Here is a 57,671-nt window from a genome sequence, read left to right on the forward strand (position 1 = left end):
ACGGACTCTTGATGATGAATCGAAGCGAACTTTGCATGAGGCTATGATGGTAGTACACGAAGTAACAAAAGATTTAAAAAAAAGAGTAGGAGAACTAGAAGGAGAGGAACTTCAGTACAAAGGTTTCTAGAAAAACTATATTTACAGGAGGTGTAAGCAGTGCCTGAATGGTTAGATATAGCTGTACGCTCAGCATTATTTGTTGCTCTTTTATTTTTCGTTACAAAATGGTTAGGGAAAAAGCAAATTTCCGAACTAACTTTCTTTGAATATGTCACCGGTATTTCTATTGGGAATATTGGTGCAGAAGTAACTATAGGACTTGAACGGAACATTTTTCACGGAATTATTGGAATTGTCATTTTTGCGGCTATTCCCTTTTTCGCTGGTTTAATTTCATTAAAAAGTAAACGTTTTCGCAATTTTATAGAAGGAAAAGCAACTGTATTTATCAAAGATGGGAAGATTATGGAAGATAATTTAAAAAAGGAAAGATATACGACAGATGAACTGTTAGATCTCCTTCGCAAGAAGGATGTCTTTCAAGTCTCTGATGTAGAATTTGCTGTTTTAGAGGCAACAGGTGATTTATCTGTGATGCTAAAGAAAGAAAATCAACCTTTAACAGCAAAGGATATAAACTTGAAGGTTGCTTCAATCAAGGAGCCTCAGACCATTATTATGGATGGTACAATAATGGATGAACCACTAGCCACGATTGGACGAAGTCGGGCTTGGCTACAAACTGAATTAGAAAAACTAGGGGTAACGATTGAAAATGTATTTCTGGGACAGGTTAATTCTTACGGAGAGTTAACGATTGATCTGTTTGACGATAAATTACAAGTCGCACCCCCACAAGAAAGACCCTTAATTCTTTCAACCTTGAAAAAATGTCAAGCAGACTTAGAACTATTTGCTCTTGGAACGGAATCAAAAGACGCCAAACAAATGTATAGGTTAAACAGTGAAAAATTACAAGAAGCCATTGATAAAGTGACCCCTATTTTAAAAGGATAAGGATTTAGCTTAGATTCATACATGACGAAAAAAAGATACCATTTTTAATTGAAATAAGTTTAAAAACCTTAGTCCAATTTCGGACTAAGGTGAATTTTTTTTACGAGGTGTTAGAAGTGTCTATTTTTTTAGTTAAAGTTATTTTTATCTATATTGTGTTTATTGTAGCAGTAAATATTTTAGGGAAATCAGCTCTAGCCCAACTTACCCCTCATGATTTTGGAGCGATTCTTTTTTTATCTTAATCGAAAGTTAAAGGAAAGTAGATATCCTTTACCTGAGCTGTTGTCTAATTTAAGAACAACAGGATATCCGGATATTCACGATAATGAATATGCGATTTTGGAAGCAACAGGTGAAATTAGCATTTTTCCAAGAAAAGAATTAGTTCCTATTACTCCAAAAGATTTACATATGAAAGTGGAATACCGCGGATTACCCATAGCCGTTGTCATTGAAGGGAAAGTGCAAAAGCGTAAATTAAAATTTATCAACAAAAATGAAAAGTGGTTAAAGGAAGAACTAAAGGCAAAGGGATATCTTCAAATCAAAGATTTTTTTTATGCTGCTGTTAGAGATACCGATCATTCATTAACCATTAACAAAAAAGATGTTAACGACTAATTTTAAGACGATTTCCTCCCAATATAAATTAATGTTTTCTCTTATTTACTTCTTATTGCATTTACCACTTTCATTTTCCAAATTTATAAAAAATTATACCTATATTTAGGAATTTACCAGATGGTAATTTTCAAAATCACTAAGTCTCTAGTTAGGACAGTGCCCAGATCATTACGCCTTTCTTGATGTCAGAACTTTCCCAACCTTAATTCTCTTTTTTTCGTTCTTAATATCTTATACAAGTTCTTATAAAGGTAGTCCATAATATATAACAGACAATCCCTTCATATTCCATACGTATACTGGTTACATAGTTTGTACATGTTAAGAGTAACAGAAGGAGGGATTCCAGTTGGAGTGGATTTTTTATCTATACCTGTTAAATACGTTCTTTATCTTATTCATAGCAATTTGGGAAGTTCGTCGGCCTGCCAAGGCTTTGAATTGGATAATAATCGTCCTTTTTTTACCTGTCATTGGTTTCTGGCTATATCTTAGCATATCAAATCCTAAGTTTATTCATCGAAAAAGATTGACCTGTTCTAAAAATGAATCTAACAAATTACCTGAGACATTCGGTGCTTCAGCATCGGTAATTGCCAATGCTTTACGGCATTTCACTGTGAATGGGCTTCGAATGGGCCAAGTCCAAGTGTTTAACAATGGGATAGCAAAATATGATCAACTCCTTGTATCCCTGCAAAAAGCCCAAGAAACCATTGATCTGGAATATTTCATCTATCGGAACGACCAAATTGGTAATCGAATCACAGAACTGCTAATCGAAAAAGCATTAAATGGAGTGCAGGTTCGTTTTATGAGAGATAGCTTGGGGAGTTATAAATTCCCGCGTGAAAAAATCCGGCAGATGGTTGAAGCAGGGATAGAATGCAGGACAATATTTCCTCTGCGATTTCCCTGGATTTTGTCCAATTGGAATTATCGGGATCATTGTAAGATTGTGACGATTGACAGAAAGGAATCCTTTACTGGCGGTATGAACGTTGGGTATGAATATACAGGATTAAAGCCAGACGTAGGATTTTGGAGGGACACTCATTTGCAAATTATAGGGGAAGCAACAGGCGACTTGCAGACTGTTTTTGATGTTCATTGGGAAATCGCTGTGCCGGAAAGGATAAAATCAAAAACAAATTTGAAAACAAAATCAGAGGTAACGAAAATCAATTCAATCGGCAGAGCAGATCATTCCAAATGGTCAGCCGAATTGGGATCAGAGTTGAGCACCCTTGATGATAAAGAAATGGACATATCCGGAAAAACTAGGACATTGCATAAAGCGTATATCCATACGTTGGAAGGAAACCCTGGAATTCCTACCCCAGTCATTCGGCAAGCTTACTTTATATGTATAACACAGGCGACCAAGACTATTGATTTAACAACACCCTATTTTGTACCAGAAACGGATATTATCATGGCATTAAAGACAGCAGTAACTCGTGGTGTCCGTGTAAGATTGCTGGTTCCTCGCCACAATAATCAAAAAATCGTGGGTCTTGCAAGCCGTACTTATTACGGAGAACTTATAGAAGCTGGAGTTCAAATCTACCAGTACGACAAAGGAATGATACATGCGAAGGTGTTGACCATCGATGAGGAGATTGCTGCCGTAGGCTCAGCAAACTATGATATGAGAAGTTTTCGCCTGAATTATGAGGTGTGTCAAGTCGTGTACAGTGCTGATGTGGCAAGGGAACTCACAGAGCAGTTCGAGAGGGATCTTACTGATTCTGTACCATTAAGAATTGAAGACTTGGTGCAACGATCCCTGACCGAGCGCATTGTTGAACAAGGTGCTCGCGTGCTTTCTCCATTATTATAAGTTGAAAAAACCGGTATTATTTATCTTTCTGATTTTAATTAGCTTACATGTTGTAATATAAATATTTTAAAACATGAGGATTTTTGAAATCGAGTGAAATATAAAATGGAGGAATAAATTTTGGGTGAAGTTTTTTTGGGTTTACTGACAATCAAAGTCATAGTAGGTTTTGCAACTTTATTTTTTATCATTATCATAACAGGCAGAACATCCATCTATCAGTTAAACCCCGTTTCACTTAGTTTTTGTGTTAGTACTTGGAGATTTTTTAGGAAATAACATTTATGAAGATAAGGTAGGGATTTTTCATTTTTTATATGCCATCGGATTGTGGACGTTTCTTATGTGGGAATAGAGTTTATGACTCTAAAAAATAAATCGACACGTTCTCTCTTATTAGGCAATCCTAACATCATCATTCGAGATGGTGTTATGGACAGAAAGTTACTTGCAAAGAACAAATTGGATGTAAATCAAGTATTGAGTATACTCCGTCAAAATAATGTCTTTTCAGTTCGCGAAGTCAAATACGGTATATTGGAAGCTAATGGGCAAATAAGTTTATTATTAAAATCCAAGTATCAAAAACCAGATCTCAATCTTCCAGAAAGTCCAGTAGACCTCCCAACATCGTTAATTATAGATGGGGAAATTTTATGGGATAATTTACATGAACTCAGATTTGATCAACAGTGGTTAGATAACCAATTAACTACCAATGGATATGATAATGTAAAGCGTATACTTTACGCAGATTGGCGAGAGAGTGAAGGCATACATGTAAGTCCTAAATAAAATTTGTTAGGATAAGAGCACATCAATTTTCTTGGTGAATATAAACTTTAGTCTTCAACAATCAGGCGCTTTAATGAAGTAACTAAAGCCTAATTTTTCACTTATAACACCGAGAAATTAGACTTTTTATATTTTGGTTTCCTTAACGTTGTAAATCCGCATTTTCCTGACGCTACCCCAAATAGCGGAAAGGTTTCAATCCGTACAATTTTCACACTGGGTGCTACCTTTCCTCAGCGGGCTGGAGTCGATTGCCAGCCATTTTAGGGTCTTCTTTTTCTTTTGTTTCTTCATTGTTTTGCTTCACATGGATGAGCATCATCACAAGAATCCCGACAACGAGAGTCAATCCCGCGATACTTAAAAACATGCCGGGTCTGGACCATTGCATCAGGCGGCCGAAAATCGGAGGACCGATCGCTACCCCTAAGAAACGTACAGAGCCGTACAGCGAGGTCACAAATCCCCGTCTTTCTTTGCCGACAGCCCCGGTAATAAAACTGTTCACACAAGGAAGGACAAGACCTGAGCCTATACTGCTCAGTACAAGAACACTGATAAAAAGGACAAGATTTTCAATGAATGACAGTGCCGCGTAGGATACGGTCATGAACGCCAATCCAAGTACGATCAGCTTTTTCATTAACGATTGCTTTTGCCCGATTTTGCTTCCTGTTGTATAGGACGTCACACACATAACCAAAAGCGGAATCGCTAAAATCAAGCCTTTTTTCACGCCGTCGGTGTCGTATGTTTTTTCAAGAACATCTGAGAGATAAAACAGGATGCCGAATAAAGTAAACAAACAGGTCGCACCGGCTAAATAAGCGGTAAACAGCCATCTGCCTTCATGTTTAAAGACACTTAACAGCCCTTTTGCATATTTTCCGATTGGTGGCGGTTCTTTTTCCTTTTTCTTTTCTTTAATAAAAATCCAAGTCAGTACGATCGAAATGATACAAAACACAGGAAAGGCAAAAAACGCGCCATACCAGACAAGCAGGGCGATCAGCGAGCCAATGATCGGCGATAGCACTTTCCCCATGCCGTTTGAAGCTTCAACAAGGCCGAGCACCTTGCTCTCCTGGGCGCCTTTAAACAGATCTCCCGTCAGTGCCATGGCAATTGGGCCGGTTCCGGCTGCCCCGATTCCCTGTAACGCTCGTCCTGCCATGACCCAAGGGTATGCATTGTCAAAAAAACCTGCCGCAAACCCGGCTAACAAACCGCCGGCACCATACAAAATTAAGCAGGGAATAATGATGACTTTCCTTGAGAATCGGTCTGCGAGATAACCGACAATCGGAATCGCAAATGCTGCAATCAAGGAAAATACTGTGATCACGAGACTGACTTGAAATTGTGATAAATGAAGTTCAGATTTCATTTTTGGCAAAATCGGAATAAGCATCGAGTTTCCTAGGGTTAATATTAAAGGGATTGAACCGATTGCTACAATCGTCATTCCGTTATTTTGTTTTGATGATTCCATCTCAGAGCACACTCCTTTTCTTCTGCTTAGAATGTCCCTGATGGCTTCGTTTATTCAGCGATCAGACAGCAAAAAACCGAACAGAAGATACCTGTTCGGGAAAAAAGAGGGTTAACCGAGAGCCTGTGAAATCAAAGCATATAAGTGTCCATTTTGAATAGGCGCTTTTTTCTGATAGAACAAAAGCGGAGGTTCATCATCTTTAAGAAATCCCATTTCTATCAGGCTGTCATGCAGAGACGTGTGTTCACTCGGTATATCAATTCGCATCGGCCCTTGTTTGCCGGCCGCCAGCCTGTTAATTATCTGTGCTGCAACATCTGAGGATGGAGCGATGATGGGGCCGAATTTCAAATTGGCCGGTGTCTGTACAGAAAGTCCGTAGCCAATTAGCTGTCCGTCCTGATTTCGGGCGATGATACATTCGCATGAAGCAGAAATAAGCTGCTGCAAAAGGTTTGATCGATCTCCGCCAAAGGCAGCCAGATCCGCCGCGGTTAAGTCGTGAAAGTCTTGTTCTCTAAAGGATGTCAGTTCAGCATCAAGCTTTTTTGTATAAGGTTGAAAACTGTGACAGCTGTACTTTCGCACTGAACCAGCCGTATGAAAACCTGCTTTTTCATAAAGCGGCAAACCTTCTTTTGTGGCGCAAAGCCTGATGGCGGTGTTTTCATCCGTTTGGGTGATACAGGCGTTTACCATACGCCGGCCGAGACCGAGCCGTTGATATTCCTTGTCAACGATAACGAGGCCGATAGAAGCAAGACGGCCAAACAAAAACAAGCCGATGCAGGAAATAATATCACCGCTGACATTTTGATAGCCGAAAAAGCATCCTTGCTGGACAAGCAGTGCCAGCTCTTGTTCGCCGTAATCCGGCCACCCGGCTTGCCTGCAAAGCCGCAATAAGCCGGAAACATGTTCTTCATGAAGCTCAATCAGCTCATCCACTACATCCATAAGATCAACTGCTTGTTCCTAGTGTTTTGTACATGACAATATGTGTGCCTATGCCGGGAATCTCAAACGGTTCGCCGAGTTCTTCCCACCCAAGTTTTGAATAGTAGCCTTTCACATGGCTTCTGGCATTGCACCAGACCGCCTGAACGCCGTTCTCCGCCAGTTTCTCTTCCGCGTGTTTGATCAGCGTGCTCCCGCCTTTTTGATCGCGATATCCTACAAGCGTTGCCATGCCTCTCAGCCGATATGCTGGGGATTCTGTTATTAATGGCTGAATTTGCGGGGAAAAAGAGGCGATGCTGATCAGCTTTCCTTCAAAAAACGCGCCGAGATGAAAGGAGCCTTTTGCATGATCCTCTTCATATTTGCATTGTTCAATGGATTGATGGGGACGCAGAATGCGGTGCCGGATTTCATACGTATCTTCCGCGGAAATGGTTTTGACTTCGAGCATAATGTTCCTCCTCATGACTGTTTTTCTATATCGTAACACGAATCCCGTTGAAAAAGACCGCCCGATTGGATCAGACAGTCTTTTAAGGGATTAATGCAAAAAGATATTTTGGCGCTGCTCATCTTTTTGCTGAATATATGAAGTAAGCTCAGCGGTTAAGTCAGATCTGAGGAAAGGCGTTATCAAGTAGATGCCGTTAAACAGCTCGCATGCCGTATCCAGCAGGGAGCGTGCAATCGCAAGGCCTTCCGCCTTTTGTTTTTCTTTATCTTCACCGGCACGGGCCATTTTTTCGCGAATCGTATCAGACAGCTTAATGCCGGGAATTTCATTATGGATGAATTCGGCATTCCGGCTGCTTGTCAGCGGCATGATGCCGATATAGACCGGCGTCTTCAGATGTTTTGTTTCGTTATGGATATCGACAAGCTGCTGCTCGGAATAGACAGGCTGAGAAACAAAATAATCTGCGCCGCAATCTATTTTTTTCTCAAGCCGTTTTACCGCTTTATCCAGATGGCGGACGTTAGGATTAAATGCGGCGGCAACTGAGAAATTCGTTTTCTTTCCGAGCGATTTTCCAGATAGAGACAGACCTTCATTGAATTGTTTGATCAGCCTGATTAAATCAAAAGATGTTAAATCATATACAGACGTCGCACCAGGAAAATCCCCGATTTTAGAAGGGTCACCTGTAATCGCAAGCACGTCATTCAGCCCTAACGTATCAAGGCCCATTAAATGTGACTGTAAGCCGATAATGTTACGGTCACGGCACGTAATATGGACAAGTGAACGCATATCGAGCTGCTGCTTGACAAGGGCGCCGCAGGCAACATTGCTGATCCGCGGGGTCGCCAGAGAATTGTCGGCGAGTGTCAGGGCATCGATTCCCGCTTCTTTTAATTCAGCAGCCGCCGATAGAAATTTGTCAAAGCTTAGTTTTTTCGGCGGGTCCAGTTCTACGATAATAGAGCGTTTTTTGGCCGCGATCTCATCCAGACCGGGCTCGGTTCGCTCGTGATGAACAGAAATGAATTCTTTTGCCCGGGTTTTGACTTCTTTTTCTGTAATCGGAGCCAGCCCGCCAACCGCTTCCGCCATCGCCCTGATGTGATTCGGCGTTGTGCCGCAGCAGCCGCCGATAATCCGCGCACCTTGCTTACGGAATTCTGACGCGCTGTTTTGAAAATACGTGTCGTCTGTTTCATAGACGAGCCGTCCCTCTTCAAGCGAAGGAAGGCTGCTGTTCGGATAAACGGATAAGAATACGTCATCAAAAATCGGCACTTCCCTGAGCGCTTCAATCATGTGATAAGGGCCGAGGCGGCAGTTAATGCCGACAATATCAGCTCCGAGATCCGCAATCGATCGCAATGCGTCAGAAAGCGGCGTTCCGTCCTGCAATACGCCTTGCTCGTGCATGGAGACATTGAGCATAATCGGAAGATCAGTCTCTTTGCGCGCGATTTTCAGCACTTCACGGGCTTCTTCCAAATCATAATATGTTTCTAACAGCAAGCCATCCGGCTCTTCATGCAGCAGCAGGTACAGCTGCTCGCGGAAGCTGCGCTTAATTTCGTCTAGACTGTACGCATTTTTATTAAATGTGCGTATGCCGCCCATCGTTCCAAGCACGTATGCATCGCCTGCTGAAGCCCGCGCGATCTTTACGGCCTCCTGATTCATTTTTTTGATGTCATCCTCAAGCCCGTGTCTGGATAATTTAATATAGTTGGCCCCGTACGTATTCGTTTGAATAATGTTGGCTCCCGCTTCAACGTACGCTTTATGTATGCGCTGAATTTCCTCCGGCTTTGAAATATTGAGTTCCTCAAAACACCTGTCAATGCCATAGGAGTAGAGGAGCGTCCCCATGGCGCCGTCACCGATTAACACCTGTCTTTGCAAATCTTCTAAAAGTCCCATTGTCTGCCTCCTTTATTCACATCAGCAAGGAAAAAAGAGAAATAAAAAAAGTCCTCTTAAGAAGAAGACTTTGTCAGTGATTTTGTCTCTTCTTATCTTCCAAGCTGTTCGAGCTTGCTGGATTTAGCACCTTGGTCATGGCTGATCGCCATTACACCGGTTGCTGAAGCTTCGTCGGGCCAGTCCCTCTGCTTCTCTTGATAAGAACGGATATGAAATTTTCGTGTCAGGAAGTGCCAAAAGATACCTGGCGTTTTTCCCTTTCTCCAAATTTACCGAAAATAAAGACAATAATCAATAGGAATCAGAAAATTTATCTGAAATTTATAAATTGAACGTCAATTGGCAGATCTGCTCCCCGCACAGCTGAGATAATCTGCTGCAGGTCATCTTTGTTTTTTCCGGTGACACGCACTTGATCATCCTGCACCTGAGACTTTACTTTCAGTCCGGAGTTTTTGATGATCGTATTGATTTTTTTTGCGTTGTCCTTGTCAATGCCTTGAACAAGCTTTGCGCGCTGGCGCACCGTTCCGCCTGACGCGTTTTCAACCTTGCCGTACTCAATGTTTTTTGTCGGTACGTTTCGTTTAATCAATTTGCTGACCAGCACATCTTTCAGCTGGCTTAATTTGAATTCGTCATCGGAAACGAGGACCAGCTCCTCTTTATCTAAAGAAATGTCGCTTTTGCTGCCTTTAAAGTCATATCGGGTACTGATTTCCTTCAGTGCGATTTGGATTGCGTTTTGCACTTCAGGCAATTCCACCTTGGATACAATATCAAATGAGCTTTCTTTTGCCATATGAAAACCTCCATAACATTTAACTTATGTGTTGATTATAGTAGAATAAAGAGAAACTTCCAACAGAACAAAGAATCAATTTGTGATGATTGGAAAAAATGTTAACAAAATCCGCAGAGGAATAGGCGGAACAGGAAGGACGATAGCATGAGACCAGGGCAGCAATTAACCTTGAGTATAGATCACCAAACCGACTTCGGTTACTTTTTAACCGATGGGGAAGATACGATTCTCTTACATAACAGTGAAATGACTGAGGATATCGGGGACAGAGACGAAGTAGAAGTCTTTATATACGTCGACCAGCAGGAAAGGCTTGCGGCCACGATGAAAATTCCGGTCATCAGCGCGGATGAATATGGCTGGGTTGAAGTGGTGGATAAAGTGGAAGATATGGGCGTTTTCGTTGATGTCGGTTTATCGAAGGACGCACTAGTCGCAACTGAGCATTTGCCGCCGTATGAAGATGTCTGGCCGCAAAAAGGGGACAAACTTTACTGTATGCTGAAGGTGACGAACCGGGGGCGCATGTTTGCGAAACCAGCGCCGGAAGATATCATCAGCGAACTGTTTACCGACGCTTCAGAAGATCTGATGAATAAAGAGCTGACAGGTACGGTGTACAGGCTGATCGCATCGGGTTCATTCGTGATCACGGATGACGGTATCCGCTGTTTTATTCACCCGTCAGAAAGAAAAGAGGAGCCAAGACTGGGTTCAAAAGTCACAGGCCGGGTGATTCAAGTGAAAGAAGACGGTTCAGTCAACTTGTCGCTGCTTCCGAGAAAACAGGATGCAATGTCTGTTGATGCTGAGTGCATTCTAACGTATATGAGAATGAGAAACGGTGCCATGCCGTACAGTGACAAAAGCCAGCCTGACGATATCAGAGAACGTTTTAATATGAGCAAAGCCGCCTTTAAACGCGCGCTGGGCCATTTGATGAAAAACGGAAAAGTGTATCAGGAAAATGGATGGACATACGAGAAAAAATAGCATGAAAACGGCTCGCCTGCAGCAGACTGCGGAGCGAGCCGTTTTTTTATGTCTAGTTTAATTCATCAACCAGCGTTCTGATTGCCATTTCGCGATCCACATTGTCTGAAATCGCAATCGGCGTAATATCAATGGCGAGAATGATCAGAATCAGGGCACCTGCTGCAGCAACATAAGAAACATAATAGAAATAGTTAGCGGTATCAACAGTGTTGACAAGCTCGGCCTGAACTCTGGATGTATCATCCTTGGAAGCGGCGATTTCCTTTGCAGCTTCTACTTTTTCTTCAACGATTTGACCTGCTTTTTTCAGCAGTTCATCCACTTTCAATGCATCTTTGCTGTAAACAGCTTTCTTCAGGTTATCAAAAAAGTCAGCATCCTCTTTTTTAATATCAGCGACAACCTGATTGGCAAAAGCCTTTGCCTGTTTTGTGTTGAGTTTGTCTGTCATCGCTTTATTAAAGACCTCTGGAAGCTGTTTGCCAACTTCCCCTTGGGCAAACACAAAGCCTTTGAAAATTTCCTCACCTGAATACTCAAGCTGCTTTGCCTGTGCCACACTTTCTTGCTGCTTTACCAAAAACACAGTCGTCACCAATACAACCGACAAAAAAACTAGAAACGCCTTCTTCAAACTGAAACCTCTCCCTTCTTGTGTTTTTTATTCCACAACAGTCTGCGAATATATGTAAATTGAATCGTGGAATCGATAGGAGTGAGATACAATATCAAAATGCCGGCCATGATAATGGAAAAACTGATAAGGCCCAGCATGACTGCAAAAATCTCATGCATAAAAACAGCGATAATCAAAATCAATCTCCAATGCTTCTTCGGCGCAAACAGCGCCGCGAAGATGACAATTTGAACCAGCAGCGTTCCCCATGTCGGAATCACCACGAACGGACTTGTTACAATTGGCTTCGTTAACGCCTGAAAAAAGCCGTTGAAGCCTATGGTTTTTTCCTGGGCGAAATAATAGACGGCCGTTCCGTCCACCCATTCCTGCTGAGACAGCTTAGCGACGGTAGAGTGAAAATAAAGCACCGCCACTTGGATTCTGATCACAAAATAAGAAATAAAAGCTGTTATTTTTCCAAGTGTTCTTTTGCCCTCTATAGGTCTCGTACTCCAATGCCATTTTCTCGGATCGGTCAGCGTGATGGGAAGCAATAAAAAGGTCATGACGGCTGCTGCCTGCTCGCCTCCGTCGATGACGATCAGAGATGACTGCAGGCTGTAACTGACATGCAGAACCCCGGTGATTCTGGGGCGCCAGCCAATGACAACAAGCACCAGAATGACAATGCAGACCCACCTGAAAAGATTTAACATCATATAGTTATTTTCGCCGAGGCAAAAGAGACTGAGATTCATTTTACAAGCTGGATAGCTGCTGATCCCGCTGGCTGGCTTCATAATGAGGCTCGGGTGATTGATGAGCAGCGTCAGCAGGCTGGATAGCGCAATGATGCTTCGCGCGAGACCGTATACATTTGTCCACGGGTTTCTTTCGTCCCATCTGGTGATGGTCTGTTTTATGTTTTCGAGCATGAGATCACAACCTTGACTATGCTTTTTACCTGATAAGACGAAGGGGTGTATTTAGAATAGCTCCAAGGAACAATATCCTCTTTCGTCAAATAGTAGCTGCCACAAAGCAGCGGGCGGGGAGCGGGTGTTTTTAATTGCACGGTTTTGGCTTTGCTTTTGCATGCGCCGAGGTCCTTTTCTTTACATGCTGTCCACTGTTCCTTGCCGACTTGGCTGTAGATCACGCCCATTTCAACGCCTTGTGACCGCCCATACCGATACAGGCCGAATAGGTTGTCAGCCCTCATATTGGGCCATCTGACCTTGGCGCTGGCATTTTCAGCCTCATATAAGCCGATTGCAGTATCACGCGGGTTTTTGCTAAAAAAGCCCCAGCCCTGAGGGAGGATGCTGGACATGAGAAATTTGGAGTCCTTTGTCAGCGGAATCGGGGTTGTCCCTAAGCTGCCAATAATAGAAAACAGAAATAGCGAACCCCAAAGGATTGAGAAAATGACAAAAAATGATATCGATTTCTGCATTCGACTGCTCCTTTTAACCTGAAGAATCGTTTTTACACTTTTCATAATATAAAAACATTTATGTAATAAAAAGGTTAAAAAGTATGAGAAATTCCATTTTTGTTAAAAGGAAAAACAGGACATTTCACACTGCTATATGTGATTGATATATAGTGATTTTTTCGATATATTTAAACCATGAAAACGAATCAAGTTAATGACCGCTGGATTGTTCAATTTCGAAAAGGGATTTTCGAGCTGGCCATCCTATCCCTACTGCGTTCTAAACCGATGTACGGTTATGAGCTGACGTCATCCTTAAAAACCACCTCGGCTCTGGCTATTTCAGAGGGAGCGATTTATCCGATTCTGAAACGTATGACCGAGAAGGGATGGATCGAATTTTTTTGGGAAGATTCACTGGACGGCCCGAAAAGAAAGTATTACAAAATGACACAAAAAGGAGAAGAAATGTTAAAAGAACGGCTGGAGAAATACCTGGAAACCCATCAAGCCTTACTGTCTTTATCGGGGGATTTGCTATGAATGGACAGCTTATCATTGACCGATACATGGAGGAACTAAATGCAGAGCTGGCGAATATGCCTGATGTAGAGAGAGAAAACGCTATCGACGAATTAAAGGGGCATATCACCGCTTTCGTTCAAGACAGAATCAAAGCCGGCCTTAGTGAAGAGGAACTGCAGGAAGCTGTTGAATCTGAATTTTCTCATCCGAAGGAGCTTGCCGAATTGATGATGGGTGATGGGGGAGAGACGAAAAGGAGGAGGTCTTTATTGGGCAAAAGCTGGCTTTCGGTCCTTCTCATTGTCACGATTATCGCCCTGCCGCTGCTGCCGTCCGACTTCAGACATCTGCCGCTGGCTGTTTATTTAATGGTGCTCGCCGGATATGTATGGAAGCGGAAAAAATTGATGATGTTTGCAGGTGTCAGAAAAAACAAAATGCGCTCTCAAAAGGAGATTGTCAAGATTTCGCGAGTCGGTGCGGTTTATCTGCTGTTTTTAGCAGTGGTGCTCCTTTTGAGCCCGTTCCTCAATGCGCTTGTCGTCCTGCTGCTGATTGCAGTAAGCTACGCCGCTTTTTTTCTTAACATCAAGTAATCTTGTAGGAGGCTGTAAGATGGAAATCAGCATCAATTATCTATTAATTGTCATCGCGCTTTTATTCTTTGTGGTTGCCTATTTTGTCGGAATCAAAAAACAAACCTGGATGCTGGCTGGGTTTAACGAGGCGCGTATACGGGATAAAGACCGGCTGGCCAGAATAGCAGGCTACTTTTTCTTGAATTCCGGTTTGTTCATTTTGCTGAATAGTTTTATCTCATTTCAAGGTCAGGAGCAGCTCATACCTCCGCTTATACTGGCATATGGAGCAGGGGTTATTATTTATGTCAATAAAAAATTAGTAGAGTAGAAAAAGAAGGGCAGAGCGAAATATCTCTGCCCTTTTTTTGGGGAAAATAAGAACGAAGCACCACATACAAGTTTTTGTATTTTTGATAGGATGAAGAAAAATGATAGATTCCAAAATAGGAAGGATGTGGTGTTTTGCGCAACTTGACCAAGACATCTCTATTACTGGCCGGCTTATGCACGGCGGCCCAAATGGTTTTTGTAACACATGCCTCAGCTGAAGAAAGCATCGAATACGACCATACGTATCAAACCCCTTCATACATCATCGAAAAGTCATCGCAGAAGCCGGTACAAAACATAACCCAGAAAAAATCGCTATTTTCCTATCTTGACAAGCATCAAACGCAGTTTAAGCTCAAAGGGAATGCGAACAGCCATTTTCGCGTTTCGAAAACCATAAAGGATCCAAAGACAAAACAAACGTTTTTTAAATTAACGGAGGTTTACAAAGGAATTCCGATTTACGGCTTTGAACAAGCGGTCGCGATGAAGGAAAACAAACAAGTGAAAAGTTTCTTTGGAAAGGTGCATCCGCAAATCAAGGACGTCTCCGTCACACCGTCTATTTCTGAGAAAAAAGCAATACATACAGCAAGGCGTGAGCTCGAGGCTTCCATTGGAAAAATCGAATATCTTGATGGGGAACCAAAAGGCGAATTATATATCTATCCACACGACGGTGAATATGATCTCGCCTACCTTGTGAGACTCTCGACATCTGAACCTGAGCCTGGCTATTGGCATTATTTCATCGATGCCAAAAACGGAAAGGTCATTGAGTCCTTTAATGCCATTCATGAAGCGGCAGGTACAGGAATCGGCGTATCAGGTGATGAAAAAAGCTTTGACGTCACAGAACAAAATGGGCGCTTTTATTTGGCTGACGAAACAAGGGGAAAAGGGATCAATACATTTGACGCGAAGAACCTGAACGAAACCTTGTTTACGCTTTTGTCTCAACTGATCGGGTATACGGGCAAAGAAATAGTCAGCGGCACGTCCGTATTTAATGAACCTGCGGCTGTAGACGCACACGCAAATGCGCAAGCCGTTTACGATTATTACAGCAAGACATTTGGCCGTGATTCTTTTGATCAAAACGGAGCAAGGATTACGTCTACCGTGCATGTCGGCAAACAATGGAACAATGCTGCGTGGAACGGTGTCCAGATGGTATACGGGGATGGAGACGGTTCGAAATTTAAGCCGCTGTCTGGATCGCTCGACATTGTCGCGCATGAAATCACACACGCGGTCACACAGTATTCCGCCGGTCTTTTATATCAAGAAGAACCCGGTGCATTAAATGAGTCCATTTCTGACATTATGGGCGCGATGGCTGACCGTGATGATTGGGAGATCGGCGAAGATGTCTATACTCCTGGTATTGCAGGAGATTCATTGCGGTCATTGGAGGACCCATCTAAGCAGGGAAATCCAGATCATTACTCGAACCGCTACACAGGAACAGAGGATTATGGCGGAGTCCATATCAATTCGTCCATTCACAATAAAGCAGCTTATCTTCTTGCAGAAGGAGGCGTGCACCACGGTGTACAGGTTGAAGGGATTGGGCGTGAAGCAAGTGAACAAATTTACTATCGGGCTTTAACATATTATGTAACGGCATCTACAGATTTCAGCATGATGAAGCAAGCGGCGATTGAAGCTGCCAATGATTTATACGGTGAAGGCTCGAAGCAATCAGCTTCAGTCGAAAAGGCGTATGAGGCTGTCGGCATTCTATGAGCAAACAAAAACAGTCAGGACACAGAGTCTGACTGTTTTTGTTTGCTCATTTTCTTAAAAAGAATATCGCCAATGTACCTGGACCGGCATGCGAGCCGATTGCTGAACTGATTGGATGCATAATGATTTCTTTCGGCTTGAACGCTTCCTCAATCAGGTGTTTCATGTCCGTGGCTTTTTCTTTGTTCGCGGCGTAGCTGATCCCGACGGTTTGATCGCTCCAATCATCCCCGCGCTCTTTCATAAGCTCGATGATCCGTTTGAAAAGTTTCTTCTGTCCGCGGATTTTTTCCAGAGGCACAAGCTTGCCGTCCTCCATCTGAAGCAGCGGTTTAATATTCAACAGGCCGCCGACAAAAGCGGACGTTTTGGATATCCGGCCGCCCCTCGCGAGATATGTTAAATCATCAACGGTAAAAATGTGTTCAAGCTGGCTGCAAAAGTTCTTTACAGACGTTTCAATTTCTTGTATTGTATTCCCGTTGATACAGAGATCGGCAGCATGCCGGACAGCCAGACCGTATCCTAATGAAGCGCATTTGGAATCAATGACCCGCAAATCGAAATCGGGGAATTCCTCCTTCACTTCATTGGCGATCATTACAGCTGTCTGATACGTGCCGGAGAGACCTGAGGAAAAGGCAATGTAAAGAGCGGGATCACCTGTTTCGGCATATTGCAAAAACACATTTTTAATCGTTTGCGGTGAGGCTTGGGACGTCTTAGGCGTTTCTCCATTTTGCATCGCTTCAAATATTTGATCCGCTTGAATTGTGACTGCATCTTCGAATTCTTTATCGCCGAGAGAAACCCTGAGCGGAATAAAGCCAATGCCTTTTTCTTCAAAATAAGAACGAGGCAAATCAGTGGCGCTGTCAGCGATGAGATGAACTGTCATATTGCTTCCCTTCTTTCCGTTATCGCTCGTTATCATGAGAGTTAAGCCAACTATATCATATTAATTTGCCAAAATCGTGTTCAAATATTTGTTTTAAGGGAAAACATAATAAAGAAGAAAGAGCGGAGGAACATGCCATGGTACTAGATCAAACAAAAAAATTACTCATCGTCATCATCGGCGCTTTACTCAATGCTGCCGGGCTGAACTTATTTTTGATACCTGCAGATGTATATGCCAGCGGATTTACAGGTGTTGCCCAGCTTTTATCAAGCGTCGTTGATCAATATGCCCCCTTTTACATATCGACGGGAACGCTCTTGTTCCTCTTAAACATTCCGGTCGGTATTTTAGGATGGCTGAAGGTCGGCAAATCGTTTACAGTGTACAGCATTTTAAGTGTCGCACTCACTACTCTGTTTATGGGGATCCTGCCGGAAACAAGCCTGTCACATGACATTTTGCTGAACGCGGTGTTCGGCGGCGTCATTTCAGCAGTCGGTATCGGCTTAACATTAAAATACGGAGCTTCGACAGGCGGGCTTGATATCGTCGCCATGGTGCTTGCAAAGTGGAAGGATAAACCCGTCGGCACGTATTTCTTCATTCTGAACGGGATTATCATCTTGACGGCAGGATTATTGCAAGGTTGGGAGAAAGCATTATATACCCTGGTTACGCTGTATGTGACAACAAGGGTGATCGACGCCATTCACACCCGCCACATGAAGCTCACGGCAATGATCGTGACGAAAAAGGCGGACGAAATCAAGGAAGCCATTTACGGAAAAATGGTGCGCGGCATCACAACTGTTCCGGCAAAAGGAGCTTTTACGAACGAACAGAAAGAAATGATGATTATCGTCATCACGAGGTATGAACTGTACGATTTAGAAAAGATCGTCAAAGAAGTTGATCCGAAAGCATTTACGAACATTGTTCAAACGACAGGGATTTTTGGTTTCTTTAGAAAAGACTGACGAAAGCAGGTGGAAGTCGTGAAACGGCTGCTTGTGATGCTCCTCCCCGTGCTGCTTTTGATAGGCTGCGGGAAAGATGAGCAGACAGAACCCGATAAGGAGGTATCAGGCGGAATGGAGAATCAAGAGGTTGTTTTATCTATTGACGCAATTCAGGAGCCTGAACAAATCAAGTTTAACATGTCGCTGAAGAACCAAAGCGAACGTGCTATTGAGTTTCAATTCAGCACAGGGCAAAAATTTGAACTTGTCGTGTATGATTCTGAGCACAAAGAAAGATACCGTTATTCGAAAGACAAAATGTTTACGCAGGCTTTTCAAAACCTGACGCTTGAATCTGGAGAAACATATGATTTCTCTGATGTGTGGAAGGAAGTCCCGGAGCCCGGAACCTATGAGGTAAAGGTGACATTTAAGGGCAGGGCGGAAAATCTCAAGCAGGTTCAGGCTGTTCAGCAGTTTGAAGTCAAATAAGAGGCTATGGCGAGTCGCCATAGCCTTTTTTTATTGGAGTTTGTCCAGCTGATTTTGAAATTGATGCAGCTGTTGACGTTCCGCATCTGTCGAATTGGCATACGCAGAAGATACAGCATTTTTGGCTCTCAGAATCGCTTGCTCCTGATCGCCTTCCTCAAAGCCGTTTGTCACCATGACCGCCTGTTGAACAAATGATTTTGCCTGCTGAAACAGTTCATTTCTCATTTAATATTCAACCTGGCTTTCGGCCGAGTCTCGTGCCGCGGCATGCTGATGAGCTTCTTCTAAAGTAGACCGATATGGAAATCTTGCGGCGTGTAGCCCGATGGAGTCTTTACCCTGCTGAATAAACCTTCTGGATTTGCTTCGTTTACCCATTTTGAGACTGCCCCCTTCCATACTTTGACGAGATGAGTCGTCTTCAATAGTATGGTGGGGCAAAGTAAGGTTTATGAGTGGGAAAAATTAATACGGACCTTCTTTAAAGTGAGAAATATTCTTTCAAAAACCTTGCAACGCCGTCCTCTTCATTTGTAGCCGTTGTTCGGTTGGCAATCTGCTTGACCGCGTCAATTCCATTTCCCATTGCAACGCCGCAGCCTGCAAATTCAAGCATTTCCAAATCGTTATCCTCATCCCCGAAAGCAATGATCCGCTCCCTCGGCACGCCGTAATAATCGCTGATTTTCTGCAGGCCGACCGCTTTATTCATGCCGCTTTTGATAATTTCAATGACATGCCACGGTGCGGCCCATCTTCTATGGTCGATTACCTCGGCATGCACATCCGATAAATATGAGCGTATTGCCGGCACATCCTCTTCTTTTGCATGTATGAGTACAGAAGTCACATCTTCACCAAGATTTTCCCGCAAGTCTCCGACCGTTACATTTGTTGTGTTCATGTTAAAGGCATCTATCAGGTGCTCATCATGGTAATGAAAGTATACGTCGTCAATCACTTCAGCAAGCACGTTATGTACGTTGTAGCTTTCGCTGATATCCACGAGCTGTTTGACAACATCAAGCGGCAGTGACGTATGATACCGTCCCCAGCTGTCGTCTTGCGGGTGATGGACAAATGCTCCGTTAAAATTGACAATTGGCGTTGTCAGCTCCATTTGCTGGTAGTACATGGAACTTGAACGATACGGACGGCCTGTTGAGATGCAGACATAATGCCCGTCATCTTTTAGGCGCTGTATCGTCTGAAGGGTGTTTTCAGATATGGTTTTATCATCCTTTAATAATGTTCCATCTAAATCTAATGCGATTAAATAGGGGTTTGTCTCCATGAAAAGCTCCTTTAACCTTAGATTTTGCTTGTTTTGCCTTACTTACAGTGTAGCTTTTTACCATCTTTATTGTCTACATGTTACACTTATGATTATGGTTATCCTAAGGAGGGGCACATTGTGATACAAATTGAGAATCAAACCGTTTCCGGTATTCCGTTTTTACATATTGTAAAGGAAGAGAACAGGCACCGCGCTGTTCCTCTCGTATTCTTTATCCATGGTTTTACAAGCGCGAAGGAACACAACCTTCATATTGCTTACCTGCTTGCGGAGAAGGGTTTTAGAGCCGTTCTGCCGGAGGCTCTGCACCATGGGGAACGGGGAGAAGAAATGGCTGTCGAAGAGCTGGCGGGGCATTTTTGGGATATCGTCCTAAACGAGATTGAAGAGATCGGCGTGCTTAAAAACCATTTTGAAAAAGAGGGCCTGATAGACGGCGGCCGCATCGGTCTCGCAGGCACGTCAATGGGCGGCATCACAACGCTTGGCGCTTTGACTGCATATGATTGGATAAAAGCCGGCGTCAGCCTGATGGGAAGCCCCAATTACGTGGAGCTGTTTCAGCAGCAGATTGACCATATTCAATCTCAGGGCATTGAAATCGATGTGCCGGAAGAGAAGGTACAGGAGCTGATGAAACGTCTCGAATTGCGGGATCTCAGCCTTCAGCCGGAGAAACTGCAACAGCGCCCGCTTTTATTTTGGCACGGCGCAAAAGATAAGGTCGTGCCTTACGCGCCGACCCGGAAATTTTATGACACGATCAAATCCCATTACAGCGAGCAGCCGGAACGCCTGCAATTTATCGGAGATGAAAACGCTGACCATAAAGTCCCGCGGGCAGCTGTGTTAAAAACGATTGAATGGTTTGAAACGTACTTATAAAGCACTAAGTTATTAACAAGAGCTGAATTTACGTTATACTGTAGAAAAAAGGAGTGAGGGAACGTGGAAGAAGCATTAAAAGAAAACATCATGGGCGCCCTGGAACAGGTTGTCGATCCTGAGCTTGGCGTTGATATCGTGAACCTTGGTTTGGTATACGATGTTGACATGGATGAAGACGGCTTAACGCACGTGACGATGACACTGACATCAATGGGATGCCCTTTAGCGCCGATTATCGTGGATGAGGTGAAAAAAGCATTAGCGGACCTTCCTGAAGTGAAAGACACAGAGGTTCACATTGTATGGAATCCGCCTTGGACTAGGGATAAAATGTCCAGATACGCAAAAATTGCGCTTGGCATTCAATAAAACAAAAGAGGACAGCCTGACATGTGAGGCTGTCCTTTTTTACAGCTGAAAGGAGTGAAAGGAAATGATGTACCTGCTGGCAGTTTTATGCCCGCCGCTTGCTGTTTTGTTTTCGGGAAAACCGTTTCAGGCCTTGCTGAATCTCATATTGACCTGTATCTTTTGGCTGCCGGGCGCGATTCACGCCTGCTTTATCGTCGCCGACCGCCGTGCCGAAAAACGGGCAAGAAGATAATTTGGAAAAATGAGGACGCAGTCATGGTATAATGGTCATAAAAACAGCAGGGAGAGCACTATGAAAAAGAAATTGCTTGCATTCGCGCTTTGTACTGGCGCGTATGCGGCCCTGTTTGCGTACTCTGTGAACTCAGAGCAAAAAACAGACACAAGCGAGATGACGGATGTCAGCCGCCTGATGCCTGTAAAAATAAAGCAGACAGTGAAAGGGCAGGAAGAGGAAACGCTCATTGACACAGTCAAAGAGGCAAATCGAAAAAACATAAAAATTTCAATCGCCGGGGCCCAGCACTCCATGGGCGGCCATACATATTATGAGGACGGCATCGTTCTCGACATGACGGGCTACAACAAAATCCTGTCACTCGATCAAGAGAAGAAAACCATCAGGGTGCAAAGCGGTGCAACGTGGAATGATATCCAGAAATACGTGAATCCATACGGACTCGCGGTAAAAGTCATGCAGTCACAAAACATTTTTACAATCGGCGGATCTCTCAGCGCAAATGCACACGGACGTGATATTCGCTACGGCTCGCTGATTGATACAGTCAAATCATTCCGGCTTTTAAAAGCTGACGGGACGATTATCACTGTCACTCCAAAAGATGATTTGTTTACGGCGGTCATCGGAGGGTACGGCCTTTTTGGCGTGATTCTTGATGTAACGCTTGAGCTGACAGATGATGAGCTGTATGTCATGAAGACAGAAAAAATGAATTACAGCACATACTCAGACTATTTTTCAAAGCATGTAAAAGGAAATCCAGATGTCCGAATGCATCTGGCGCGAATTTCAACAGCGAAAAAAGGGTTTCTGAAAGACATGTATGTCACAAATTACGTATTGGCTGATCATCAGGATCAGCTGCCATCATACAGCGATCTCAAAGAAGATGAGTATACGGGAGCCACAAAGTTTGCACTCGGTTTGTCAAGACGGTATGAATGGGGCAGGAATTGGCTGTGGGACACACAGCAATCCTATTTCCTGAGCCAAAACGGCACAGAGATTTCACGCAATAACGTCATGCGGTCCGAATCAAAGTTTCTTGAGTATGAAAACAATGACAACACAGATGTTTTGCAAGAATACTTTGTGCCCGTGAAGGAGTATGGGTCCTATATTGATGACCTGAGACAAACGCTGTCGGACGAAGATCTGAACCTGCTGAACATTACGATCCGCTACGTGCAGAAAAATGAAAAGGCCGACCTTTCCTATGCGAAGGACGATATGTTTTCGCTCGTGCTATTAATAAACGAGGGCTTTTCAAAAGAAGACCAGGCAGATACTGCCCGAATCATCAGGCGCATGACAGACGTTGCCATCAAGCACGGCGGCAGCTATTATCTGCCTTATATGACCTACCAGACAAAAGAGCAAATGAGACAGGCATATCCGAAAAGTGAAGCGTTTTTTCAGAAAAAACGAACCTATGACCCGGATGAGCGCTTTATGAATTACTTTTATCAGAGGTATAAATAATGGGGAAAAACAAATTAAAATGGCTGACATTATCACAAAGCAGCGTGTTTTTCGCAAGCAGCTTAATCTTTCCGTTTTATATTCTGTTTGTGAAAAATATCGGCTCAAGCTACACACAGTTCGGTTTTTCCTACGGATTGTTCGGGTTGAGCGGAGCGCTCATTTACCCGCTCCTCGGACGGCTGTCTGAAAGGTTTGACAGCCGTTATTTTCTGCTTCTGAACTCGTGGGGGATGGCTGTTCTGCTTTTATATGTCCCGCATATCGGAAGCGTCGTTCAAGTGTATATCGTCCAAGTGCTGTTAGGGCTCTTTGGAGCGATGCAAAAGCATGGAGAAAAAGTGCTGATCGCTAATTTTACAGACAGCGGAGAGCGTGGAAAGAAGATTGGGAATTACCATTTTTGGACAGCTGTCTTTTCAGCAGCAGCCATTATGCTCGGGGGCTTTCTCGCTGACTTTTTCACAGTGCAAATGATTTTTTATGCAAGCTCTATTCTATATTTTTTGAGTGGATTGATGATGATGAAAACAGGCTGACGCGGTCAGCCTGTTTTTTTATGCGGCTGAAAAGCGGCGCCGCATCAACGTTTTTGTGCTGGAGTTGTGCTGATTTTTTTGAGCGGAATTTCCATTGAACAGAAAATTTATAAATGAATAAAAATATTAAATATACGATTGAATTAATTTTTATTCATGTTATAATGTTAAATAATTTCACAAAGACCAAGAGGGTGAACTTGTTTTGAAAATAGGAATTGTAGGTGCTACAGGATATGGAGGCACCGAACTTGTCAGGATTCTCTCGCATCATCCTCATGCAGAGGAATGCATACTTTATTCATCCAGCGGAGAAGGGAATGTCTATAGCGAGGGTTATCCTCATCTTACCGGCTTAGCGGATCAGAAGCTGAAGCCGATTGATATGAATACGATCAAACACGAAATAGATATCATGTTTCTCGCTGCGCCGCCCGGAGTATCAAGTGAATTGACTCCAAAGCTGGCAGACGCGGGAATTCCGGTTATTGATCTGTCAGGTGATCTGAGGATACAAGAATCGGCTGAATATGAAAAATGGTATAAACGGACAGCGGCACCGAAGGCGGTGATTCAAGAGGCGGTATACGGTCTGGCAGAACTGAATCAACTGCAAATTCAACAGGCGAAACTCATTGCCAATCCAGGCTGTTTTCCAACAGCTGTTTTGCTTGGCCTCGCGCCATTGGCTCAAAAGAAACTGCTCGATGAATCTTTCGTTATCGTTGACGCGAAGACGGGTGTTTCCGGAGCGGGAAGAAAAGCATCCATGGGAACCCATTTTTCTGAGCTGAACGGCAATTTTAAAATTTACAAAGTCAATGAACATCAGCACACGCCGGAAATTGAGCAGGCGCTGAATGAATGGCAGCCAGGCCTCGGGCCCATTACATTTTCGGCTCACTTGGTTCCGATGACAAGGGGCATCATGGCGACGATGTATACCAGATTAACCTGTGATCTATCCGCAGATGACCTGCATGATTTATATTCGGAATTTTACCAAGATTCATATTTTGTGAGAGTGAGGCCAAAAGGTCAGTACCCGCAAACGAAAGAAGTGTACGGCAGCAATTTCTGTGATATCGCCGTGACCCTCGATGAGAGAACGAACAGAGTCACGATCGTCTCGGTAATCGATAATTTAATGAAGGGTGCCGCCGGTCAGGCAGTGCAAAACTTTAATTTGATGAATGGCTGGAATGAAGAAACTGGACTCACCATCACGCCAATTTATCCATAGAACGGGAGAGAATCGAACCATGATTCAGTTAAGTGAAGATCAAATTGTAAAAGTAACAGGTGATGTATCCTCACCAAAAGGATTTCAGGCAAAGGGTGTGCATTGCGGGCTGCGTTACTCAAAAAAAGACCTCGGCGTCATTATCAGCGAGACACCGGCCGTGAGCGCAGCGGTTTATACCCAAAGCCACTTTCAGGCTGCTCCGATCAAAGTGACACAAGACAGCTTAAAGCACGGACCGACACTGATAGCCGTCATCGTCAACAGCGCCATTGCCAACGCCTGCACGGGAGAACAGGGCTTAAAGGACGCATACACAATGCGGGAGAGCTTTGCTTCACAGCTTGGCATTGAGCCGGAGCTTGTCGCTGTTTCATCAACGGGTGTCATCGGCGAGCATTTAGACATGGAAAAAATCCACGCGGGGATCGAGCTGCTGAAAGAAACACCTGCGGGATCAGGCGATTTTGAGGAAGCGATTTTAACAACTGATACGGTAATCAAGCAGACGTGCTATGAGCTGGCAATCGGCGGCAAAACAGTCACGATCGGCGGAGCGGCCAAAGGCTCTGGGATGATACACCCGAACATGGCCACGATGCTGGGATTTATGACAACTGACGCGGCAATCGAAGAAAAAGCGCTGCAAAAGGCGCTTCGGGAAATCACTGACGTTTCCTTTAACCAAATCACAGTTGACGGAGAAACATCCACGAACGATATGGTATTAGTTATGGCGAATGGCTGCGCCGAAAACGAGTGCCTGACAGAAGACCATCCAGACTGGCCGGTCTTTAAAAAAGCGCTCTTGCTCACTTGTGAGGATCTGGCTAAAGAGATTGCCAGAGACGGAGAAGGCGCGACAAAACTAATTGAAGCCCAAGTACAGGGAGCGAAAAACAATCTTGATGCAAACGTCATTGCCAAAAAGATTGTCGGCTCAAATCTTGTAAAAACGGCAGTATACGGAACAGATGCCAACTGGGGGCGGATCATCGGAGCCATCGGACACTCCGCAGCACAGGTGACGGCAGAAGAAGTAGAGGTTTATCTTGGCGGCCAATGCCTGTTTAAGAATAACGAACCTCAGCCATTCTCTGAATCTCTCGCTAAGGAATACCTTGAAGGAGATGAAATCACCATTGTCATCAAGATGGATGAAGGGGACGGAAACGGGAGAGCGTGGGGCTGTGACCTGACCTATGACTATATCAAAATTAACGCGAGCTATCGCACGTAATAAGGGGAGCGAAATGAAGAAGACAATCGTTTTTAAATGCGGGGGAAGTGTAATCCGTGAGCTGTCGGAAGAATTTTTTCAAAATCTGAAAGAGCTGATGGCGTCAGGCTGGAAGCTGGCGATCGTACATGGCGGGGGACCGGAAATCACAAATATGCTGAAACGGTTAAATATCAAGACAGAGTTTTCGGGCGGACAGAGGAAAACAACGAAGCCGGTGCTGGAAGTAGCGGAAATGGTTTTATCCGGTTCTGTCAATAAATTTTTCGTTGCTGAGCTTGCCAAACACGGACTGCGAGCCGCGGGCATTTCTGGTAAGGATGGCGGTCTTTTGGAGGCTGATTATCTAGATCCGGAAACATACGGAGAAGTGGGAGAAATCAAAAAAGTCGATGCGTCCATGGTGAACGCGCTGATGGAAAATGGCATCATCCCCGTTATTGCGCCGCTGTCTATGACAAGCGACTGTAAAACGCTGAATGTAAATGCTGATCTGGCTGCTTCAGCAGTCGCCGGAGCGCTTGAAGCCGATAAGCTTATGTTCGTCACGGATGTCGATGGAATCATGAAGGAAAAGCAGCGTCTGAACGTCCTGACCCCTAAGGAGATTCAGATGCTGATCAAGCAGGAAGTGATCACAGGAGGGATGATCCCGAAGGTCAATTCAGCCTTGTCAGCTTTATCAGATCAGGTGTCTGAAGTCATGATCGTAAACGGAAAAGGATCATTCTTCGCAGAACAAACCTTTCAAGGGACAAAAATCGTCAAAGCAAAGGAGGCTGTTTCATGAGCAGCTTGTTTCAAACCTACGGCCGTTGGGATATTGACCTCAAAAAAGCAAAAGGAACGTACGTTGAGGATAAAAACGGCAAAACGTACCTTGATTTCATTCAGGGGATTGCGGTATCAAATCTAGGACACTGCCATGAAGCGGTGACAGAGGCAGTCAAAAAACAGCTTGACAGCGTATGGCACGTATCAAACCTGTTTCAAAACAGTCTCCAAGAGCAAGCAGCGCAGAAGCTGGCGGCGCATAGTGCAGGAGATCTTGTCTTTTTCTGCAACAGCGGCGCAGAGGCGAATGAAGGTGCGATAAAGCTTGCCCGAAAAGCAACTGGAAAAACAAAAATCATCACTTTTCTTCAGTCGTTCCATGGCCGCACGTATGCAGGGATGGCTGCGACCGGACAGGATAAAATCAAAACAGGCTTCGGCCCGATGCTTGAAGGCTTTCACTACCTGCCATACAATGATCCTTCTGCTTTTAAAGCTCTTGGGGAGGAAGGCGATATTGCCGCGGTGATGCTTGAAACAGTGCAGGGAGAAGGAGGAGTCAATCCGGCGAGTGCTGAATTTTTATCAGCCGTACAGTCGTTTTGCAAGGAAAAGCAAGCCCTTCTCATCATTGATGAAATCCAGACCGGCATCGGACGGACGGGAAAAGGCTTCGCATATGAGCACTTCGGACTCTCACCGGATATCATCACAGTCGCCAAAGGATTGGGAAACGGCTTTCCGGTCGGCGCTGTCATCGGAAAAAAACAGCTTGGAGAAGCGTTTACCCCTGGTTCTCACGGAACGACTTTCGGAGGAAACATGCTGGCGATGGCTGCTGTGAATGCCACATTGCAAATTGTATTCCAGCCTGACTTTTTGCAAGAGGCTGCTGACAAAGGAGCGTTTTTAAAAGGACAGCTTGAGGCAGAGCTAAAGAGCCCTTTTGTTAAACAAATCCGAGGTAAAGGATTAATGCTTGGAATTGAGTGTGATGGCCCGGTTGCTGACATTATTGCTGAATTGCAGACATTAGGCTTGCTTGTATTGCCGGCCGGCCCGAACGTGATTCGGCTGCTGCCGCCGCTCACCGTGACTAAGGATGAAATAGCAGAAGCCGTCAGCAAGCTGAAACAGGCAATCGCTCATCATTCCGCTGTAAACCAGTGATTTTTTTTCGATATAAAGGCATAAAAATTCATTTTTATAATTAATTATTCATCAAGAGGTGGGCTGTTAGATGGAAGGTTATTTAGTGTTAGAAGATGGGACATCGTTCAGCGGCGAGCTGGACGGTCATGAAAACTGCACGGGAGAAGCTGTTTTTTTCACAGGAATGACAGGCTACCAGGAAGTGCTGACAGATCCATCATATAAGGGACAGATTATTGTATTTACCTACCCGCTGATTGGCAACTACGGCATAAATGAAAAGGATTTTGAAAGCAAGAAACCGCAAGTAAAAGCCGCGGTTGTCTATGAGGCGTGTGATCACTTTTCTCATTATGAAGCGGTATACAGCCTCAAGGAGTATTTACAGAAATGGAACATTCCGCTGTTAACCCATGTTGATACGAGGGCTGTCGTGAAGAAAATCCGGGCAAACGGGACGATGGGTGCGACAGTCACAGCCTCTAAAGAAGGAGCTGAGATTGCCCTTCAACCAGAGAATGTGGCAGAGCAGGCTTCCGCCCAGGAAATTAGCACATTCGGCGACGGGAATAAACATATCGCTCTCATTGATTTTGGCTATAAAAAGTCAATCGCATCATCACTTGTCAAACGGGGCTGCAAGGTCACCGTGGTGCCATACAAGCAAATGGAGGCCGTATACAACATCAAACCCGATGGCATTGTGCTATCGAACGGACCTGGAGATCCGAAAGCAATCCATCCATATTTAGGAAAGATCAAAAGCATCATCAGCCGCTTTCCGACTCTCGGCATTTGTCTCGGACATCAGCTGATCGCGCTCGCGTTTGGAGGGAATACTTTTAAGCTGCCATTCGGGCACAGGGGAGCTAATCATCCGGTCATCGACCGTGAGACGAAACGGGTCTTTATGACAAGCCAAAACCACAGCTATGTGGTTGATGAACAGTCGATTAATGAAGAAGAGCTCACCATCAGGTTTCATCATGTCAATGATACGTCAGTTGAAGGGCTTGCCCATAAAAAACTGCCTGTCATGAGTGTTCAATTCCACCCGGAAGCCCATCCCGGACCTGCGGAAAGCGAATGGATTTTTGATGATTATCTAAAGAATGTGATACCAGCAAGGAGAGAAATCGCGCATGCCTAAAGACACCAGTATTTCAAGCATATTAGTAATCGGCTCAGGCCCGATCATCATCGGGCAGGCCGCAGAATTTGATTATTCAGGCACTCAAGGGTGCATCGCGCTGAAGGAGGAGGGCTACCGGGTCATTCTCGTCAACAGCAATCCGGCGACAATTATGACTGATGAAGCCTTCGCTGATGAAATTTATTTTGAGCCTCTGACAGCAGAAAGCCTGACAGCCATCATTAAGAAAGAACGGCCTGATGGACTTCTTGCCAATTTAGGCGGTCAGACCGCGTTGAATTTAGCGGTGGAGCTTGAAGAAACGGGTGTTTTAAAAGAGCACGGCGTCAAACTTCTCGGCACATCCGTTGACACGATACAAAAAGGAGAAGACCGGGAAAAATTCCGTTCGTTAATGAATGAATTAAAACAGCCCGTACCGGAGAGTGAAATTGTTGATAACGAGGCCGATGCCCTCCATTTTGCGGAATCCATCGGTTTTCCTGTTATTATCAGACCGGCTTACACATTAGGCGGAAAGGGCGGAGGAATCGCCCCTGATAAAGAAGCCTTTACAGCTATGATTAAACAGGCGCTATTAGCAAGTCCGATCAATCAATGCCTTGTCGAAAAAAGCATTGCCGGTTTTAAAGAAATTGAATATGAAGTCATGCGTGACAGCAATAACACATGCATTACCGTCTGCAATATGGAAAATATCGATCCGGTCGGCGTGCATACAGGTGACTCTATCGTTGTGGCGCCGTCACAAACATTGACAGACGAAGACTATCAAATGCTGCGGACAGCAAGTCTGACGATCATCTCAGCACTTGATGTTGTAGGCGGCTGTAACATTCAATTCGCGCTTGATCCATTCAGCAAGCAATATTACGTCATTGAAGTGAATCCGCGTGTAAGCCGGTCATCGGCTCTCGCATCTAAAGCGACCGGTTATCCGATTGCGAAGATGGCCGCGAAACTGGCAGTCGGATACACCCTTGACGAGCTGAAAAATCCGCTCACAGGCTCTACTTACGCAAGCTTTGAACCGGCACTGGACTATGTGATCGTCAAATTTCCGCGCTGGCCGTTTGATAAATTCAAGAACGCAGACCGCAAGCTTGGCACAAAAATGAAAGCCACAGGTGAAGTGATGGCGATTGAGCGGAATTTAGAAGCGGCGATACAGAAGGCAGCCGCGTCCCTTGAGTTAAAAAATATCGGAACACACCTTCCAGAGCTCAGCGGGTTGTCAATTGATACGCTATGGGATTTGGCAATCACTCCGGATGACCGCAGATTTTTCGTTGTCATGGAGCTGTTAAGCCGCAGCGTCTCGATTGATGACATCCATGAAAAAACAAAAATTGATCCGTTTTTCCTTCATACCTTTGACAACATCATCAAATTGGAAAACCGCCTGATGGAAGCAGGGAGCGATCTCTCTTTTGAATTATTGAAGAAAGCAAAGGAAAAGGGATTCTCAGACGCAACGATTGCCTCGCTGATCAGCAAAACAGAAGAAGAGGTGCGCGCGCTTCGCAAGGAGATGGGCATTACGCCTTCCTTTAAAATCGTAGATACATGCGCGGCAGAGTTTGATGCGAAAACAAACTATTTTTACTCCACATATTTCGGAGAGACCGATGGAGACATCAGCCGCAAAGAGAAAAAACGCGCGCTCATTATCGGATCAGGCCCGATTCGGATCGGCCAAGGCGTTGAATTTGATTACAGTGCTGTTCACGGTGTGCTGACACTGCAAGAGCTTGGGTTCGAAACCATCATGATTAACAATAACCCGGAAACGGTCAGCACCGATTATGAAATTGCGGACCGCCTGTATTTTGAACCGATGACAACGGAGCATATTGTAAACGTGGCGGAGCAGGAAAATATTGATTTTGCAATTGTGCAATTTGGCGGCCAAACTGCAATCAATGCTGCTGAAGCACTCGAAAAAGCCGGCATTACCCTTCTCGGCACTTCGTTTGAAACGCTCGATGTGTTAGAGGATCGGGATCAATTCTATCAGCTTCTTGACGAGCTGGGAGTGAAGCATGCAAAAGGAGAAATTGCCTATACAAAAGAAGAAGCCGCTTCAAAAGCGAGTGAGATCGGCTATCCGGTGTTAATCCGCCCATCTTATGTTATCGGCGGAATGGGCATGATCATTGTTGACTCGCAAGCCCAGCTTTCTCAGCTGCTGAATGATGAGGACAGCATGCCATACCCGATTTTGATTGATCAGTATGTGTCTGGAAAGGAAGTCGAAATTGATATGATTTCCGACGGCGAGGATGTCTTTATCCCGACATATACCGAGCATATTGAACGGGCGGGTGTCCATTCGGGGGACAGCTTTGCCATTCTTCCGGGACCGTCCATCACGAGCGGGCTGCAGCAGGGCATGAAAGATGCGGCACAAAAAATTGCCCGGAAACTTTCATTTAAAGGCATCATGAACATTCAATTTGTGATCGACAATGGAAACATACTCGTTCTTGAAGTGAATCCGAGAGCGAGCCGCACGGTTCCTGTCGTCAGCAAAGTAATGGGCGTTCCGATGATTCCGCTCGCCACACGACTGCTGGCGGGAGCGTCCTTAAAAGATCTAGATCCGGCAGTTCAAAATCATCATGGAGTTGCCGTGAAGTTCCCTGTTTTTTCTTCTCATGCGATCCAGGATGTGGATGTCAAGCTTGGACCGGAAATGAAATCAACGGGAGAAGGCATGTGTGTTGCATATGATGCTAACAGCGCCTTGAAAAAAATCTATACAAGAGTCTGGAGTCAAAAAGGAAGCATTTATTTCCAAAACGTTCCGGAAGATGTGAAGGAGTTAGCAGAAAACGCAGGTTTTACAATTCATGAAGGGACATTTGCCTCATGGATGGAACAGGAAGGAAAATCGCTCCACATCAATCTGAGCGGTTCTGAAGAAGCATGCAAAGAACGTTTGGAAGCCATGACGCACGGCATCCCCGTCTTTACAGAAGAAGAAACTGTGCGGGCGTTTTTACAAAGCGGTTCAGGCCATCCGCAGCCTGTATCTCTCAAAGACCTCTATAAAAAGGAAGTGGCATCATGCACACAGTGACGCAAACCAGTTTATACGGAAAAGATTTATTAACGTTAAAGGACCTTAGTGAAGAGGATATAAATGCCTTGCTCGCAGAGGCCGGTGAGCTGAAACAAAACAAAATTCAGCCTATATTCCATGGCAAAACCTTGGCGATGATTTTTGAAAAATCATCAACGCGGACACGTGTTTCATTTGAAGCGGGCATGGCGCAGCTCGGCGGGAACGCCCTCTTTCTAAGCCAGAAAGATCTGCAGCTGGGGCGCGGTGAGACTGTCGCTGATACGGCAAAAGTGCTGTCAGGCTATGTGGATGCCATTATGATCCGGACCTTTGAACATGAAAAGGTGGAGGAACTTGCCAAAGAAGCTGACATTCCGGTGATCAATGGACTTACCGATAAATACCACCCATGCCAGGCGCTGGCGGATCTCTTGACGATTAAGGAGATAAAAGGGAAGCTTAAAGGCGTAAAAGTCGCATACATCGGTGACGGAAATAACGTGGCGCACTCCTTGATGATCGGCTGCGCGAAAATGGGTTGTGATATCTCGATCGCTTCGCCAAAGGGATATGAAGTGTTAGATGAAGCAGCTGAAGCGGCAAAAACATATGCACTTCAATCCGGCTCTTCTATCACGCTGACAGATGATCCGATTGAAGCTGTAAAAGACGCGGACGTAATTTATTCTGATGTGTTTACAAGCATGGGGCAGGAAGCGGAGGAGCAAGAACGTCTTGCTGTCTTTGCGCCTTATCAGGTAAATGCGTCGCTAGTCAGCCATGCCAAGCCTGACTATACATTTTTACATTGTCTCCCTGCGCATCGTGAGGAAGAAGTGACTGCGGAGATTATTGACGGGCCGAACTCTGCAGTGTTCCAGCAGGCGGAAAACCGTCTTCATGTGCAAAAAGCACTGCTGAAGGCCATTTTATATAAAGGGGAATCATCAAAAAACTGCTGAGCCAAGGGACTGACCCCATAAGATGAGACAAATAAAAACACCTTCAAGTTTGAATACGGATGATTGTTATCCGAAATTAGACTTGGAGGTGTTTTTTCTATGGGGACAAGAGTGAGTTATCCGGTTGAAGTGAAACAGAAGGCTGTAGAAATGAGATTGGCAGGCGTACCTATGAAAGAGATCATGCAGGAGTTGAATATCAAAAATAATACGCAGATTAAGACATGGGTCAGATGGTATAAGGCTGGTGATACACATCGATTTGAACAGCCTGTTGGTAAGCAATACACTTATGGAAAAGGTCCGGAGTATTCTTCCGAATTAGAGAAACTGCAGGCAGAGAATCGATATCTGAGACAACAGAATGAAGTGTTAAAAAAGTACAACGAATTGGAAAGGAAGTTGATAGCCAAACGTCAGTCGAACTTGTAGAAGAATTGCACAGCACAATGACCGTGCAGGATATCTGTATTCATTTAGGTATCTCTCGCTCGTCTTATTATCGTTGGAAGAAGAATCTGAAGAAAGATCATCCCAAGCGCCATTTAGAAAAACAAATCGGCACGTTGTGCCGAGAGCACCAGTATCGATATGGATATCGAAAAATCACAGCTATATTAAAAAAGAGAATGTGTATTAACCATAAAACGGTTCAGCGTATTATGCAGAAAAATCAGTGGCAGTGCCGGGTTAAGGTGAAAAAGCGCAAGAAGAATGGGCAGCCATATGCCGTGGTCGACAATATATTAGATCGGAACTTTCAGTCTGATCATCCTCTTGAAAAACTAGTAACAGACATCACGTATTTGCCTTATGGACAGAAACAATTGTACCTTTCCAGTATATTGGATGTATATAATGGAGAAGTGATTGCTTTTACGATTGGAGATAAGCAGGACACAGACTTTGTCTTACACACACTTGATCAACTGCCAACACTGCCTGAGAACTGCGTGTTACATAGTGACCAAGGATCTGTGTATACATCTTACGAGTATCAGAAAGCTGTTAAAACAAAAGGCATTACCATGAGCATGTCCCGCAAAGGGACACCCGCTGATAATGCCTCCATCGAATCGTTTCATTCCTCACTAAAGTCTGAAACGTTCTATCTTAACAGCATTGATCGAACCACGACCGCCATCGTAGAACGCACTGTCATAGAATACATTCATTATTATAACAATATTCGTATTCAAACGAAACTAAACAACCAATCACCGATAAATTATCGGCAATTGGCTGTTTAAAAGGTGTTTTGATCCCTGTCTCAAAAACGGGGGTCAGTCCCCCAAACTCAGCAGTTTTTTTGATGGCAACATATTCACAGCCGCTTAGGCGCATACTACAGCAAAAAGGAAAAGGAGGAAAAACAGTGGGACAGCAGCACCAATTCCGGCCCGGACAGAAAGCGCCTAATAACGGTGTCTACGTAGAAATCGGCGAGACAGGGAGCATGGTTAAAAACCCTCAAAAGGTCCATCTGTCAGCAGGGGAAATGTTTCCCGAAACATCAAACCACAACCGGCTGTGGACCTACAAAAGAAAGCCGTGACCACTAAAAAACCCAAAACAATAAATGTTTTGGGTTTTTTGGCTTTTTAATGCTGGCTTGCATTTTTGTTCATAGGCATGATTTCTGCTAAAACCATGATTAAGACATACAGTACAACAGCAATGACAGATGATGTTTTGAAATTATACGTAACGCTGTTCATGCTTGCAACCAAGTAGCATGCCATATGTGATAAAAGGAACGTCCAAATAAAGGCAATAATATATCGCACGTTTCCACCTCGTCCTTCTCATTCTATTCTAAAAGTTATCATACCATACAAAAAGCGAAGGGGGAATCCAATTTTAGCAGAAAGTGAGGTGACAAAAGAGTCTGATTCGTCACACTTTAATGGTAAAATATAAAACGTCAATCAGTATAATAGCCAAAAATGTAAAAGGCTAGGACTTTACCTTATTCGTTTCTTTTCTATTTACATAAGATAGCGTGAGATGAAGTGTGAAAGGAGGCGGGCAAGCGATGGGAATAACGGAAAGATACTTTCAATTGGGAACGGAGCATAATGTCATTCATCTGCCCTATCGCCCGAACGGCTTCGGCATCTTTATCTTGGGGGACAGAACCCACTTTGTCGGACATGATTCAAGCTTTTGGCAGCAGCATTATGGCAGAAATCAGCTTCTGAGCATGTTGATGAATGAAGGGTACACTCTTTTTACCAGCAATCTGTTCGGAAGGCATTGGGGGGCGGAAAAAGCAGTCACCTATGCCAAACAGCTGATACATTCTGTGCTGAAGCAGGAAATCCTCAATCCGAAGATTCATATTTTAGCAGAAGGCATGGGTGCTCTCGTGGCCGATGAACTGCTTCGTTTTTCCCCGGATCATATCCGCTCAGCCGCAATGTTGAATCCTTGTCTCGATCTTCAGGCACATTATGAATCGGAAAAAGAAAATAAATTTTTCTATAAGCAATTTTTGAAAGAAGTTTCGAAAAGCTACGGAATTTCTGAAAAAGAAGCGGAAGCGATTCGTTATAAAACAATTCAAAGCTACCCGAGCGGCGTACCGGTTCATATATGGCAGCGTATAACCGGAGCTCCATATCCCTACAGCGTACATGCGGAAGTTTTCAAGGAAAAACAGCAAAAGCAAGGCTCACCGGTCGACATGACATTTCATTTATTTGAGCATCCAAGCAGAATTTATGCATCAATTTGCAAATTCTTTCACAGTCATGAAAAAGAATTATAGAGAATATAATGACAACAGCCTTCTCTTTTGCGACGGCTGTTTTGTTTTGGGAAATGAAAAACCGGAAGGGCGGCAGATGCAATGGAATCAACGCTGATTGTAGGTGCGGACGAATTTTTCGGCCTTTCATTATGTGAGCGAATGATGGATGAAGGCATACATGTTGACGTTGTTCTGGCGGAAACAGAAGATAAAATGAGACAAATGTACTTAGAAGAAAGACTCATGTGGCTTGGGAGAAATGAACTCTTTCGCCAGCTTGAGCACATTGGAGATCAAAAGTATGATACAATTTGTATCCAGTTCGGAAGTTTTTTGCCTTTAGACCAATGTGATTCTCCTTATATTTTAGTATATGAAGAAGACCGAAAAGAATGGGAAAAACGTAAAAAAACAGGCTCGGAAAAAACCGTGATCCTGCCGAAAATGTATGGGCCATGGAAAGAAGAAACAGAGGAAGACGGCTATTACATAAACGACGTCGCTGACGAGTTGGTGAGATTCCTGTTAGAACCAAGCCGTCATAGCAAAGATCAGCTTTTTAAATTGCAAGTCACAGAGAAAACCTCAAAAGAAGAAGCAAAAACAAAAATTATCGAGTGGAAAAGACAATTTTCATCAATTTTCGACAAATATTAAGAAAAACCTTCCATGTTTCGAGTTTTCTAGATACAATAAACGTATAAAAATAAACATGTTATAGCTTGTCAAAAGGAGTTGAACATGACTTGATCACAAGGCTTGTCATGATCTTTTCTGTCCTCCTTTTATTGAGTGGATGTGGACAAACTCCGTTCAAAGGAAAAATTGAGAAGGTCGGCATGCTCTTTCCTGATACGATTAATGACCTCGTATGGGGCACAAAAGGGTATAAAGGATTACTGAATATACAATCCAAATACAATGTGGACGTCTATTATAAAGAAGGCGTTAAAACAGAAGAAGATATCATAAATGCGATTGAGGATTTTCATAAGAGGGGCGTCAATCTGCTCTACGGCCATGGGAGTGAATATGCTGAGGTGTTTAACTTGGTCGGCGAAGATTATCCAGATATGGAATTCGTCATTTCCAATGCGAAAGCGAAAGCTGATAATGTAACGAGTGTCCATTTTAGCGGGGAAGCAATGGGCTTTTTTGGAGGAATGACTGCTGCCCATATGTCGAAAACGAATCAGGTCGGTGTAATTGCTTCCTTTACGTGGCAGCCTGAGGTTGACGGTTTTATCAAAGGGGCCAAGTATGAAAATCCGGATATAGAGGTAAATACGAAATATACGGATCATTGGGATGATGATACAACAGCAGTAAAGCTTTATCAGAAAATGAAGAACGAAGGCGCGGATGTTGTGTATCCCGCCGGAGACGGGTATAATGTTCCTGTTATTCAGCAAATCAAAAAAGACGGTCTTTATGCCATTGGTTACGTCACAGATCAATCGGATCTGGGCGAGAATACCGTATTAACCAGCACGGTGCAAAATGTGGACAAGGCCTATGAAATCATTGCTGAACAATTTAATAAAGGCACCCTTGAGGGCGGCGATCATTACTACGACCTGAATACGGGAGTCGTTGAGATGGGAACATTCAGCCCGCTCGTCGACAAAGACTTTCAGCAAAGAATCGCCAAGCTGATCAAAACATACAACAAAACAGGCGAGCTGCCAAAAAACGAATAATGGAGTGACGTCACATGCAGCACGAAAAATCACTTGAATTCTTGCAAATTGCCATGAAATATCTCCCTGAAGCGAAAGAACAGCTTGAGAAATCAGGCATTGAGCTCTCAATGGAGGCCATCCAGCCGTTTATGAATCTATTTACAACGGTAATGGCGGAAGCTTATGAGCTTGGCAAGTCTGACGCTAAATCTGAAACAGAATAAGAAGAAGCCACTTTTTTGAAAGTGGCTTTTCACATGATTTTCTTTTTAATAGCGGAGAGCATGGGCGCAAGCTCCTTTAAAGCGGGCTTGATTTGATCAAGAGAGTTCATAATTGAACCGATTTGGTCCATAATATGCATGTAATTAATCGTCTCTTCGTCGTTTGTCTGAGAAACCTGAGAAACTTCCTCTTGCTGTTCCTCCTCCTTCTCTTCTGTTGGTTTTGCTGCATCGCCGAACATCATTCTTGAAAACACATCCAACTGCATACGCCTCCTTTCCATATACCATACTCTATGAGTAAGATGAACTGATAGTTTAGACGAATATATTGCCATGTGAAAAAAAATAGGATAGAATTAGTACCTGATACTAATAATTGATCACAACCTGATTGATCTTCTAAATTTAAGATATAAAGGAGTCTTCCCTAATGAAAGCTGGAATACTTGGTGTTGGACGTTACATTCCTGAGAAGGTTTTAACAAATCATGATCTTGAAAAAATGGTTGAAACTTCTGACGAGTGGATTCGTACAAGAACAGGAATAGAAGAAAGAAGAATCGCAGCAGATGATGTGTTTTCATCACATATGGCTGTTGCAGCAGCGAAAAATGCGCTAGAACAAGCTGAAGTGGCTGCTGAGGATCTGGATATGATCTTGGTTGCAACTGTTACACCTGATCAGTCATTTCCTACGGTCTCTTGTATGATTCAAGAACAGCTCGGCGCGAAGAAAGCGTGTGCTATGGATATCAGCGCGGCTTGTGCGGGCTTCATGTACGGAGTTGTAACCGGTAAACAATTTATTGAATCCGGAACCTACAAGCATGTTCTAGTTGTCGGTGTAGAGAAGCTCTCAAGCATTACCGACTGGGAAGACCGCAATACAGCCGTTCTGTTTGGAGACGGAGCAGGCGCTGCGGTAGTCGGGCCAGTCAGTGATGACAGAGGAATCCTTTCATTTGAACTAGGAGCCGACGGCACAGGCGGTCAGCACTTGTATCTGAATGAAAAACGACATACAATCATGAATGGACGAGAAGTTTTCAAATTTGCAGTCCGCCAAATGGGAGAATCATGCGTAAATGTCATTGAAAAAGCCGGACTTTCAAAAGAGGATGTCGACTTTTTGATTCCGCATCAGGCGAACATCCGCATCATGGAAGCTGCTCGCGAGCGTTTAGAGCTTCCTGTCGAAAAGATGTCTAAAACCGTTCATAAATATGGAAATACTTCTGCCGCATCCATTCCGATCTCTCTTGTAGAAGAATTGGAAGCCGGTAAAATCAAAGACGGCGATGTGGTCGTTATGGTAGGGTTCGGCGGAGGACTAACATGGGGCGCCATTGCAATCCGCTGGGGCCGATAAAAAAAGGTGAGGTGCACACAAGATGACTAAAAAAAGAGTAGTTGTTACAGGACTTGGAGCATTATCTCCACTTGGCAACGACGTCGATACAAGTTGGAATAACGCAATCAACGGTGTGTCCGGAATCGGTCCGATCACTCGTGTTGACGCTGAAGAATATCCGGCAAAAGTTGCCGCTGAATTAAAAGATTTTAATGTTGAAGATTATATGGATAAAAAAGAAGCCAGAAAAATGGACCGCTTTACACAATATGCGGTTGTGGCTGCGAAAATGGCGGTTGAAGATGCAGATCTTAACATTACCGATGAGATCGCGCCGAGAGTCGGTGTTTGGGTAGGCTCCGGTATCGGAGGACTTGAAACACTAGAGTCTCAATTTGAAATCTTCTTAACAAAAGGCCCAAGACGGGTAAGCCCGTTTTTCGTGCCAATGATGATTCCTGACATGGCGACAGGCCAGATTTCTATTGCATTAGGAGCAAAAGGGGTGAACTCTTGTACGGTTACAGCATGTGCTACAGGAACGAACTCCATCGGTGACGCGTTTAAGGTTATTCAGCGCGGTGATGCAGACGTGATGGTCACAGGCGGAACAGAAGCGCCGCTGACAAGAATGTCATTCGCCGGCTTTAGTGCCAACAAAGCGCTGTCTACTAATCCAGATCCGAAAACAGCGAGCCGCCCGTTCGATAAAAACCGTGATGGCTTTGTCATGGGGGAAGGTGCAGGGATTATCGTTCTTGAAGAACTTGAGCATGCCCTGGCCCGCGGCGCTAAAATTTACGGAGAAATTGTCGGCTACGGATCAACCGGAGACGCTTATCATATCACAGCGCCGGCCCAAGACGGTGAAGGCGGAGCGAGAGCGATGCAAGAAGCCATTAAAGATGCAGGCATTGCACCTGAAGAAATTGATTACATCAATGCTCACGGGACAAGCACGTATTACAACGACAAATACGAAACAATGGCGATTAAGACCGTTTTTGGCGAGCATGCGCATAAACTTGCGGTAAGCTCTACAAAATCGATGACAGGCCACCTCTTAGGAGCAGCCGGCGGTATTGAAGCCATTTTCTCTATCCTGGCCATTAAAGAAGGCGTGATTCCGCCGACAATCAATATTCAAACACCTGACGAAGAATGTGATTTGGATTATGTGCCTGATGAAGCCCGCAGACAGGAACTTAATTATGTTCTCAGCAACTCATTAGGATTCGGCGGACACAACGCAACATTAATCTTTAAGAAATATCAATCATAATCAAGCCAAACCGGCTGCCCTTAAAGGGTAGCCGGTTTTTTTTGTGTGCATAGGATTAAAAGAGGAGGCGATCACATGAGTGTAGAACAAACATATAGCTGGCTCAGGAAGGCTGATTCAATAGATGATTTGGCGCATTACATTATCCCGCTTTTTTCAGGTGCGGAGAAAAAGAACTGGAATGGCATTCTGGGGCATCTTCAGCATCATGGGATGTTTAAAAACATAAAAGAGGGTATTCAGACTGTTTCCAAGCTGAAGGAAAAAGGTTTTTACGGACATATCCAAAAGGAAGAACAGTACCTCAAAAACAAATGGCAAGGTCCTGATGTACCAATTGTCACGCTGCCGGTTGATGAACGAAACAGGAGAATCCGTTTAGAATTCGGATCAAAATCAGGACTCGCCTTTCAAGACAAAATGTTTCTTTTTCTTTCGTCAGATTTAGATTTTGGGTCGGTATCTGCCCTTATGACGCATGAGTATCATCACGTTTGCCGGTTAGGTCATCTGACAAAAGAGGAAAAGGATGTCACATTACTTGATACAATCATCATGGAAGGGCTGGCGGAATATGCTGTTTATGAGAGGTTCGGCCGAAGTCAAACGGCTGAGTGGACGACTTGGTATACACCGGAGCAGCTTCAGGCTTTATATGAAAAAAAGATTGTGCCCCATCAGGATATCAAACGGGATAATCGATTATTTCCCCAGCTGTTATTCGGCAAAGGATATCAGCCAAAAATGCTTGGATACGCAGTTGGATTCAATATTGTAAAAAAATATTTAACCGCCAGCAAGGCAAGCGCCGCAGACGGACTGTCCATTCCTGCTGAAACCTTTTTGGATGCAATGCTTTAAAAGGATAAAATAATGGAATTTCATTAATAATATTACATTTATCCTAAAAAATTCTTGATTTTGCAAAATGATTGTAATAATATACAACTATAAAATTTTTCGATAATTCAATATTATTTATTATTTCTGAATAAAGGGATTGCTTTCTCTTGAAAACGTTTGACAACAAGAGGGGGGAAAGGGGAGCTAGCATGAGCACACTTTTAGAAGTGAATAATTTAAAGACTTATTTTTTCAGGAAAAAGGAGCCGATCCCTGCGGTTGACGGAGTCGATTTTCACATCAGCAAAGGCGAAACCGTCGCGCTTGTAGGTGAATCGGGCTCCGGAAAAAGCATTACTTCTTTATCAATTATGGGCCTCGTCCAAAGCTCAGGCGGAAAAATCATGGACGGCTCTATTAAACTCGAAGACAAAGACCTCACCTCATTCACTGAAAACGATTATTGCAAAATCCGCGGTAACGAAGTATCCATGATCTTTCAGGAACCAATGACCTCCCTTAATCCGGTGTTAACAATCGGAGAACAAATTACCGAAGTGCTGATTTACCATAAAAACATGAAGAAAAAAGAAGCCCGTCAACGAGCTGTTGAACTCTTGCAGATGGTCGGTTTCTCCCGGGCGGAGCAAATTATGAAGGAGTACCCGCATCGGCTGTCCGGCGGTATGAGACAGAGGGTGATGATTGCCATCGCACTGAGCTGTAATCCTAAACTGCTCATTGCCGATGAACCAACGACAGCGCTGGATGTGACAATACAAGCCCAGGTGCTGGAACTCATGAAAGATCTCTGTCAGAAGTTCAATACATCGATTCTTCTCATCACACACGACTTAGGTGTCGTGTCTGAAGCTGCCGATAGAGTAATTGTCATGTACTGCGGACAAGTCGTAGAAAATGCTACCGTTGATGACTTATTTTTAGAACCGCTTCATCCGTATACAGAAGGCCTGCTTACGTCAATTCCTGTTATAGATGGAGAGATTGATAAATTAAATGCGATTAAAGGCAGTGTGCCTACACCGGATAATCTGCCGCCGGGGTGCCGTTTTGCCCCAAGATGCCCGAAAGCTATGGATAAGTGCTGGACAAATCAGCCTTCGCTTTTGACACACAAAAGCGGAAGAACGGTGAGATGCTTTTTATATGAGGAAGAGGGTGCCGAACAATCATGACAGCAGCTAATCAAGAAACAATCTTAGAGCTTCGTGACGTAAAAAAATACTTTCCGATCCGGTCAGGCCTTTTTAAAAGAAAAGTCGGTGATGTAAAAGCGGTGGATGGTGTTTCATTTTCGTTAAAAAAAGGAGAAACACTCGGAATCGTTGGAGAGTCGGGCTGCGGAAAATCGACTGCCGGCAGAACGATGATCAGACTGTACAAACCGACAGAGGGCCAAATTCTTTTTAAAGGGCAGGATATTTCCAATCTGTCAGAGGAGAAGCTGCGGAAGAGTGTCCGCAAAAATATTCAAATGGTTTTCCAAGATCCATTTGCTTCTTTGAACCCGAGAAAGACCCTGCGTTCCATCATAAAGGAGCCGTTTAATACGCACAACATGTATACCATTCGTGAACGAAACGAAAAAGTTGAAGAGCTGCTTGCAAGAGTAGGGCTTCACCCGTCGTTTGCCAGCCGTTATCCCCATGAGTTTTCCGGCGGCCAGCGCCAGCGGATCGGCATTGCCAGAGCACTCACTTTGAATCCAGAGCTGATCATTGCAGATGAGCCGGTTTCCGCACTTGATGTATCCATTCAGGCCCAAGTGATTAACTTGATGGAGGAATTACAGGAAGAATTTAATCTTACGTATCTATTTATCTCTCATGATCTGAGTGTCGTCCGCCATATCAGCGACAGAGTCGGAGTAATGTATCTTGGCAAAATGATGGAACTGACCGGCAAGCATGAGCTTTATGACAACCCGCTTCACCCATATACCCAAGCGCTTTTATCCTCCGTTCCGGTTACAAGAAAAAGAGGTTCTGTCAAACGTGAACGCATTGTCCTGAAGGGAGAACTGCCTAGTCCGGCCAACCCGCCAAAAGGCTGCGTATTCCACACAAGATGTCCTGTTGCAAAACCGATATGCAAGGAACAAATACCAGAATTTAAAGAAGCTGCTCCCAGCCACTTTGTGGCTTGTCACCTTTATAGCTAATGTTGCCCGCACAGCTTTGAGAGGGGGTATGCACACTACATAAACAACAGCTGAGAAGAACGAACATTTCAAGAGGGGGAATATCTAATGAAAAGACGGAAAACCGCACTGATGATGCTAAGTGTATTGATGGTTCTGGCCATCTTTTTATCAGCCTGCTCGGGATCAAAATCGAGCAACAGCAGCGAGAAAAAATCAGCAGGCAAACCGCAGCAAGGCGGGGATTTGGTTGTTGGTTCTACTGGGGAGCCAACGTTGTTTAATCCACTCTATTCTACAGACGTTTCCAGTTCAGATATTGAAGGGATGATCTATAGTACATTATTAGAAACGGATGAAAAACTAAATGTGAAACCTGCTTTAGCTGAGAAAGTAACGGAATCCAAAGATGGCCTGACTTATGATGTCAAAATTAGAAAAGGTGTAAAATTCCATGATGGAAAAGAACTTACAGCCGATGACGTTGTTTTCACTTATAGCATCCCTTTAAACAAGGACTATAATGGTGAACGCGGTTCTGGTTTTGAATCACTAAAATCTGTTACAAAAAAAGGTGATTATGAAATTGAATTTAAATTAAAGAAAAAGGATGCGTATTTTTACAATGTTGTTTTAGGCAGTTACGGTATTCTGCCTAAACACATTTTAGGGAAAGTGCCAGTTGCAGATTTAGGCGAAAATGAATTTAACAGGAAGAATCCAATTGGTTCGGGTCCATTCAAGTTTGTTGAATGGAAGAAGGGCGATTATGTAAAACTTGAAGCAAATGATGACTATTATGGCGGAAGACCATATTTAGATACAGTGACAGTTAAGACGATTCCTGATTCTAATGCCGCTGTTGCTCAGTTAAAAGCTGGGGATATTGACTTCTTTGTTGTACCGGGCACAGACATTGAGACAGTTAAAACATTTGATAATGTTCAAGTTAAATCAGATCTTGGTTTGAACTACAGCTATATTGGATGGAATGAAAAAAACGAATTATTTAAAGACAAAAAAGTCCGCCAAGCTCTTACGTATGCGCTTGATCGAAAAGCAATGGTAGATCAGGTGTTAAATGGTGATGGTAAAGTTGCAAACGTTCCTGAAAGTCCGCTTTCTTGGAACTATCCAAAAGGTGATGTACCTACATTTGATTACAATCCTAAAAAAGCTAAAAAGCTCTTGGGAGAAGCAGGATGGAAAGATACAGATGGAGACGGTTACCTTGATAAGGACGGAAAAAAATTCTCATTTACCATTAAAACTAACCAGGGTAATAAGATTCGGGAGGATTTAGCAGTTGTTGTTCAGCAGCAACTTAAAGAAGTAGGAATTGAAGCAAAACCGCAAATTGTGGAATTTAGTGCTCTAATCGAACAGACAAATCCACCAAATTGGGATTATGATGCATTGTTGCTTGGATGGAGTCTAGCTACGTTCCCTGACCAATACACGATCTTCCATTCAAGTCAGTCTAAAAATGGATTGAACAATATTTGGTACAAAAATCCTGAGGTTGATAAACTTTTAGTTGAGGCAAAGTCAATTACAAACAGAGAAGAATATCAGAAAAAATACGAAGAAATCTATAAATTGATTGCTGAGGATCAGCCTTATTCATTCCTGTTTTATTACAATTATCATAGGGCAATTCCGACAAACATGCATGGATATGTATTCCATCCGAAAAATGACTTATATCATATTGAAAAATGGTGGCTTGAACAATAATAGTTAAATCCCTAGAGAGGTGAGGATTATGCATCCTTTCCTCTTTATCCTATTTTAGAAAAGGGGACAAGAATATGGTTACATATATTGTTCGTCGAACATTAATGTCTCTGCCAATTCTTTTGGGCATTACAATTTTATCATTTGCGATAATGAAAGCGGCGCCAGGTGATCCGATGTCACTTATGATGGATCCGACAATCAGCCAAGCTGACAGAGCCAAATTTATTGAAAAGTATGGACTCAATGATCCAGAACCTGTTCAGTACTTAAAATGGCTTGGGAACATGCTCCAAGGCGACTTTGGGACATCTATTGTGAAAAAGGGGACACCAGTTTCCGATCTAATCCTTTCACGTTTACCGAATACTCTGGTGCTTATGGTTTTTTCAACTCTTGTTGCTCTTCTGATTTCAATTCCTTTCGGTGTTCTTTCTGCAAAACGCCCTTATTCTAAGCTTGACTATGGTATAACTGTCACGTCATTTTTAGGGCTGGCAATACCAAATTTCTGGTTCGGATTAATTCTTATAATGGTTCTTTCCGTAAATCTCGGCTGGTTTCCTACGGGAGGTGTCGGCACTTTAAACGCTGACTTTAACATTTTTGACAGGCTCCATCATTTAATTTTGCCTGCATTTGTTTTAGCAACTGCGGATATGGCAGGTATTACTCGTTATACAAGATCAAGTATGCTTGATGTATTAAAGCAAGATTATATAAGAACAGCTCGAGCCAAAGGATTTAAAGAAAATAAAGTGATTTTCAAACATGGTTTGAGAAATGGACTTCTTCCTGTTATTACAATTTTTGGATTGATGATTCCATCATTTATTGGCGGTGCTGTAGTAGTTGAACAGATTTTTACTTGGCCGGGATTAGGGAAGTTATTTATTGATTCGGCATTCTCTCGAGATTATCCGGTTATTATGGCCATGACTGTAATTTCTGCTGTTTTGGTTGTACTGGGTAACTTGATTGCAGATATTTTGTATGCATTAGTTGATCCGAGAATTGAATATTAAAAGGGGGAGACACATATGGCACATCCAAACACTGCGGCTCCCTCTAATGAGGTAAAGCTAAAAGAAAATATTAGAAAAAAACCAGAAACAATGACTAGGATCTTTTTTGAGAAATTTTTCAAAAATAAGCTTGCTGTTGTTGGGGGTATCATATTAACAGTTATTATTTTAATGGCAGTCTTTGCCCCTTTTATTGCGCCTTACTCACCTGAGAGTCAATCACTTTTAAATAAACTGAAGCCGCCAAGCCCTAAAAATCTAATGGGAACGGATAAGTTTGGGCGAGATATATTTACAAGGGTGTTATATGGAGCTCGTGTGTCTTTATTAGTCGGTTTTGCTTCAGTAATTGGTGCGATTACTATAGGTACGGTTGTTGGAGCTGTAGCAGGGTACTTTAAAGGAATAGTAGACGCTGTATTAATGAGGGCTGTCGACGTAGTCTTATCTATTCCTGATATTTTTCTGCTTATTACCTTGGTTACAATTTTTCAACCCGGAATGGATAAGTTAATTTTGATTTTTTCTTTGACGGGTTGGACTACAACAGCGAGACTAGTCAGAGGTGAGTTTTTATCTCTAAGGTCAAGGGAATTTGTATTGGCTGCTAAAACAATAGGCACAAAAAATCACAAAATTATTTTTTCGCATATATTACCGAATTGTATTGGACCAATTATTGTCTCCGCTACTCTAAAAGTAGGGAGTGTCATTCTAGCTGAATCAACGCTAAGCTATTTGGGTTTCGGTATCCAGCCGCCAATCGCTAGCTGGGGAAACATGCTTCAGGATGCTCAAAACTTTACATTAATGATTCAAGCATGGTGGTACCCGTTATTTCCCGGGCTATTTATTTTAATGACCGTTTTATGCTTCAACTTTGTCGGCGATGGCCTGCGGGATGCGCTTGATCCGAAAAATATTAAATAAAAATGAATATCATATCTGTGATAAAATATCACCAAATCAGAAAAAAAGCAGGTCTCCTTTTGTCAGAAAATATACAAAGAGATCTGCTTTTTGTGATTCTTACATAAATCCAGTGATTCCAGATTTCCTCAATCTCTTTGGAATAATTTCTCTATCCCTTGCCTATACTGTGGACAACAGTTTTTATAAAAGTGAGGGGTTAGAGATGTTATTTCTTCATGATGTGTGGGTCAATTGGTTTGAAGGGGAAGAAAATGGCTACAATGTATGCCACTTTCACGAATGGCGCAAGGAAGATACGGTTGAGCTTTTGGATCAGGTGCCGCTGTTAAGGGTGCCGTCAGTACTGTTTCATTACATAGAAAACGATTTGTCAGAGCTTCCGAAAGGTTTGCTTGAAGACGTACATCAGAAATCGTACATTCGGAAAAATCATGAGCGGACAAAGCTTGAGTATTGTTTTGTCGTAACAGACGGAATCGGCATTTTAGCTGTCGACACGATCGGCTACACGATCCCTGTCAGAAAAAGCCGTCTGATCCCAAGACAGGAGCAGCTCGTTTATGAAATGGTAAAAGATGTAGAGCCTGAAACATATGAATTTGAGCCAAAGAAGCTGGAATCCTCCAAGGAATATCACATCTTATCATTAGCACCAGAACATGTCAGAGGACTGACAAGAAAAGAACGGCAAATCAAGCAGCTGATGTTTATGGCGCTTGACCAATTAAAAGGGCTGAAAAACCGGGCGGAAATTGGTTACTGGTACACAGAGTGGAATCCGCATATGTATGAACAAATCAAAAGGATGAGCTTTGAAGAGATTTGGGACATGCTGTATAACGAAACAATTGAAGGCTGGTCGGACAAGCACCTAGCTTTTTGCGAAAACCTAATAAAAGGACAGCCTTTTTTCGAAAAGCTTTGGGAAATGGAAAACGAATCAAAGGTCAACTGAAAAAAACCGCTCTTTGCAAAGAGCGGTTTTTTGATTAGCGTCTTTTTCTTCCAAGACCCATGGCATTCTCCATTTTTTTCAGCATTTTGTTTGCTGTCCGGTTCGCCCGTTCCGCGCCTTCATCAAGAATCCGGTCTAATTCTTCAGATTCTATCAGCTCATAATAGCGGTCCTGGATCGGTTTTAATGCGTTCACCACGACTTCTGCCAAATCACCTTTAAACTCGCCGTAGCCTTTTCCTTCGTACTTTGCTTCAAGCTCTTCAATTGTCGTATTGCCGAGGATTGAATAAATTGTAAGAAGGTTGGAAACGCCCGGTTTGTTTTCCTTATCAAATTTGACAATGCCTTCAGAATCCGTTACAGCGCTTTTGATTTTCTTTTCAAGCTGCTTCGGCTCATCCAGCAGGGTAATATAAGCTTTCTGGTTCGGATCAGATTTGCTCATCTTCTTCAGCGGATCATTCAGAGACATGATGCGTGCACCGACTTTTGGAATTTTCACTTCCGGAATCGTGAAGATGTCGTTGTATTTTTTGTTGAAGCGTTCTGCGAGATTCCGCGTCAGCTCAAGGTGCTGCTTTTGATCCTCACCGACAGGCACGAGATCCGTTCCGTACAGCAGAATATCAGCGGCCATTAGCGGCGGATATGTTAACAGGCCGGAGACGACAGCTTCATTGCCTTTGGATTTGTCCTTAAATTGAGTCATCCGCTCAAGCTCGCCGATATATGCGACACACTGCATCATCCATCCGGCCTGCGCATGCGCGGGGACCTCTGACTGAATAAACAATGTTGCTTTTTCTGGATCAAGTCCGACAGCTAAGTAAAGCGCTGCGAGATTGCGGATATTCTTTCTAAGCTCAAGCCGGTCTTGAGGAACAGTTATCGCATGCTGGTCCACGATGCAAAAATAGCTGTTATAATCATGCTGCAGTTCGACAAACTGCTTCATTGCACCGATATAGTTGCCGAGCGTCACTGAGCCGCTTGGCTGAATGCCTGAAAAAATCGTTTGTTTCATGAAAACATCAACCTCATTTCTTAAAAAATAATAAAAAAGGCTCATTCTTCCCCTGTAAAAAAGGGACGAATGAACCGTGGTACCACCCTGATTATTCCATTAAAATGAAATCACTCTGACGTTTGTAACGGAGACTGCTCCGGCTGAGCCTACTTTTTTCCAGTTCGGTCAGCTGCTCCAAAGTCCATTCCACATTGCCCGTTATCTGCTCCCAGCACCGCAGACTCTCTTCAAACAGGTGAAATGTGTACTACTCTTTTTCATAGCAAGCTTTTCTTTTGATTGCTTCATTATAAATCAATTATAACCAATTGTCATCATGAAAAAACATTCTTTTTTCCAGTAAAATTGTAATAATATAAATAACACGAGTGTTGTAAAATCCTTAAATGATAACTGCTATCAGCGTAAAAACAGGCAGATATTATATGTAAAAAGCAATATGGGCAGAAAACACATGAAAAAGTTTTTAATCAATTTATGCTTTAAATGGTAGAAGGATATTATGTTCATGGAAGAAAAACTAACGAAGTTTAAATATTTTAAATTGATAAAATAATATTGCAATAAATTATTTGTTTCATTATAATGAACTTGTTCACTCTATTGTTACAGCTTTTTTACAAAAATAATCAGAAAAGACGGAACAGAATAAAAGTTTGTGAAAACTCAGGTTCATTTGTCTGATATTTCTGAGGATTTAGCCGTAAGGAGCTGAAAATTATTATTAGGGGGTTTGCGAATATGAAAAAACGTTGGTCGATTGTCACGTTGATGCTCATTTTCACTCTCGTGCTGAGCGCGTGCGGCTTTGGCGGCAGCGGATCAAACGGTGAAGGGAAAAAGGACAGTAAAGGAAAGACGACACTTAACATTAATATTAAAACTGAGCCGTTCTCCTTACATCCGGGATTGGCAAATGATTCAGTTTCAGGCGGTGTCATCCGTCAGACTTTTGAAGGATTGACACGCATCAATGCAGATGGGGAGCCTGAAGAAGGCATGGCATCCAAAATCGAAACAAGCAAGGACGGTAAAACATATACATTCACTATTCGTGATGGTGTGAAATGGTCTAATGGAGACCCTGTAACAGCACAAGATTTTGAATATGCTTGGAAATGGGCGCTTGACCCTAATAATGAATCACAATACGCTTACCAGCTCTACTACATAAAAGGTGCTGAAGCGGCGAATACCGGAAAAGGCAGCCTAGACGATGTGGCAGTAAAAGCTGTGAATGACAAAACGCTGAAGGTTGAATTAAATAACCCGACGCCATATTTCACTGAATTAACTGCGTTCTATACGTATATGCCGATCAATAAGAAAATTGCAGAGAAAAATAAAAAGTGGAATACAAATGCCGGAGATGATTATGTATCAAACGGGCCGTTCAAAATGACGGCATGGAAACACAGCGGTTCTATTACTCTCGAAAAAAATGACCAGTATTGGGATAAAGACAAAGTCAAACTGAAGAAAATCGATATGGTTATGATCAACAATAACAATACGGAACTAAAAAAATTCCAAGCTGGCGAACTTGATTGGGCCGGTTTGCCGCTCGGGCAGCTTCCGACAGAATCTCTCCCTTCCTTGAAAAAAGACGGTTCTTTACATGTTGAGCCGATGGCAGGTGTGTATTGGTACAAATTCAACACTGAAGCTAAGCCGTTAGACAACGTCAATATCCGTAAAGCATTATCTTATGCGATTGACCGTCAATCGATTGTTAAAAACATTACGCAAGGTGAACAAATCCCGGCTATGGCTGCGGTGCCGCCGACAATGAAGGGATTTGAGGATAACAAAGAAGGCTACTACAAAGACAACGATGTTAAAACGGCAAAAGAATACCTTGAAAAAGGCCTAAAAGAAATGGGCTTAAGCAAGGCATCTGACCTTCCGAAAATCAAATTGTCTTATAACACTGATGATGCACATGCGAAAATCGCTCAAGCTGTACAAGAAATGTGGAAGAAAAATTTAGGCGTTGATGTTGAGCTTGATAACTCAGAATGGAATGTCTATATTGATAAGCTCCACAGCCAAGATTATCAAATCGGCCGTATGGGCTGGCTTGGGGACTTCAATGATCCTATCAACTTCCTAGAATTGTTCCGTGACAAAGACGGAGGAAATAACGATACAGGCTGGGAAAACCCAGAATTCAAAAAATTGCTGAATCAGTCACAAACTGAAACAGATCAAAACAAACGTGCAGAGCTGCTGAAAAAAGCGGAAGGTATTTTCATTGATGAAATGCCGGTAGCTCCAATCTATTTCTATACTGATACTTGGGTACAGGATGAAAACCTAAAAGGTGTTATCATGCCAGGTACTGGTGAGGTTTATTTCAGAAACGCATATTTTAAATAAGGCTACGTCTGAAAATAAAAGACCTCAAGGTATATGGGGAGAAAAGCCCCATATACCTTTCTTACTGATGGAGTATAAAAATGTAAAAACCATGGAGGTGTTCCCCCTTGCTAAAATATATCGGAAGACGCTTAGTCTATATGATTATCACACTATTTGTGATTGTAACTGTGACATTCTTCTTAATGCAAGCAGCACCGGGCGGGCCATTTTCAGGTGAGAAAAAGCTTCCGCCTGAAATTGAAGCAAATTTAAATGCGCATTATGGCTTGGACAAGCCGCTGTTTGTACAATATGTCAGTTATTTGAAATCAGTTGCAATGTGGGATTTCGGACCGTCATTTAAATATAAAGGTCAGAGTGTTAACGACCTGATCAGTTCAGGTTTCCCCGTTTCATTTACTCTTGGAGCAGAAGCTATTCTCCTCGCTTTAGCGTTAGGTGTATTGTTTGGGGTCATTGCAGCCCTTTACCATAATAAGTGGCAGGATTATACCGTCGCGATTTTAACGATATTTGGTATTTCGGTTCCGAGCTTTATCATGGCGGCTGTTCTGCAATATGTGTTCTCCATGAAGCTTGGGCTGTTTCCGGTCGCGGGGTGGGATTCCTGGGCATACACCTTTTTGCCTTCCATCGCACTTGCTTCCATGCCGATGGCGTTTATTGCCAGACTTTCCCGTTCAAGCATGATCGAAGTGTTAAACAGTGATTATATCCGCACAGCGAAAGCGAAAGGGCTTTCCCGCCCAGCGGTTACAGTGCGGCACGCCATTCGAAACGCGCTTTTGCCGGTTGTTACATATATGGGCCCGATGGCCGCACAGGTCTTAACGGGGAGCTTCATTATTGAAACCATTTTTGGGATTCCGGGGCTTGGTGCACACTTCGTCAACAGTATTACAAACCGTGATTATACGGTCATTATGGGTGTAACGGTGTTCTTCAGTGTCATCTTGCTATTGTGTGTATTAATCGTAGATGTGTTATACGGCATTATTGATCCAAGAATCAAGCTTTCCAAAGCAAAGAAAGGAGCCTAGGCCATGCAGAACATTCCAAAAAACATGTTTGAACCAGCCGCAGCGAATGCCGGCGATGCAGAAAAAATAAGTAAAAAGAGCCTTTCCCTCTGGAAAGATGCGATGCTTCGCTTCCGCAGCAATAAGCTTGCAATGGTCGGGCTTATTATTATCGTGCTCATTATCCTTATGGCAATTTTTGCGCCGATGTTCTCAAGGTATGATTATTCAACTACTAATCTCTTAAATGCGGATAAGCCCCCTTCAAAAGATCACTGGTTCGGAACAGATGATCTTGGGCGGGACATTTTCGTCCGTACATGGGTAGGGGCGCGAATCTCAATCTTTATCGGTGTTGCAGCTGCTGTTCTTGATTTGCTGATCGGCGTCATTTGGGGGAGCATTTCAGGCTTCCGCGGAGGCAGAACGGACGAAATCATGATGCGTATCGCTGATATCCTTTGGGCAGTTCCTTCATTATTAATGGTTATCTTACTGATGGTTGTTCTTCCGAAAGGTCTATTTACGATTATTATTGCCATGACGATTACGGGCTGGATTAATATGGCCAGAATCGTGCGCGGACAAGTGCTGCAGCTGAAGAATCAGGAGTATGTGCTTGCTTCACAGACACTGGGTGCAAAAACATCCCGTCTTCTGTTTAAACATATCGTGCCAAACGCAATGGGTTCTATTTTGGTCACGATGACACTGACAGTTCCTACTGCGATTTTTACAGAAGCCTTTTTAAGCTATTTGGGACTCGGTGTTCCGGCTCCGCTGGCAAGCTGGGGAACGATGGCTTCTGACGGATTGCCTGCATTGACCTATTATCCGTGGCGTTTATTCTTCCCTGCCGGATTTATCTGCATTACAATGTTTGGCTTTAACGTTGTCGGCGACGGATTAAGAGACGCATTGGATCCTAAGTTACGTAAATAAGGGAGTGATACGGGTGACACGCCTATTAGAAGTAAAAGATTTAGCAATTTCATTTAAAACATATGGCGGAGAGGTTCAGGCGATCCGCGGAGTGAATTTCCATCTGGATAAAGGAGAGACACTGGCGATTGTTGGAGAATCAGGTTCCGGAAAAAGTGTAACCTCTCAAGCGATTATGAAGCTGATTCCAATGCCTCCGGGTTATTTCAAACGCGGTGAGATCCTGTTTGAAGGAAAGGATCTAGTGCCGCTGTCCGAAAAAGAAATGCAAAATGTCCGGGGAAAAGAGATCGGCATGATATTCCAAGATCCGATGACCTCATTAAATCCAACGATGAAAGTCGGTAAACAAATTACGGAAGTGCTTTTTAAACACGAGAAAATCTCAAAGGAAGCGGCTAAAAAACGCGCGGTTGAACTGCTGGAATTAGTCGGTATCCCAATGCCGGAAAAGCGGGTGAACCAATTTCCGCACGAATTTTCAGGCGGGATGAGGCAGCGGGTTGTCATTGCCATGGCGCTTGCAGCGAATCCGAAGCTTCTGATCGCCGATGAGCCGACAACTGCACTTGATGTAACGATTCAAGCGCAAATTCTGGAATTGATGAAGGATTTGCAAAAGAAAATTGACACGTCCATCATCTTTATTACACACGATCTTGGTGTTGTGGCAAATGTTGCTGACCGGGTCGCTGTCATGTACGCCGGACAGATTGTAGAAACCGGTACGGTAGACGAAATCTTCTACGATCCGAGACATCCGTACACTTGGGGGCTTCTTGCATCCATGCCGACACTGGAAAGTTCAGGTGAGGAAGAGCTGACTGCAATACCGGGCACGCCGCCTGATTTGACAAACCCGCCAAAAGGAGATGCTTTTGCCCTGCGGAGCTCTTATGCGATGAAAATCGATTTTGAACAGGAGCCGCCAATGTTTAAGGTATCCGATACTCATTATGTTAAGTCGTGGCTGCTTCATCCTGATGCCCCAAAGGTAGAGCCGCCTGAAGCGGTAAAAGCGAAAATGCGTAAACTGGCAAATACGTATGAAAAACCTGTCTTAGTGAGAGAAGGTGAATAAATTGACTGAAAAACTATTAGAAATCAAACATTTAAAACAGCACTTTGTCACGCCGAGAGGAACCGTTAAGGCTGTAGATGATTTATCATTTGATATCTATAAAGGTGAAACATTAGGGCTGGTTGGTGAATCTGGCTGCGGTAAATCGACAACAGGCCGAAGCATTATCCGGCTGTACGAAGCAACCGATGGTGAGGTGCTGTTTAACGGTGAAAATGTGCACGGGAGAAAATCGCGGAAAAAGCTGCTGGAATTCAACCGCAAAATGCAGATGATTTTCCAAGACCCCTATGCATCCCTGAATCCGAGAATGACAGTTGCTGATATTATTGCTGAAGGCCTTGATATTCATAAGCTGGCGAAAACGAAAAAAGAGCGGATGCAGAGGGTTCATGAACTATTGGAAACAGTTGGTTTAAACAAGGAACACGCAAACCGCTATCCGCATGAATTTTCCGGGGGCCAGCGCCAAAGAATCGGGATTGCCAGAGCTCTTGCTGTTGATCCGGAATTCATTATCGCGGATGAGCCGATTTCCGCTTTGGATGTATCCATTCAAGCGCAGGTCGTGAATTTAATGAAAGAACTGCAAAAAGAAAAAGGGCTCACATACTTGTTTATTGCCCACGATTTATCGATGGTCAAATACATCAGTGACCGCATTGGCGTCATGTATTTCGGGAAACTGGTTGAGCTTGCGCCGGCAGATGAGCTTTATGAGAATCCGCTTCACCCATATACAAAATCATTGCTTTCTGCAATTCCGCTTCCTGATCCGGACTATGAGAGAAATCGCGTTCGCCAGAAATATGATCCGTCTGTCCATCAATTAAAGGATGGGGAAACGATGGAATTCCGTGAAGTCAAACCGGGACATTTTGTGATGTGCACGGAAGCCGAATTTAAAGCTTTTTCATGATTCATCAATCCTTCAAGAGATTTCTCTTGAAGGGTTTTTTTGCGTCCTCATAGAAAGTGAGAATGATAACATTTACAATTAGAGGAAAAAGCGGAGGCGAAATACGATTCAATTTCTGCATAACAAAAATGTTTTTGCGCTATTGCTGTCTCAATCTTTTCAATCCTTAGCAGGAGTCCTCGTCACAATCGTTTTAATGGTCCGGGTCTATCAAATGACTGACTCCGTTTTTTTGGCGGGCCTTATTTTATCGTTCATGTCGCTTGCGAGTATAGCAGCAAGCTTTTGCGTCTCTCCGGTGCTTCGCATTCTCGGTTTTAAAAAGGTGCTTGCGGGAGCGAATCTGCTGAGAGCGGTCTTTACAATCCTGATGGCATACAGCGTCACTCATCACGGACAGGCATTCTTTTGGATTACGCTGCTGTTTGTGTTTTGTTTTTCCTTCGCGGGCGCTTTTTTTCAGCCGGCAAGATTTGCGCTGCTGCCGATTATTGTTCCAAAGAAGCAATATGTAAAAGCGAATGGTGTGATCTCCCTCTCGAATCAATTGTTCTTAACAGCAGGCTGGGGCCTTGGAGGCCTTCTGACGTACGCCGTCCCTTTTGAACTCGTTGTCGGCGCTGCCATTTGCCTGTTTGTTCTATCGGGAGCTTCCATCAGTGTGCTGCATGTAAATGAAGAAGAGGCTGTAGGAACTGCTGAAACAGCATCTGCCAGAAGTATATGGAAGGATTTAATGATCATCCCTATTGTAAGAGACATTACTGTAATGGACACGATAGAAGCTTTGGCGGGTTCTGTATGGTCATCTGCTATTCTCCTCGCATTTACAGCGGCTGTTTTGCATGAAACAGAGGTGTGGTGGGGGATGTTTAACGCTTCCTATTTTATAGGCGCAATTGTCGGCAGTGTGATTGCCATTCGTTTTTCTTCTTTTTTTGAGCGGAATATGGGCTATGCCATTATGTTCAGCTCGCTTGTAATGTCGGCGCTGACCCTTTTGTTTTCATTTTCTCCAGTCCCATTTTTATGTGCTCTGGCTTGTGCTGCAATGGGGCCTTTTTATCAGGTGCGTGATATTTGCCAGGAAACCATGCTGCAGGAGGTTATTCCCGAGCAGAAACGAATCGGAATCATGGCTGCAAAAAATGCGATTTTGACTCCTTGGTCAGGCGTCACCTACTCCATTATGGGGCTAGTGGCTGATGCTGCTGGTGCGAAAATAGCTTTTATCGCGGCTGCTGCATTATATATCATGACATTTCTGATTGCACTGGCGCAGCCTCGCCTGGTTTATTACAGGCGGGAAAACCGAGTTCAATGAGATACACTTCAAAATGAACGGAGCAGCTGGCTCCGTTTTGCTGAAAAAAAAATGAAACCATGGCGGAAGTTCGCACGTCTTTATAGATGTAAGGCTGTTTAAACAAGAAGAAATGGGGTATATCTAAAAGTATGAAGACAACGAACTCATAAGGAGCAAATCAATGAACTGGTATGAAAAGCTTAGCGAGTACTTTCCAATTGAAGAAATGAAATCAAAAGCGCATATGGAAGCTCTTCTGAAAGAGCGAAGCGATATTTATCATAAAGATGAAGGCAAACATCATATTTTAATGTTTGCGGAATTCGATTCTTTTATCTTCGTTGATTATCTGTATGTGTCTAAGGATGCAAGAGGGCAGGGGCTTGGCGGCAAATTGATCGCGAAGCTGAAAAAGAAAAATAAGCCCATATTGCTCGAGGTGGAACCTGTGGATGAAGATGATACTGATACAGAAAAACGCCTGAGGTTTTATCAAAGAGAGCATTTCAAGCATGCTCAGTCAATTGGGTACCGGCGCCGGTCATTGGCTACGAATGAAGTAAACAAGATGGAGATTCTGTACTGGTCACCAAAAACAGAATCAGAAGAAGAAATTCTTGAAGCCATGAAACAGACATATGAAAACATTCATACTTATAAAGACGAGAAATGGTACGGGGAATCGTACGAAAAAACGGATGAAGTCCTGAAACTCATTGATGAAGAAAAACAAAAAAATATTTTCGATCAGTTAAGCTAATTGAGAATTAGAACATATCATGAACATTAAAAATTTGCTGGATTGACACATTTTTTTCTTAGGATACTGTTCACACTTACTTTTTTATAGTATAATACCTGTAAAGATTCCTTTTTTAGAGTAATTTCAATTTAAGAATAAAATAGATGTTCATCCTACTAATTAGAGGAGTGAAGATGAATGGTTACACTATACACATCACCAAGCTGTACTTCATGCAGAAAGGCGAGAGCGTGGCTCGAGGAGCACGATATTCCATTTGTAGAAAGAAATATTTTCTCTGAACCTTTATCAATTGATGAAATAAAACAAATTCTTCGAATGACTGAGGATGGTACAGATGAAATCATCTC

Annotated in this window: 61 protein-coding genes, 2 pseudogenes, 1 riboswitch and 1 other annotated feature (2 of these 65 only partly in view); of the genes and pseudogenes, 48 read left to right on the plus strand and 15 right to left on the minus strand. The window is 43.5% G+C overall.

What is annotated here, in order from left to right; all coding sequences use genetic code 11:
- The 6 genes and pseudogenes from NSQ09_RS11765 to NSQ09_RS11790 form a co-directional block, all read left to right on the plus strand.
- Positions 1-130: the 3' portion of a DUF1657 domain-containing protein gene (locus tag NSQ09_RS11765; protein WP_009336483.1), read on the plus strand. Its footprint begins 77 nt before the window's first position; only the last 130 of its 207 coding nucleotides appear in the window; its start codon lies off the left edge, out of view; its stop codon occupies positions 128-130.
- Between the two features lie 29 nt (positions 131-159).
- On the plus strand, positions 160-1,020 hold the full coding sequence (locus NSQ09_RS11770; RefSeq protein WP_129137575.1) for a DUF421 domain-containing protein: 861 nt from the start codon (positions 160-162) through the stop codon (positions 1,018-1,020).
- 116 nt (positions 1,021-1,136) lie between these two features.
- Positions 1,137-1,644 (plus strand): annotated as a pseudogene (locus NSQ09_RS11775) (DUF421 domain-containing protein).
- A 352-nt stretch (positions 1,645-1,996) separates the two neighbouring features.
- Positions 1,997-3,490: a phospholipase D-like domain-containing protein gene (locus tag NSQ09_RS11780; protein ID WP_017695658.1), complete on the plus strand. Its 1,494-nt coding sequence runs from the start codon at positions 1,997-1,999 to the stop codon at positions 3,488-3,490.
- Between the two features lie 247 nt (positions 3,491-3,737).
- The gene (locus NSQ09_RS11785) at positions 3,738-3,845 is read left to right on the plus strand and encodes a hypothetical protein (RefSeq protein ID WP_326148513.1); all 108 of its coding nucleotides are present in this window, start codon (positions 3,738-3,740) and stop codon (positions 3,843-3,845) included.
- Positions 3,836-4,285: a DUF421 domain-containing protein gene (locus NSQ09_RS11790; RefSeq protein ID WP_250634971.1), complete on the plus strand. Its 450-nt coding sequence runs from the start codon at positions 3,836-3,838 to the stop codon at positions 4,283-4,285. Before NSQ09_RS11785 ends, NSQ09_RS11790 begins: the two co-directional genes overlap by 10 nt.
- A 223-nt stretch (positions 4,286-4,508) precedes the next feature.
- Here NSQ09_RS11790 and NSQ09_RS11795 read toward each other — a convergent pair whose 3' ends face one another.
- From NSQ09_RS11795 to NSQ09_RS11815, 5 genes are all read right to left on the minus strand, one after another.
- Positions 4,509-5,777, minus strand: coding sequence for an MFS transporter (locus NSQ09_RS11795; RefSeq protein ID WP_003233041.1), 1,269 nt, complete (start codon positions 5,775-5,777; stop codon positions 4,509-4,511).
- A gap of 111 nt (positions 5,778-5,888) precedes the next feature.
- The gene (locus NSQ09_RS11800) at positions 5,889-6,737 is read right to left on the minus strand and encodes a GNAT family N-acetyltransferase (RefSeq protein ID WP_129137576.1); all 849 of its coding nucleotides are present in this window, start codon (positions 6,735-6,737) and stop codon (positions 5,889-5,891) included.
- Positions 6,738-6,741: 4 nt separating this feature from the next.
- Entirely contained in the window at positions 6,742-7,191 is a 450-nt protein-coding gene (locus tag NSQ09_RS11805; RefSeq protein ID WP_128473803.1) for a GNAT family N-acetyltransferase, read from the minus strand.
- Positions 7,192-7,281: 90 nt separating this feature from the next.
- The gene (locus tag NSQ09_RS11810; RefSeq protein ID WP_129137577.1) at positions 7,282-9,120 is read right to left on the minus strand and encodes a bifunctional homocysteine S-methyltransferase/methylenetetrahydrofolate reductase; all 1,839 of its coding nucleotides are present in this window, start codon (positions 9,118-9,120) and stop codon (positions 7,282-7,284) included.
- 89 nt (positions 9,121-9,209) lie between these two features.
- Positions 9,210-9,327: riboswitch (SAM riboswitch) on the minus strand.
- A gap of 106 nt (positions 9,328-9,433) precedes the next feature.
- Positions 9,434-9,925 (minus strand): YajQ family cyclic di-GMP-binding protein, encoded by a 492-nt coding sequence (locus NSQ09_RS11815; protein WP_014479415.1) that lies wholly within the window; start codon positions 9,923-9,925, stop codon positions 9,434-9,436.
- Between the two features lie 98 nt (positions 9,926-10,023).
- Between NSQ09_RS11815 and NSQ09_RS11820 the strand changes: the two are divergent.
- Positions 10,024-10,921 (plus strand): annotated as a pseudogene (locus NSQ09_RS11820) (CvfB family protein).
- Between the two features lie 52 nt (positions 10,922-10,973).
- Here the strand turns inward: NSQ09_RS11820 and NSQ09_RS11825 are convergent.
- Genes NSQ09_RS11825 through NSQ09_RS11835 form a run of 3 tightly spaced genes read right to left on the minus strand, consistent with a single transcriptional unit; the run spans position 10,974 to position 12,999 of the window.
- Entirely contained in the window at positions 10,974-11,558 is a 585-nt protein-coding gene (locus tag NSQ09_RS11825) for a sporulation delaying protein family toxin (protein ID WP_003244950.1), read from the minus strand.
- Positions 11,555-12,478, minus strand: coding sequence for a sporulation-delaying protein SdpB family protein (locus NSQ09_RS11830; RefSeq protein WP_144453473.1), 924 nt, complete (start codon positions 12,476-12,478; stop codon positions 11,555-11,557). Before NSQ09_RS11830 ends, NSQ09_RS11825 begins: the two co-directional genes overlap by 4 nt.
- Positions 12,463-12,999 carry an SdpA family antimicrobial peptide system protein gene (locus tag NSQ09_RS11835; protein ID WP_003245405.1) on the minus strand — a complete coding sequence of 179 codons (537 nt, stop codon included), beginning with the start codon at positions 12,997-12,999 and terminating at the stop codon, positions 12,463-12,465. Before NSQ09_RS11835 ends, NSQ09_RS11830 begins: the two co-directional genes overlap by 16 nt.
- Before the next feature lie 177 nt (positions 13,000-13,176).
- Here NSQ09_RS11835 and NSQ09_RS11840 point away from each other — a divergent pair, with 177 nt between their 5' ends.
- The 4 genes from NSQ09_RS11840 (at position 13,177) to nprB (ending at position 16,166) form a co-directional block, all read left to right on the plus strand.
- On the plus strand, positions 13,177-13,524 hold the full coding sequence (locus tag NSQ09_RS11840; protein ID WP_003245674.1) for a PadR family transcriptional regulator: 348 nt from the start codon (positions 13,177-13,179) through the stop codon (positions 13,522-13,524).
- A complete protein-coding gene (locus NSQ09_RS11845; RefSeq protein ID WP_341031478.1) occupies positions 13,521-14,102 on the plus strand; it encodes an HAAS signaling domain-containing protein in 582 nt (193 codons plus the stop codon). Before NSQ09_RS11840 ends, NSQ09_RS11845 begins: the two co-directional genes overlap by 4 nt.
- A gap of 19 nt (positions 14,103-14,121) precedes the next feature.
- The gene (locus NSQ09_RS11850; RefSeq protein WP_003233021.1) at positions 14,122-14,415 is read left to right on the plus strand and encodes a DUF3784 domain-containing protein; all 294 of its coding nucleotides are present in this window, start codon (positions 14,122-14,124) and stop codon (positions 14,413-14,415) included.
- A gap of 134 nt (positions 14,416-14,549) precedes the next feature.
- Positions 14,550-16,166, plus strand: a complete 1,617-nt coding sequence (nprB, locus tag NSQ09_RS11855) for a neutral protease NprB (protein ID WP_144453475.1) — start codon at positions 14,550-14,552, stop codon at positions 16,164-16,166.
- Positions 16,167-16,212: 46 nt separating this feature from the next.
- Here nprB and NSQ09_RS11860 read toward each other — a convergent pair whose 3' ends face one another.
- Positions 16,213-17,064 carry a DegV family protein gene (locus NSQ09_RS11860; protein ID WP_017695667.1) on the minus strand — a complete coding sequence of 284 codons (852 nt, stop codon included), beginning with the start codon at positions 17,062-17,064 and terminating at the stop codon, positions 16,213-16,215.
- Positions 17,065-17,201: 137 nt separating this feature from the next.
- On the opposite strand from NSQ09_RS11860, the gene NSQ09_RS11865 reads away from it, so the two are divergent.
- The gene (locus NSQ09_RS11865) at positions 17,202-18,044 is read left to right on the plus strand and encodes a YitT family protein (RefSeq protein WP_003245017.1); all 843 of its coding nucleotides are present in this window, start codon (positions 17,202-17,204) and stop codon (positions 18,042-18,044) included.
- An 18-nt stretch (positions 18,045-18,062) separates the two neighbouring features.
- A complete protein-coding gene (locus NSQ09_RS11870; RefSeq protein WP_014479419.1) occupies positions 18,063-18,518 on the plus strand; it encodes a BsuPI-related putative proteinase inhibitor in 456 nt (151 codons plus the stop codon).
- 30 nt (positions 18,519-18,548) lie between these two features.
- Here the strand turns inward: NSQ09_RS11870 and NSQ09_RS11875 are convergent, their stop codons facing one another.
- The 3 genes from NSQ09_RS11875 to yitU all read right to left on the minus strand — a co-directional run bounded on the left by NSQ09_RS11875 (position 18,549) and on the right by yitU (position 19,815).
- On the minus strand, positions 18,549-18,746 hold the full coding sequence (locus NSQ09_RS11875) for a DUF3813 domain-containing protein (protein WP_003245613.1): 198 nt from the start codon (positions 18,744-18,746) through the stop codon (positions 18,549-18,551).
- Complete coding sequence (locus tag NSQ09_RS11880; protein WP_017695668.1) at positions 18,747-18,899, minus strand: hypothetical protein; 153 nt, start codon at positions 18,897-18,899, stop codon at positions 18,747-18,749.
- Positions 18,900-19,002: 103 nt separating this feature from the next.
- Positions 19,003-19,815 carry a 5-amino-6-(5-phospho-D-ribitylamino)uracil phosphatase YitU gene (gene yitU, locus NSQ09_RS11885; protein WP_041850990.1) on the minus strand — a complete coding sequence of 271 codons (813 nt, stop codon included), beginning with the start codon at positions 19,813-19,815 and terminating at the stop codon, positions 19,003-19,005.
- 120 nt (positions 19,816-19,935) lie between these two features.
- Here yitU and NSQ09_RS11890 point away from each other — a divergent pair, with 120 nt between their 5' ends.
- From NSQ09_RS11890 to NSQ09_RS11955, 14 genes are all read left to right on the plus strand, one after another.
- Positions 19,936-20,703, plus strand: a complete 768-nt coding sequence (locus NSQ09_RS11890) for a prolyl oligopeptidase family serine peptidase (RefSeq protein WP_041336607.1) — start codon at positions 19,936-19,938, stop codon at positions 20,701-20,703.
- A gap of 63 nt (positions 20,704-20,766) precedes the next feature.
- Entirely contained in the window at positions 20,767-21,075 is a 309-nt protein-coding gene (locus NSQ09_RS11895; RefSeq protein WP_014479422.1) for a metal-sulfur cluster assembly factor, read from the plus strand.
- A 64-nt stretch (positions 21,076-21,139) separates the two neighbouring features.
- Positions 21,140-21,310 carry a YqaE/Pmp3 family membrane protein gene (locus NSQ09_RS11900; RefSeq protein WP_003232996.1) on the plus strand — a complete coding sequence of 57 codons (171 nt, stop codon included), beginning with the start codon at positions 21,140-21,142 and terminating at the stop codon, positions 21,308-21,310.
- 60 nt (positions 21,311-21,370) lie between these two features.
- Positions 21,371-22,801 carry an FAD-binding oxidoreductase gene (locus tag NSQ09_RS11905; RefSeq protein WP_017695671.1) on the plus strand — a complete coding sequence of 477 codons (1,431 nt, stop codon included), beginning with the start codon at positions 21,371-21,373 and terminating at the stop codon, positions 22,799-22,801.
- Positions 22,801-23,340 carry an MFS transporter gene (locus tag NSQ09_RS11910; protein WP_003232993.1) on the plus strand — a complete coding sequence of 180 codons (540 nt, stop codon included), beginning with the start codon at positions 22,801-22,803 and terminating at the stop codon, positions 23,338-23,340. Before NSQ09_RS11905 ends, NSQ09_RS11910 begins: the two co-directional genes overlap by 1 nt.
- A 205-nt stretch (positions 23,341-23,545) precedes the next feature.
- The gene (gene argC, locus NSQ09_RS11915) at positions 23,546-24,583 is read left to right on the plus strand and encodes an N-acetyl-gamma-glutamyl-phosphate reductase (protein ID WP_129133943.1); all 1,038 of its coding nucleotides are present in this window, start codon (positions 23,546-23,548) and stop codon (positions 24,581-24,583) included.
- A gap of 19 nt (positions 24,584-24,602) precedes the next feature.
- Positions 24,603-25,823, plus strand: a complete 1,221-nt coding sequence (gene argJ, locus NSQ09_RS11920) for a bifunctional ornithine acetyltransferase/N-acetylglutamate synthase (RefSeq protein WP_041339938.1) — start codon at positions 24,603-24,605, stop codon at positions 25,821-25,823.
- A gap of 13 nt (positions 25,824-25,836) precedes the next feature.
- Positions 25,837-26,613 (plus strand): acetylglutamate kinase, encoded by a 777-nt coding sequence (argB, locus tag NSQ09_RS11925; protein WP_015252370.1) that lies wholly within the window; start codon positions 25,837-25,839, stop codon positions 26,611-26,613.
- The gene (locus NSQ09_RS11930; RefSeq protein ID WP_041336612.1) at positions 26,610-27,767 is read left to right on the plus strand and encodes an acetylornithine transaminase; all 1,158 of its coding nucleotides are present in this window, start codon (positions 26,610-26,612) and stop codon (positions 27,765-27,767) included. Before argB ends, NSQ09_RS11930 begins: the two co-directional genes overlap by 4 nt.
- Before the next feature lie 70 nt (positions 27,768-27,837).
- The gene (locus tag NSQ09_RS11935; RefSeq protein WP_041336614.1) at positions 27,838-28,899 is read left to right on the plus strand and encodes a carbamoyl phosphate synthase small subunit; all 1,062 of its coding nucleotides are present in this window, start codon (positions 27,838-27,840) and stop codon (positions 28,897-28,899) included.
- Positions 28,892-31,984 carry a carbamoyl phosphate synthase large subunit gene (locus NSQ09_RS11940; protein ID WP_095843627.1) on the plus strand — a complete coding sequence of 1,031 codons (3,093 nt, stop codon included), beginning with the start codon at positions 28,892-28,894 and terminating at the stop codon, positions 31,982-31,984. The genes NSQ09_RS11935 and NSQ09_RS11940 overlap by 8 nt, the downstream gene beginning before the upstream one ends.
- On the plus strand, positions 31,972-32,931 hold the full coding sequence (gene argF / locus NSQ09_RS11945) for an ornithine carbamoyltransferase (protein ID WP_095843628.1): 960 nt from the start codon (positions 31,972-31,974) through the stop codon (positions 32,929-32,931). The genes NSQ09_RS11940 and argF overlap by 13 nt, the downstream gene beginning before the upstream one ends.
- A gap of 99 nt (positions 32,932-33,030) precedes the next feature.
- Positions 33,031-34,181 (plus strand): IS3 family transposase gene (locus NSQ09_RS11950; protein WP_087614160.1). Its coding sequence is split into 2 segments (ribosomal slippage): positions 33,031-33,304 and positions 33,304-34,181, totalling 1,152 coding nucleotides; the frame shifts between segments, so codons are not numbered across the junction.
- A gap of 125 nt (positions 34,182-34,306) precedes the next feature.
- Positions 34,307-34,486: a YjzC family protein gene (locus NSQ09_RS11955; RefSeq protein WP_003245356.1), complete on the plus strand. Its 180-nt coding sequence runs from the start codon at positions 34,307-34,309 to the stop codon at positions 34,484-34,486.
- A gap of 46 nt (positions 34,487-34,532) precedes the next feature.
- On the opposite strand, the gene NSQ09_RS11960 is transcribed toward NSQ09_RS11955, so the two are convergent.
- Positions 34,533-34,718 (minus strand): YjzD family protein, encoded by a 186-nt coding sequence (locus tag NSQ09_RS11960; RefSeq protein ID WP_003245236.1) that lies wholly within the window; start codon positions 34,716-34,718, stop codon positions 34,533-34,535.
- 248 nt (positions 34,719-34,966) lie between these two features.
- On the opposite strand from NSQ09_RS11960, the gene NSQ09_RS11965 reads away from it, so the two are divergent.
- The 4 genes from NSQ09_RS11965 (at position 34,967) to comZ (ending at position 37,589) form a co-directional block, all read left to right on the plus strand.
- Positions 34,967-35,701 carry a hypothetical protein gene (locus NSQ09_RS11965; protein WP_041340422.1) on the plus strand — a complete coding sequence of 245 codons (735 nt, stop codon included), beginning with the start codon at positions 34,967-34,969 and terminating at the stop codon, positions 35,699-35,701.
- A gap of 81 nt (positions 35,702-35,782) precedes the next feature.
- Positions 35,783-36,340 (plus strand): hypothetical protein, encoded by a 558-nt coding sequence (locus NSQ09_RS11970; RefSeq protein ID WP_017695676.1) that lies wholly within the window; start codon positions 35,783-35,785, stop codon positions 36,338-36,340.
- 89 nt (positions 36,341-36,429) lie between these two features.
- On the plus strand, positions 36,430-37,383 hold the full coding sequence (gene med / locus NSQ09_RS11975) for a transcriptional regulator Med (RefSeq protein WP_014476425.1): 954 nt from the start codon (positions 36,430-36,432) through the stop codon (positions 37,381-37,383).
- A gap of 14 nt (positions 37,384-37,397) precedes the next feature.
- Positions 37,398-37,589: a ComG operon transcriptional repressor ComZ gene (comZ, locus tag NSQ09_RS11980; protein ID WP_003224559.1), complete on the plus strand. Its 192-nt coding sequence runs from the start codon at positions 37,398-37,400 to the stop codon at positions 37,587-37,589.
- 29 nt (positions 37,590-37,618) lie between these two features.
- On the opposite strand, the gene yjzB is transcribed toward comZ, so the two are convergent.
- A complete protein-coding gene (gene yjzB, locus NSQ09_RS11985) occupies positions 37,619-37,858 on the minus strand; it encodes a spore coat protein YjzB (protein WP_003232972.1) in 240 nt (79 codons plus the stop codon).
- A gap of 164 nt (positions 37,859-38,022) precedes the next feature.
- Between yjzB and fabH the strand changes: the two genes are divergently transcribed.
- From fabH to NSQ09_RS12030, 9 genes are all read left to right on the plus strand, one after another.
- The gene (gene fabH, locus NSQ09_RS11990) at positions 38,023-38,961 is read left to right on the plus strand and encodes a beta-ketoacyl-ACP synthase III (protein ID WP_003232971.1); all 939 of its coding nucleotides are present in this window, start codon (positions 38,023-38,025) and stop codon (positions 38,959-38,961) included.
- A gap of 22 nt (positions 38,962-38,983) precedes the next feature.
- The gene (gene fabF / locus NSQ09_RS11995) at positions 38,984-40,225 is read left to right on the plus strand and encodes a beta-ketoacyl-ACP synthase II (protein WP_003244890.1); all 1,242 of its coding nucleotides are present in this window, start codon (positions 38,984-38,986) and stop codon (positions 40,223-40,225) included.
- Between the two features lie 75 nt (positions 40,226-40,300).
- Complete coding sequence (locus NSQ09_RS12000; RefSeq protein WP_129137580.1) at positions 40,301-41,086, plus strand: DUF2268 domain-containing protein; 786 nt, start codon at positions 40,301-40,303, stop codon at positions 41,084-41,086.
- Positions 41,087-41,277: 191 nt separating this feature from the next.
- The gene (appD, locus tag NSQ09_RS12005; protein WP_003232965.1) at positions 41,278-42,264 is read left to right on the plus strand and encodes an oligopeptide ABC transporter ATP-binding protein AppD; all 987 of its coding nucleotides are present in this window, start codon (positions 41,278-41,280) and stop codon (positions 42,262-42,264) included.
- Positions 42,261-43,250, plus strand: coding sequence for an oligopeptide ABC transporter ATP-binding protein AppF (gene appF / locus NSQ09_RS12010; protein WP_069837428.1), 990 nt, complete (start codon positions 42,261-42,263; stop codon positions 43,248-43,250). The genes appD and appF overlap by 4 nt, the downstream gene beginning before the upstream one ends.
- 87 nt (positions 43,251-43,337) lie before the next feature.
- Positions 43,338-44,966 carry a peptide-binding protein gene (locus NSQ09_RS12015; RefSeq protein ID WP_174223345.1) on the plus strand — a complete coding sequence of 543 codons (1,629 nt, stop codon included), beginning with the start codon at positions 43,338-43,340 and terminating at the stop codon, positions 44,964-44,966.
- Between the two features lie 74 nt (positions 44,967-45,040).
- Positions 45,041-45,991, plus strand: coding sequence for an ABC transporter permease (locus NSQ09_RS12020; protein WP_015252362.1), 951 nt, complete (start codon positions 45,041-45,043; stop codon positions 45,989-45,991).
- A 15-nt stretch (positions 45,992-46,006) separates the two neighbouring features.
- Entirely contained in the window at positions 46,007-46,921 is a 915-nt protein-coding gene (gene opp4C / locus NSQ09_RS12025; protein ID WP_015383348.1) for an oligopeptide ABC transporter permease, read from the plus strand.
- Positions 46,922-47,126: 205 nt separating this feature from the next.
- Positions 47,127-47,879: a YjbA family protein gene (locus NSQ09_RS12030; protein ID WP_003239298.1), complete on the plus strand. Its 753-nt coding sequence runs from the start codon at positions 47,127-47,129 to the stop codon at positions 47,877-47,879.
- Between the two features lie 34 nt (positions 47,880-47,913).
- Here the strand turns inward: NSQ09_RS12030 and trpS are convergent, their stop codons facing one another.
- A complete protein-coding gene (trpS, locus tag NSQ09_RS12035; protein WP_003245134.1) occupies positions 47,914-48,906 on the minus strand; it encodes a tryptophan--tRNA ligase in 993 nt (330 codons plus the stop codon).
- Positions 48,907-48,964: 58 nt separating this feature from the next.
- Positions 48,965-49,179 (minus strand) — a binding site (T-box leader).
- 471 nt (positions 49,180-49,650) lie between these two features.
- Between trpS and oppA the strand changes: the two genes are divergently transcribed.
- The 8 genes from oppA to spx all read left to right on the plus strand — a co-directional run.
- Complete coding sequence (gene oppA, locus NSQ09_RS12040) at positions 49,651-51,288, plus strand: oligopeptide ABC transporter substrate-binding protein OppA (protein WP_341031505.1); 1,638 nt, start codon at positions 49,651-49,653, stop codon at positions 51,286-51,288.
- A gap of 107 nt (positions 51,289-51,395) precedes the next feature.
- Entirely contained in the window at positions 51,396-52,331 is a 936-nt protein-coding gene (gene oppB, locus NSQ09_RS12045; RefSeq protein ID WP_003245554.1) for an oligopeptide ABC transporter permease OppB, read from the plus strand.
- A gap of 3 nt (positions 52,332-52,334) precedes the next feature.
- On the plus strand, positions 52,335-53,252 hold the full coding sequence (oppC, locus tag NSQ09_RS12050; protein ID WP_003232954.1) for an oligopeptide ABC transporter permease OppC: 918 nt from the start codon (positions 52,335-52,337) through the stop codon (positions 53,250-53,252).
- Positions 53,253-53,256: 4 nt separating this feature from the next.
- The gene (oppD, locus tag NSQ09_RS12055) at positions 53,257-54,333 is read left to right on the plus strand and encodes an oligopeptide ABC transporter ATP-binding protein OppD (RefSeq protein WP_077670618.1); all 1,077 of its coding nucleotides are present in this window, start codon (positions 53,257-53,259) and stop codon (positions 54,331-54,333) included.
- Between the two features lies 1 nt (position 54,334).
- A complete protein-coding gene (gene oppF, locus NSQ09_RS12060) occupies positions 54,335-55,252 on the plus strand; it encodes an oligopeptide ABC transporter ATP-binding protein OppF (RefSeq protein ID WP_003245567.1) in 918 nt (305 codons plus the stop codon).
- A 106-nt stretch (positions 55,253-55,358) separates the two neighbouring features.
- Positions 55,359-56,576: an MFS transporter gene (locus NSQ09_RS12065; protein WP_341032512.1), complete on the plus strand. Its 1,218-nt coding sequence runs from the start codon at positions 55,359-55,361 to the stop codon at positions 56,574-56,576.
- 163 nt (positions 56,577-56,739) lie between these two features.
- A complete protein-coding gene (locus NSQ09_RS12070; protein WP_003224597.1) occupies positions 56,740-57,318 on the plus strand; it encodes a GNAT family N-acetyltransferase in 579 nt (192 codons plus the stop codon).
- Positions 57,319-57,498: 180 nt separating this feature from the next.
- Positions 57,499-57,671 carry the start of a transcriptional regulator Spx gene (gene spx, locus NSQ09_RS12075; protein WP_014476435.1) on the plus strand. The gene runs 223 nt beyond the window's last position, so only the first 173 of its 396 coding nucleotides appear in the window; its start codon is at positions 57,499-57,501; the stop codon falls past the right edge of the window.

Source organism: Bacillus sp. FSL W8-1202 (genome assembly GCF_038006165.1).
Taxonomy (GTDB): Bacteria; Bacillota; Bacilli; order Bacillales; family Bacillaceae; genus Bacillus; species Bacillus subtilis.

Coding starts and splice junctions, on each gene's coding strand:
- argF (WP_095843628.1), top strand. CDS start 31,972: ATGCACACAGTGACGCAAACCAGTTTATACGGAAAAGATTTATTAACG.
- NSQ09_RS11875 (WP_003245613.1), bottom strand. CDS start 18,746: ATGAGAAATGAACTGTTTCAGCAGGCAAAATCATTTGTTCAACAGGCG.
- oppC (WP_003232954.1), top strand. CDS start 52,335: ATGCAGAACATTCCAAAAAACATGTTTGAACCAGCCGCAGCGAATGCC.
- NSQ09_RS11795 (WP_003233041.1), bottom strand. CDS start 5,777: ATGGAATCATCAAAACAAAATAACGGAATGACGATTGTAGCAATCGGT.
- NSQ09_RS11935 (WP_041336614.1), top strand. CDS start 27,838: ATGGAAGGTTATTTAGTGTTAGAAGATGGGACATCGTTCAGCGGCGAG.
- NSQ09_RS11905 (WP_017695671.1), top strand. CDS start 21,371: ATGAAAAAGAAATTGCTTGCATTCGCGCTTTGTACTGGCGCGTATGCG.
- NSQ09_RS11835 (WP_003245405.1), bottom strand. CDS start 12,999: ATGCAGAAATCGATATCATTTTTTGTCATTTTCTCAATCCTTTGGGGT.
- NSQ09_RS11965 (WP_041340422.1), top strand. CDS start 34,967: ATGGGAATAACGGAAAGATACTTTCAATTGGGAACGGAGCATAATGTC.
- NSQ09_RS11900 (WP_003232996.1), top strand. CDS start 21,140: ATGATGTACCTGCTGGCAGTTTTATGCCCGCCGCTTGCTGTTTTGTTT.
- fabF (WP_003244890.1), top strand. CDS start 38,984: ATGACTAAAAAAAGAGTAGTTGTTACAGGACTTGGAGCATTATCTCCA.
- argB (WP_015252370.1), top strand. CDS start 25,837: ATGAAGAAGACAATCGTTTTTAAATGCGGGGGAAGTGTAATCCGTGAG.
- appD (WP_003232965.1), top strand. CDS start 41,278: ATGAGCACACTTTTAGAAGTGAATAATTTAAAGACTTATTTTTTCAGG.
- NSQ09_RS12020 (WP_015252362.1), top strand. CDS start 45,041: ATGGTTACATATATTGTTCGTCGAACATTAATGTCTCTGCCAATTCTT.
- trpS (WP_003245134.1), bottom strand. CDS start 48,906: ATGAAACAAACGATTTTTTCAGGCATTCAGCCAAGCGGCTCAGTGACG.
- yjzB (WP_003232972.1), bottom strand. CDS start 37,858: ATGCAGTTGGATGTGTTTTCAAGAATGATGTTCGGCGATGCAGCAAAA.
- NSQ09_RS11800 (WP_129137576.1), bottom strand. CDS start 6,737: ATGGATGTAGTGGATGAGCTGATTGAGCTTCATGAAGAACATGTTTCC.
- NSQ09_RS11880 (WP_017695668.1), bottom strand. CDS start 18,899: ATGGGTAAACGAAGCAAATCCAGAAGGTTTATTCAGCAGGGTAAAGAC.
- argJ (WP_041339938.1), top strand. CDS start 24,603: ATGATTCAGTTAAGTGAAGATCAAATTGTAAAAGTAACAGGTGATGTA.
- NSQ09_RS11830 (WP_144453473.1), bottom strand. CDS start 12,478: ATGCTCGAAAACATAAAACAGACCATCACCAGATGGGACGAAAGAAAC.
- comZ (WP_003224559.1), top strand. CDS start 37,398: ATGCAGCACGAAAAATCACTTGAATTCTTGCAAATTGCCATGAAATAT.
- opp4C (WP_015383348.1), top strand. CDS start 46,007: ATGGCACATCCAAACACTGCGGCTCCCTCTAATGAGGTAAAGCTAAAA.
- NSQ09_RS11970 (WP_017695676.1), top strand. CDS start 35,783: ATGGAATCAACGCTGATTGTAGGTGCGGACGAATTTTTCGGCCTTTCA.
- NSQ09_RS12070 (WP_003224597.1), top strand. CDS start 56,740: ATGAACTGGTATGAAAAGCTTAGCGAGTACTTTCCAATTGAAGAAATG.
- NSQ09_RS11840 (WP_003245674.1), top strand. CDS start 13,177: ATGAAAACGAATCAAGTTAATGACCGCTGGATTGTTCAATTTCGAAAA.
- oppA (WP_341031505.1), top strand. CDS start 49,651: ATGAAAAAACGTTGGTCGATTGTCACGTTGATGCTCATTTTCACTCTC.
- NSQ09_RS11910 (WP_003232993.1), top strand. CDS start 22,801: ATGGGGAAAAACAAATTAAAATGGCTGACATTATCACAAAGCAGCGTG.
- NSQ09_RS11850 (WP_003233021.1), top strand. CDS start 14,122: ATGGAAATCAGCATCAATTATCTATTAATTGTCATCGCGCTTTTATTC.
- NSQ09_RS11930 (WP_041336612.1), top strand. CDS start 26,610: ATGAGCAGCTTGTTTCAAACCTACGGCCGTTGGGATATTGACCTCAAA.
- NSQ09_RS11805 (WP_128473803.1), bottom strand. CDS start 7,191: ATGCTCGAAGTCAAAACCATTTCCGCGGAAGATACGTATGAAATCCGG.
- fabH (WP_003232971.1), top strand. CDS start 38,023: ATGAAAGCTGGAATACTTGGTGTTGGACGTTACATTCCTGAGAAGGTT.
- NSQ09_RS11845 (WP_341031478.1), top strand. CDS start 13,521: ATGAATGGACAGCTTATCATTGACCGATACATGGAGGAACTAAATGCA.
- NSQ09_RS11810 (WP_129137577.1), bottom strand. CDS start 9,120: ATGGGACTTTTAGAAGATTTGCAAAGACAGGTGTTAATCGGTGACGGC.
- NSQ09_RS12000 (WP_129137580.1), top strand. CDS start 40,301: ATGAGTGTAGAACAAACATATAGCTGGCTCAGGAAGGCTGATTCAATA.
- yitU (WP_041850990.1), bottom strand. CDS start 19,815: ATGGAGACAAACCCCTATTTAATCGCATTAGATTTAGATGGAACATTA.
- NSQ09_RS11865 (WP_003245017.1), top strand. CDS start 17,202: ATGGTACTAGATCAAACAAAAAAATTACTCATCGTCATCATCGGCGCT.
- NSQ09_RS12015 (WP_174223345.1), top strand. CDS start 43,338: ATGAAAAGACGGAAAACCGCACTGATGATGCTAAGTGTATTGATGGTT.
- NSQ09_RS11860 (WP_017695667.1), bottom strand. CDS start 17,064: ATGACAGTTCATCTCATCGCTGACAGCGCCACTGATTTGCCTCGTTCT.
- NSQ09_RS11815 (WP_014479415.1), bottom strand. CDS start 9,925: ATGGCAAAAGAAAGCTCATTTGATATTGTATCCAAGGTGGAATTGCCT.
- appF (WP_069837428.1), top strand. CDS start 42,261: ATGACAGCAGCTAATCAAGAAACAATCTTAGAGCTTCGTGACGTAAAA.
- NSQ09_RS11940 (WP_095843627.1), top strand. CDS start 28,892: ATGCCTAAAGACACCAGTATTTCAAGCATATTAGTAATCGGCTCAGGC.
- NSQ09_RS12030 (WP_003239298.1), top strand. CDS start 47,127: ATGTTATTTCTTCATGATGTGTGGGTCAATTGGTTTGAAGGGGAAGAA.